The sequence below is a fragment of the Amycolatopsis sp. NPDC003865 genome, from assembly GCF_053605345.1.
In genome coordinates, this window is the sequence record NZ_JBSGJA010000014.1 from 1 (window position 1) to 56166 (window position 56166).

At 71.0% G+C, this 56166-nt stretch carries 53 protein-coding genes (1 of these 53 only partly in view); 30 read left to right on the forward strand and 23 right to left on the reverse strand.

Annotated elements, in window-relative coordinates; translation table 11 throughout:
- Positions 1–269: 269 nt before the first annotated feature.
- Both ACWEVP_RS29730 and ACWEVP_RS29735 read right to left on the reverse strand, forming a co-directional pair.
- A complete protein-coding gene (locus tag ACWEVP_RS29730) occupies positions 270–1469 on the reverse strand; it encodes a CaiB/BaiF CoA transferase family protein (protein ID WP_452065873.1) in 1200 nt (399 codons plus the stop codon).
- Between the two features lie 13 nt (positions 1470–1482).
- Positions 1483–2457 carry a DUF5937 family protein gene (locus tag ACWEVP_RS29735; RefSeq protein ID WP_452065874.1) on the reverse strand — a complete coding sequence of 325 codons (975 nt, stop codon included), beginning with the start codon at positions 2455–2457 and terminating at the stop codon, positions 1483–1485.
- A gap of 85 nt (positions 2458–2542) precedes the next feature.
- Between ACWEVP_RS29735 and ACWEVP_RS29740 the strand changes: the two genes are divergently transcribed.
- Entirely contained in the window at positions 2543–2794 is a 252-nt protein-coding gene (locus tag ACWEVP_RS29740) for a hypothetical protein (protein WP_452065875.1), read from the forward strand.
- Here the strand turns inward: ACWEVP_RS29740 and ACWEVP_RS29745 are convergent.
- From ACWEVP_RS29745 to ACWEVP_RS29770, 6 genes are read right to left on the reverse strand one after another with little or no spacing between them, the layout of a single operon-like run.
- Complete coding sequence (locus tag ACWEVP_RS29745; RefSeq protein ID WP_452065876.1) at positions 2740–3426, reverse strand: GntR family transcriptional regulator; 687 nt, start codon at positions 3424–3426, stop codon at positions 2740–2742. The genes ACWEVP_RS29740 and ACWEVP_RS29745 overlap by 55 nt on opposite strands.
- A 4-nt stretch (positions 3427–3430) precedes the next feature.
- Complete coding sequence (locus ACWEVP_RS29750; RefSeq protein WP_452065877.1) at positions 3431–4216, reverse strand: SDR family NAD(P)-dependent oxidoreductase; 786 nt, start codon at positions 4214–4216, stop codon at positions 3431–3433.
- 1 nt (position 4217) lies between these two features.
- Positions 4218–5918 (reverse strand): hydantoinase B/oxoprolinase family protein, encoded by a 1701-nt coding sequence (locus tag ACWEVP_RS29755; protein WP_452065878.1) that lies wholly within the window; start codon positions 5916–5918, stop codon positions 4218–4220.
- A complete protein-coding gene (locus ACWEVP_RS29760; RefSeq protein WP_452065879.1) occupies positions 5915–7936 on the reverse strand; it encodes a hydantoinase/oxoprolinase family protein in 2022 nt (673 codons plus the stop codon). The genes ACWEVP_RS29755 and ACWEVP_RS29760 overlap by 4 nt, the downstream gene beginning before the upstream one ends.
- Positions 7933–9555, reverse strand: a complete 1623-nt coding sequence (locus ACWEVP_RS29765; protein ID WP_452065880.1) for a thiamine pyrophosphate-binding protein — start codon at positions 9553–9555, stop codon at positions 7933–7935. The genes ACWEVP_RS29760 and ACWEVP_RS29765 overlap by 4 nt, the downstream gene beginning before the upstream one ends.
- A gap of 44 nt (positions 9556–9599) precedes the next feature.
- Positions 9600–10778: an NAD(P)/FAD-dependent oxidoreductase gene (locus ACWEVP_RS29770; protein WP_452065881.1), complete on the reverse strand. Its 1179-nt coding sequence runs from the start codon at positions 10776–10778 to the stop codon at positions 9600–9602.
- Positions 10779–10858: 80 nt separating this feature from the next.
- Here ACWEVP_RS29770 and ACWEVP_RS29775 point away from each other — a divergent pair, with 80 nt between their 5' ends.
- From ACWEVP_RS29775 to ACWEVP_RS29810, 8 genes are all read left to right on the forward strand, one after another.
- Positions 10859–12223, forward strand: coding sequence for a WS/DGAT/MGAT family O-acyltransferase (locus ACWEVP_RS29775; protein ID WP_452065882.1), 1365 nt, complete (start codon positions 10859–10861; stop codon positions 12221–12223).
- 115 nt (positions 12224–12338) lie between these two features.
- Positions 12339–12434, forward strand: coding sequence for a pyrroloquinoline quinone precursor peptide PqqA (gene pqqA, locus ACWEVP_RS29780; protein ID WP_086670354.1), 96 nt, complete (start codon positions 12339–12341; stop codon positions 12432–12434).
- A gap of 3 nt (positions 12435–12437) precedes the next feature.
- Positions 12438–13127, forward strand: coding sequence for a pyrroloquinoline-quinone synthase PqqC (gene pqqC / locus ACWEVP_RS29785; RefSeq protein WP_452065883.1), 690 nt, complete (start codon positions 12438–12440; stop codon positions 13125–13127).
- Entirely contained in the window at positions 13124–13390 is a 267-nt protein-coding gene (gene pqqD, locus ACWEVP_RS29790; RefSeq protein ID WP_452065884.1) for a pyrroloquinoline quinone biosynthesis peptide chaperone PqqD, read from the forward strand. Before pqqC ends, pqqD begins: the two co-directional genes overlap by 4 nt.
- The gene (gene pqqE, locus ACWEVP_RS29795; RefSeq protein ID WP_452065885.1) at positions 13381–14445 is read left to right on the forward strand and encodes a pyrroloquinoline quinone biosynthesis protein PqqE; all 1065 of its coding nucleotides are present in this window, start codon (positions 13381–13383) and stop codon (positions 14443–14445) included. The genes pqqD and pqqE overlap by 10 nt, the downstream gene beginning before the upstream one ends.
- Positions 14442–15260 carry a pyrroloquinoline quinone biosynthesis protein PqqB gene (pqqB, locus tag ACWEVP_RS29800; RefSeq protein ID WP_452065886.1) on the forward strand — a complete coding sequence of 273 codons (819 nt, stop codon included), beginning with the start codon at positions 14442–14444 and terminating at the stop codon, positions 15258–15260. Before pqqE ends, pqqB begins: the two co-directional genes overlap by 4 nt.
- A gap of 191 nt (positions 15261–15451) precedes the next feature.
- Positions 15452–15961, forward strand: coding sequence for an ArsR/SmtB family transcription factor (locus ACWEVP_RS29805; RefSeq protein WP_452065887.1), 510 nt, complete (start codon positions 15452–15454; stop codon positions 15959–15961).
- Positions 15958–17190 (forward strand): MFS transporter, encoded by a 1233-nt coding sequence (locus tag ACWEVP_RS29810; RefSeq protein ID WP_452065888.1) that lies wholly within the window; start codon positions 15958–15960, stop codon positions 17188–17190. Before ACWEVP_RS29805 ends, ACWEVP_RS29810 begins: the two co-directional genes overlap by 4 nt.
- On the opposite strand, the gene ACWEVP_RS29815 is transcribed toward ACWEVP_RS29810, so the two are convergent.
- On the reverse strand, positions 17168–17620 hold the full coding sequence (locus ACWEVP_RS29815; protein WP_452065889.1) for a MaoC family dehydratase: 453 nt from the start codon (positions 17618–17620) through the stop codon (positions 17168–17170). The two genes, ACWEVP_RS29810 and ACWEVP_RS29815, sit on opposite strands and share 23 nt — an antisense overlap.
- 56 nt (positions 17621–17676) lie before the next feature.
- Here ACWEVP_RS29815 and ACWEVP_RS29820 point away from each other — a divergent pair, with 56 nt between their 5' ends.
- Positions 17677–18354 (forward strand): ArsR/SmtB family transcription factor, encoded by a 678-nt coding sequence (locus ACWEVP_RS29820; RefSeq protein WP_452065890.1) that lies wholly within the window; start codon positions 17677–17679, stop codon positions 18352–18354.
- Positions 18355–18442: 88 nt separating this feature from the next.
- On the opposite strand, the gene ACWEVP_RS29825 is transcribed toward ACWEVP_RS29820, so the two are convergent.
- Together ACWEVP_RS29825 and ACWEVP_RS29830 are read right to left on the reverse strand one after the other, a co-directional pair.
- On the reverse strand, positions 18443–19825 hold the full coding sequence (locus ACWEVP_RS29825; protein WP_452065891.1) for an amidase: 1383 nt from the start codon (positions 19823–19825) through the stop codon (positions 18443–18445).
- The gene (locus tag ACWEVP_RS29830; protein ID WP_452065892.1) at positions 19822–20820 is read right to left on the reverse strand and encodes a D-2-hydroxyacid dehydrogenase; all 999 of its coding nucleotides are present in this window, start codon (positions 20818–20820) and stop codon (positions 19822–19824) included. Before ACWEVP_RS29830 ends, ACWEVP_RS29825 begins: the two co-directional genes overlap by 4 nt.
- A gap of 104 nt (positions 20821–20924) precedes the next feature.
- On the opposite strand from ACWEVP_RS29830, the gene ACWEVP_RS29835 reads away from it, so the two are divergent.
- From ACWEVP_RS29835 to ACWEVP_RS29845, 3 genes are read left to right on the forward strand one after another with little or no spacing between them, the layout of a single operon-like run.
- The gene (locus ACWEVP_RS29835; protein ID WP_086670377.1) at positions 20925–21665 is read left to right on the forward strand and encodes a maleate cis-trans isomerase family protein; all 741 of its coding nucleotides are present in this window, start codon (positions 20925–20927) and stop codon (positions 21663–21665) included.
- A 59-nt stretch (positions 21666–21724) separates the two neighbouring features.
- Entirely contained in the window at positions 21725–22471 is a 747-nt protein-coding gene (locus ACWEVP_RS29840; protein WP_452065893.1) for a maleate cis-trans isomerase family protein, read from the forward strand.
- 1 nt (position 22472) lies between these two features.
- Positions 22473–23192: a GntR family transcriptional regulator gene (locus tag ACWEVP_RS29845; RefSeq protein WP_452065894.1), complete on the forward strand. Its 720-nt coding sequence runs from the start codon at positions 22473–22475 to the stop codon at positions 23190–23192.
- A gap of 313 nt (positions 23193–23505) precedes the next feature.
- Here ACWEVP_RS29845 and ACWEVP_RS29850 read toward each other — a convergent pair whose 3' ends face one another.
- The 3 genes from ACWEVP_RS29850 to ACWEVP_RS29860 are packed head-to-tail and all read right to left on the reverse strand — an operon-like array spanning position 23506 to position 26549.
- A complete protein-coding gene (locus tag ACWEVP_RS29850; RefSeq protein ID WP_452065895.1) occupies positions 23506–23970 on the reverse strand; it encodes a DUF4262 domain-containing protein in 465 nt (154 codons plus the stop codon).
- 60 nt (positions 23971–24030) lie between these two features.
- Positions 24031–25089, reverse strand: coding sequence for a tartrate dehydrogenase (locus ACWEVP_RS29855; RefSeq protein ID WP_452065896.1), 1059 nt, complete (start codon positions 25087–25089; stop codon positions 24031–24033).
- Complete coding sequence (locus ACWEVP_RS29860) at positions 25086–26549, reverse strand: NAD-dependent succinate-semialdehyde dehydrogenase (protein WP_452065897.1); 1464 nt, start codon at positions 26547–26549, stop codon at positions 25086–25088. Before ACWEVP_RS29860 ends, ACWEVP_RS29855 begins: the two co-directional genes overlap by 4 nt.
- 92 nt (positions 26550–26641) lie before the next feature.
- Here ACWEVP_RS29860 and ACWEVP_RS29865 point away from each other — a divergent pair, with 92 nt between their 5' ends.
- Together ACWEVP_RS29865 and ACWEVP_RS29870 are read left to right on the forward strand one after the other, a co-directional pair.
- Positions 26642–27898, forward strand: a complete 1257-nt coding sequence (locus tag ACWEVP_RS29865) for an aspartate aminotransferase family protein (RefSeq protein WP_452065898.1) — start codon at positions 26642–26644, stop codon at positions 27896–27898.
- Between the two features lie 2 nt (positions 27899–27900).
- Positions 27901–28398 (forward strand): DUF3830 family protein, encoded by a 498-nt coding sequence (locus ACWEVP_RS29870; protein ID WP_003079597.1) that lies wholly within the window; start codon positions 27901–27903, stop codon positions 28396–28398.
- 539 nt (positions 28399–28937) lie between these two features.
- On the opposite strand, the gene ACWEVP_RS29875 is transcribed toward ACWEVP_RS29870, so the two are convergent.
- The 3 genes from ACWEVP_RS29875 to ACWEVP_RS29885 all read right to left on the reverse strand — a co-directional run bounded on the left by ACWEVP_RS29875 (position 28938) and on the right by ACWEVP_RS29885 (position 31248).
- Positions 28938–29759, reverse strand: coding sequence for an aldo/keto reductase (locus ACWEVP_RS29875; RefSeq protein WP_452065899.1), 822 nt, complete (start codon positions 29757–29759; stop codon positions 28938–28940).
- Positions 29760–29836: 77 nt separating this feature from the next.
- Positions 29837–30724 (reverse strand): NmrA family NAD(P)-binding protein, encoded by an 888-nt coding sequence (locus tag ACWEVP_RS29880; RefSeq protein WP_452065900.1) that lies wholly within the window; start codon positions 30722–30724, stop codon positions 29837–29839.
- A gap of 83 nt (positions 30725–30807) precedes the next feature.
- Positions 30808–31248, reverse strand: coding sequence for a MarR family winged helix-turn-helix transcriptional regulator (locus ACWEVP_RS29885; protein WP_452065901.1), 441 nt, complete (start codon positions 31246–31248; stop codon positions 30808–30810).
- A 133-nt stretch (positions 31249–31381) separates the two neighbouring features.
- On the opposite strand from ACWEVP_RS29885, the gene ACWEVP_RS29890 reads away from it, so the two are divergent.
- From ACWEVP_RS29890 to ACWEVP_RS29910, 5 genes are read left to right on the forward strand one after another with little or no spacing between them, the layout of a single operon-like run.
- On the forward strand, positions 31382–32767 hold the full coding sequence (locus ACWEVP_RS29890; RefSeq protein ID WP_452066087.1) for an FAD-binding oxidoreductase: 1386 nt from the start codon (positions 31382–31384) through the stop codon (positions 32765–32767).
- A gap of 5 nt (positions 32768–32772) precedes the next feature.
- Positions 32773–34326 (forward strand): acetolactate synthase large subunit, encoded by a 1554-nt coding sequence (locus ACWEVP_RS29895; RefSeq protein ID WP_452066088.1) that lies wholly within the window; start codon positions 32773–32775, stop codon positions 34324–34326.
- Between the two features lie 43 nt (positions 34327–34369).
- Complete coding sequence (locus ACWEVP_RS29900) at positions 34370–35170, forward strand: SAM-dependent methyltransferase (RefSeq protein WP_452065902.1); 801 nt, start codon at positions 34370–34372, stop codon at positions 35168–35170.
- A 43-nt stretch (positions 35171–35213) separates the two neighbouring features.
- Positions 35214–36017, forward strand: coding sequence for an SAM-dependent methyltransferase (locus ACWEVP_RS29905; protein ID WP_452065903.1), 804 nt, complete (start codon positions 35214–35216; stop codon positions 36015–36017).
- A gap of 52 nt (positions 36018–36069) precedes the next feature.
- Positions 36070–36876, forward strand: a complete 807-nt coding sequence (locus ACWEVP_RS29910; RefSeq protein WP_452065904.1) for an SAM-dependent methyltransferase — start codon at positions 36070–36072, stop codon at positions 36874–36876.
- Here the strand turns inward: ACWEVP_RS29910 and ACWEVP_RS29915 are convergent.
- Positions 36873–38288 carry an MFS transporter gene (locus ACWEVP_RS29915; protein WP_452065905.1) on the reverse strand — a complete coding sequence of 472 codons (1416 nt, stop codon included), beginning with the start codon at positions 38286–38288 and terminating at the stop codon, positions 36873–36875. The genes ACWEVP_RS29910 and ACWEVP_RS29915 overlap by 4 nt on opposite strands.
- 86 nt (positions 38289–38374) lie before the next feature.
- On the reverse strand, positions 38375–38833 hold the full coding sequence (locus tag ACWEVP_RS29920) for a DUF3761 domain-containing protein (protein ID WP_452065906.1): 459 nt from the start codon (positions 38831–38833) through the stop codon (positions 38375–38377).
- Between the two features lie 80 nt (positions 38834–38913).
- Between ACWEVP_RS29920 and ACWEVP_RS29925 the strand changes: the two genes are divergently transcribed.
- The 3 genes from ACWEVP_RS29925 to ACWEVP_RS29935 all read left to right on the forward strand — a co-directional run bounded on the left by ACWEVP_RS29925 (position 38914) and on the right by ACWEVP_RS29935 (position 42819).
- Entirely contained in the window at positions 38914–39981 is a 1068-nt protein-coding gene (locus ACWEVP_RS29925; protein ID WP_452065907.1) for a sensor histidine kinase, read from the forward strand.
- Positions 39982–39988: 7 nt separating this feature from the next.
- Positions 39989–40654, forward strand: coding sequence for a response regulator (locus ACWEVP_RS29930; protein WP_452065908.1), 666 nt, complete (start codon positions 39989–39991; stop codon positions 40652–40654).
- Between the two features lie 113 nt (positions 40655–40767).
- A complete protein-coding gene (locus tag ACWEVP_RS29935; protein ID WP_452065909.1) occupies positions 40768–42819 on the forward strand; it encodes an MMPL family transporter in 2052 nt (683 codons plus the stop codon).
- Here the strand turns inward: ACWEVP_RS29935 and ACWEVP_RS29940 are convergent.
- Positions 42816–45149 (reverse strand): GH92 family glycosyl hydrolase, encoded by a 2334-nt coding sequence (locus tag ACWEVP_RS29940; RefSeq protein ID WP_452065910.1) that lies wholly within the window; start codon positions 45147–45149, stop codon positions 42816–42818. The genes ACWEVP_RS29935 and ACWEVP_RS29940 overlap by 4 nt on opposite strands.
- Positions 45150–45265: 116 nt before the next feature.
- Between ACWEVP_RS29940 and ACWEVP_RS29945 the strand changes: the two genes are divergently transcribed.
- On the forward strand, positions 45266–45571 hold the full coding sequence (locus tag ACWEVP_RS29945; protein WP_452065911.1) for an antibiotic biosynthesis monooxygenase family protein: 306 nt from the start codon (positions 45266–45268) through the stop codon (positions 45569–45571).
- 53 nt (positions 45572–45624) lie between these two features.
- Here ACWEVP_RS29945 and ACWEVP_RS29950 read toward each other — a convergent pair whose 3' ends face one another.
- Positions 45625–47796 (reverse strand): 3-hydroxyacyl-CoA dehydrogenase NAD-binding domain-containing protein, encoded by a 2172-nt coding sequence (locus ACWEVP_RS29950; RefSeq protein ID WP_452065912.1) that lies wholly within the window; start codon positions 47794–47796, stop codon positions 45625–45627.
- A gap of 8 nt (positions 47797–47804) precedes the next feature.
- On the reverse strand, positions 47805–49016 hold the full coding sequence (locus tag ACWEVP_RS29955; protein WP_452065913.1) for an acetyl-CoA C-acetyltransferase: 1212 nt from the start codon (positions 49014–49016) through the stop codon (positions 47805–47807).
- Between the two features lie 159 nt (positions 49017–49175).
- Between ACWEVP_RS29955 and ACWEVP_RS29960 the strand changes: the two genes are divergently transcribed.
- Complete coding sequence (locus ACWEVP_RS29960; protein WP_452065914.1) at positions 49176–50354, forward strand: TetR/AcrR family transcriptional regulator; 1179 nt, start codon at positions 49176–49178, stop codon at positions 50352–50354.
- 7 nt (positions 50355–50361) lie between these two features.
- Here ACWEVP_RS29960 and ACWEVP_RS29965 read toward each other — a convergent pair whose 3' ends face one another.
- A complete protein-coding gene (locus ACWEVP_RS29965) occupies positions 50362–51222 on the reverse strand; it encodes an effector-associated domain 2-containing protein (RefSeq protein ID WP_452065915.1) in 861 nt (286 codons plus the stop codon).
- Positions 51223–51375: 153 nt separating this feature from the next.
- On the opposite strand from ACWEVP_RS29965, the gene ACWEVP_RS29970 reads away from it, so the two are divergent.
- The 5 genes from ACWEVP_RS29970 to ACWEVP_RS29990 all read left to right on the forward strand — a co-directional run.
- On the forward strand, positions 51376–52581 hold the full coding sequence (locus ACWEVP_RS29970; RefSeq protein ID WP_452065916.1) for a low temperature requirement protein A: 1206 nt from the start codon (positions 51376–51378) through the stop codon (positions 52579–52581).
- 100 nt (positions 52582–52681) lie between these two features.
- Positions 52682–53977, forward strand: a complete 1296-nt coding sequence (locus tag ACWEVP_RS29975; RefSeq protein WP_452066089.1) for an acyl-CoA dehydrogenase family protein — start codon at positions 52682–52684, stop codon at positions 53975–53977.
- A gap of 15 nt (positions 53978–53992) precedes the next feature.
- Positions 53993–55195, forward strand: a complete 1203-nt coding sequence (locus ACWEVP_RS29980) for an acyl-CoA dehydrogenase family protein (protein WP_452065917.1) — start codon at positions 53993–53995, stop codon at positions 55193–55195.
- A 49-nt stretch (positions 55196–55244) separates the two neighbouring features.
- Positions 55245–55448 (forward strand): hypothetical protein, encoded by a 204-nt coding sequence (locus ACWEVP_RS29985; protein WP_452065918.1) that lies wholly within the window; start codon positions 55245–55247, stop codon positions 55446–55448.
- A 3-nt stretch (positions 55449–55451) separates the two neighbouring features.
- A protein-coding gene (locus ACWEVP_RS29990) for a peptidoglycan recognition protein family protein (protein WP_452065919.1) crosses the window boundary here: on the forward strand, positions 55452–56166 show its 5' portion. Its footprint extends 152 nt past the window's final position; only the first 715 of its 867 coding nucleotides appear in the window; the start codon lies at positions 55452–55454; its stop codon lies off the right edge, out of view.

Genomic DNA, 56166 nt, shown 5'->3' on the forward strand with positions numbered 1-56166 from the left:
GTCATCTGGGCACTGCTGCGCGACGGCCGTGAGTTCCATCCCTCACCACCGATCACAGCCACAGCCGGCGCTTGACACGATCATTGAGACTCCTCAGTCCTTCCCCCATCCCTACCAGGGCGAGACGGGGATCGCGAACACTCCGTGGTGCACAGTTCGAGCGGTCGGACTGGACCGGATGGCGCAGCAACCTGCAACGACGGAGCGACCGGGCCGCCGAGCTGCGGCGGACCGTCGCGGATCACCTTCACTGGACCGCGCCCTGACTCTCAGGCCAGGAACTCCGCGATCTCCTCCGCCGAGTAGCCCAGCTCCGCCAGCACCTCCGAGGTGTGCTGACCCAACGTCGGCGGAGCGGACGTCGGCCGCGCGGGGGTGTCCGAGGCCTTCACCGGGAAGCCCGTCCCCAGGTACGTCCCCACCGTCGGGTGCGGCAGCCGGACCACCTGGTCGCGTGCGGCCGTCCACGGGTCCGCGTACACGTCGTCGATCTCGTTGATCGGGGCCGCCGGGATGCCCGCCGCGTCGAACGACTCCAGCCAGTCCGCCGCCGTGCGCGTCAGCAGGACCGGCTCCAGCAGTGCGTTCAGCTCGTCGCGGTGCGCGGCCCGAAGGGCGTTCGACGAGAACCGCGGGTCCGCCGCGATGTCCAGGTCCAGCACCCCGCAGAACGCCTGCCACAGCTTTTCGCTGCCCACCGCGATGATCAGCCAGCCGTCCGCGACGTGGTACGCCTGGTACGGGACAATGCTCGGGTGCGCCGAACCCATCCGGCGCGGCCGCGGGGTGTCGTAGAACGCGGCGCCCGCGGCGTACACGTGCCACGCCAGCTGACTGTCCAAAAGGGATACGTCGAGGTACTGGCCGCGGCCGGTCGTGTGGCGGGCCTGCAGCGCCATCAGCACCGCGATGATCGCCCACGTCCCCGCGTTCAGGTCCGCGACCGGCAGGCCGACCTTCGCCGGCGCGCCGTCCGGCTCGCCGGTCAGCGACATCACGCCGCCCAGCGCCTGCGCCACCAGGTCGTAGCCCGCGCGGTCGCGGTACGGGCCCGTCTGCCCGAACCCGGTGATCGACACGTGGATCAGCCGCGGGTTCAGCTCCGCCAGTACCTCGTACCCGATGCCCCACTTCTCCAGCGTTCCCGGCCGGAAGTTCTCGACGAGCACGTCCGCGCCGGCCACCAGCCGCCGCAGCGCCTCGCGGCCGCGGTCGCTCTTGAGGTCGAGCACGATCCCGCGCTTGTTCCGGTTCGCCGCCAGGTAGTACACGGCCTCGTCGCTCTCGCCGACGAACGGCGGTCCCCAGCCGCGGGTGTCGTCGCCGTGCCCGGGCGGCTCGACCTTCACCACGTCCGCGCCCATCTCGCCGAGGTACTGCGTGCAGTACGGCCCGGCGAGGATGCGGGACAGGTCGACGACCTTGATCCCGTCCAGCGGGCGGAATCCGGCGTGGTCGGCAGGCATCATGTCCTTTTCCCTATCACCCGTCCAGGAGGACGACGGCCTGCGGGGTCCGCTGGTAGAGCACGAACCGCCCGTCCCGGCTCCGGCTGACGAGACCCGCGCGGTGCAGCGCGCCGAGGTGGTAGGAGACGGTGCCCGGCGCGTACCCCGACCGCGTGGCGAGTTCGGCCGTCGACCGCGCGGTTTCCAGGTCCGCCAGCAGCGCCGCCCTGGCCGCCCCGACCACCGGCGCGAGCCGGTCCGGCGGCGGTGTCCCGCCCGTCCCGATCCCGTGCGCCGGGTAGCCGAGCACGACCTGTCCCGGCACGTCGACCTGCACGCTGATCACCGGCCAGCTGAGCACGCCGGGCGCGAGGACCAGCTCGCGGCCGGTGACGTCGGCCTCGCCGTCGAACGGCTTGTCGAGGGTGATCGCGTCGCCCGCCCAGCCGATGCTCGGGTCCAGTGTCCCGAGCGCCGCGCCGACGCCGCGGCCGGCGATGGTCGTCGCGCGGTGGGTGATGTCCCGGTCGAGGACCGACTGCAGGCCGGCCCAGCCCTCGGCCAGCGCGTCGCGCCAGAACCGGGCGAGCCCGTTGGCCAGGCGCCGCGGCATCGTGCCCGACTCCGCGGCCCGGCGGGCGGCGACCGGCAGCGGCCTGCTCCAGTGCGCGCTCGTGTGCGAGAGCACCTGCTCCTCGAGCTCGTCCTGCGGTGTCGCCTCGATGCGCGCGAGCTGCTCGTCGAGCAGGTCGCGGTGGCGGGTGGCCGTTCCGGGCTGCGGGGTCAGCAGGTCGGGCGTGTAGATCTCGCCGGGGCGCGGCAGCAGGTCCAGCAGCAACGCGACGTCGGGGTGGGCGAGGGCGGCGCGGGCGAGCGGGCCGGGGTCCCCGAACACGGGGTGGCGCGCCGGGCCGGCGGCGAGCTTCAGCCAGGCCAGGGACTCCGCCGCGAGCGAGGGCGAGAACCGGGTCCTGGCCACCGTCTCCGCGTCGACCCGCAGCGTGAACACCGATCGACGGTAACAGCCGCCGTCGTGGATTTGAACCGGCTCGAATCCTTTCCGGCCGGTGGCCGCCGCGGGGTTGACTGGTGCGGTGTTCCGAGGACGCGCGTGGACCCTGGCCGCCGTCACCGCGGTGTTCCTCGCTTCGGCACCGCCCGCCGCGGCCGGGTCCGCCGGGTGCGCCGTGTCCGCCGTCGTCCGCACCATCACCTGGCGCAGCTGGTCGGCCGGCCCCGACGGGGTGTACCGCGCGACCACCTACCGCAAGCCGTTCGTCGTCCACGTTCCTTACGTCGTGGGTGTGCTCAGCGCCAGCAGCCGCGCCTCGGCGTCCCGGAGGTAGCGGTCCAGCGCGGCTTCGGCCGCCGCGAACCGGCCGGCCCGCAGGTCGCGCAGGATCCGCTCGTGGCAGCCGAGGAACGGCTCGTAGAACTCGCGCGTGTTCTCGTTGAGGACGAAGAACAGCCGCGTCTCGGCGAGCACCTGGCGCATGGTCGCGGAGATGCGCTCGCTGCCCGCGAGGTCGGCGAGCGCCTGGTGGAAGTGGATGCTGGCGGTGCCGACCGCGGGCCAGTCCGCGGCCGCGGCCGCCGCCCGGCCGTCGCGCAGCGCGAGCTCGACCGGCGTCAAGTCCACGGTGGACAGTTCGGCCGCCCGCCGGAGAGCGCCGCATTCGGTGGCCCGGCGGACGACGTACAGGTCCTCGATGTCCTCGGTGGTCAGTTCGCGGACGAACACGCCGCGGTTCAGCTCGTGCACCGCCAGCCGCTCGTGGGCCAGCAGCTGGAACGACTCGCGCAGCGTGTTGCGCGAAACACCGAGCGCCGAGCTGATCACCGGCTCCGAAAGCCGTTCACCGGGGGCGAAGACGCCGTCGGTGATGTACTGGCGCAGGATCGCGGCGACCCGTTCGGCCGTGCCGCTGCGCTCGAGCAGGTGCCGCTCGCTCTCCAGCCCCGAAGCGTCGACGGACACGGCGCTACCTGACGCCGAGGTCGAAGTCGAGGCTGTAGCGGTTGCCCGGCATCGCGCCCGCGGCCTTCGCGCCGTCGATCGGCAGCACGACGCCGTTGATGAACCGCGATTCGTCACTGGCCAGGAACACGACGGCCTTCGCGACCTCCCACGCTTCGCCGACCCGCGCCGCGGGCGTGCTCGCGACCAGCTGGTGCTGCTTGGTTTCGAACTCCTCCGGCGAGTTCAGGGTGCTGCGCAGCATGTCGGTGTCGATCGCGCCGGGGTTCACCGTGTTGGCGCGAATGCCCTGGTGCGCGTGCGCGACGGCGATCGACTTGGTCAGCCCGACCAGCGCGTGCTTCGTGGCGTTGTAGACCGGATCCCCGGGACGGCCCATCACGCCGCCGTTCGACGACGTCGTGATGATGCTGCCGGCCCGTGCCTCGATCATGTGCGGCAGCACGGCGCGGGTGCCGAGGAAGGCGGCGCGGACGTTGAGCGCGAAGATGTGGTCGAACTCGGCCAGCGTGGTGTCGGCGAGCGGCTTGCCGAGGTGGATGCCGACGTTGTTGAACAGCACGTCGATGCGGCCGGTTTCGGCGAGCACGCCGTCGACGAACGCCTGCACGGCGGCTTCGTCCGTGGCGTCCACTATGGAGTGCCGGTAGCCCGCCACGGACTCCGCGGGCTCACGGATGTCGGAAGCGAACACCGTCGCACCTTCGGCGAGGAACTCCTTCACCGTGGCGAGGCCGATGCCCCGCGCGCCGCCGAAGACGACCGCCACCTTGTCGGCCAACCGACCCATGTCACTTCCCCGCTCTCAGTCGTGCTGTCTGCTCTTCGTCGACCGCGTAGTCCTCCGGCAGCCGGACGAGCGCCGCGGGATCGCCGTGGAACCGCACCTCGACGCCGTAGACTTCGCGTGCCGCCGCCACCGAGACGTACCCCTCGACGACGTCGGCGAGGACCGCGTCCACCGGCCGTTCACGCGGTGGCCCGTAGCCTCCGCCACCGGGCAACGTGACGTCCACAACAGACTCCGGCGCCAGCGTGACCCGGCTCTTCGCGGGCAGATCCGTCCCGCCGGACAAGCCGAAGCGACCGGGAGCACCGGGCTCCCCGCCGTCCACTCCGGACGCCGCGGCCCGCACCCGGTCGACGTTGCCGTTGACGCTCCAGGAAGTCACGCCGGGTGCGCCCATCGTGGTCACCTGTCCGAGACCGCCCCGCCGCCGGCCGGCGCCCCCGGAGTCCACCCGTAGTTCGCGCGCGTACTGGACCAGCGGCGCCATGGTTTCGACGACCTCGGTCGGCGTCGAGCGCAGACCGCTCGGGAACCCGGTGGTGTTCAGGCCGTCCTTGTCGGCGCGGGCGCCCATCCCGCCGGTCTGGAAGACGTTCAGCATGAACCCCGGCCCGCGCCAGATGGTCATCCACAACGCGTCCGCGCTCGGCGCGATCGCCGCCCCGGGCAGCGCGCCGATCAGCAGCGACGGCAGGAAGTGCCCGATCAGGTGCCGGGACGCGACCGGCGCGGGCGGCAGGCAGTTCAGCACCGAGCCCTCGGGCGCGGTGACGTGCACCGGCCGGAACGAGCCGGCGTTGTGCGGCACCTCCGGCGCGATCGCGGCCTTGACGGCGAACGACGCGTACGCCCGCGTGTAGTTCAGCACGACGTTGATCCCGCGCCGGCTCTGCGGCGACGAGCCCGCGAAGTCCAGGTGGATCCCGTCACCGTCCACAGTGGCCGTGACGCGCAGGACGATCTCTTCGTCGTCGAAGCCGTCGGTGGCGATTTCGTTGGTGTAGACGCCGTCCGGCAGCTTCCGCAGGGCGTCGCGCAGTGCTTTCTCGGACCGGTTCATGATCTCGGCGGCGACGTCGTCGAGGCTGTCCAGACCGAGTTCTCCGAGGAGCCGCAGCAGGCTCGCCGCACCGACCTCGTTGCCGGTGACCTGCGCGTACAGGTCGCCGATGGTCTCCTCCGGCGTCCGCACGTTGGCCCGGATCAGCCGTTCCAGGTCGGCGTTGACCTCGCCCGCGCGCAGGAACTTCAGGATCGGCAGCCGCAGGCCTTCTTCGAAGACCTCGTGGGCCTCGGCGGACACGAGCCTGCCGCCGATGTCGGGGGCGTGGCAGCAGGACGCGAACCACGCGACCAGCCTGCCGCGCCGGAACACCGGGGTCGCGACGGTGATGTCGTTGATCTGCCCGGCCGTCTGCCACGGGTCGTTGGTGAGGAGGACGTCGCCGGGTTCGAGGGTCTCCGGCGGGTACGCGGCGACGAAGTGGTGCATGCCGGTGGCCATGGCGTTGATGTGGCCGGGTGTGCCGCCGACGGACTGGCCGATCATCTCCCCGCGCGAGTCGAACACCGCGCAGGCCAGGTCGAGCGATTCCCGGACGACGGCGGAGAAAGCCGAGTTGACCAGCGCGTTCTGCTGCTCGGCGAGGATCGAGTGCAGTCGGTTGCCGAACAACCCGACCACGATCGGATCGACCTTCACACCGTCACCTCCAGCGCGGCGTCGTCCCGGACGACGCAGTGCGCGCCCGGCGGGACGACCACAGTGGACTCGCGTTCCTCCACGATGGCCGGTCCGTCGACACGCTCGCCCGGGGCCAGGCGGTACCGGTCGAAGATCGCCGTGTCGACAAATCCACCGGCCGCCGGGAACCAGGCCCGCCGGCTGCCCTTCCGCGCGGCTCCCGGCGCGCCGGACGAGGCCAGCCGGAGGGTCACGGCCGGTTTCGGCCCGCTCGAGACGACCCGCCAGTTCAGCACCTCGACCCCGACCTCGGGCCCGGTGCGCCGGTAGAGCGCGCGGTAGGTCCGGGTGAACTCGTCGATCAGCGTCGCGGGCCAGGGACCGTCGTGGACCGGAACGCGGATTTCGTAGCCCTGCCCGGCGTAGCGCATCTCGGCGATGCGCCGGTGCGCCACCTCGTCCACCCCGGACTTCGCCAGCAGGGCGGCGCCCTCGGCCTCCATCTCGGCGAACAGCGCGTCGACCTGGTCCCACGCGAGGTCGTGGACGGCCGCGCGCGCGGACCGGACGAAGTCGAACGCCAGCGGCGCGGTGAGGAACCCCGCCGCGCTCAGCACCCCGGCGGCGGGCGGCGCCACGACCGAAGGCGCTCCGAGCACCCGCGCGACGCCGACGCCGTGCACCGGGCCCGCGCCGCCGAAGGTGTACATCGGCAGCTTCGCCGGGTCGTGGCCGCGCTCGACGGCGTGCACCCGGGCGGCGTTCGCCATGTCTTCGTTGACGCTGGTGTGGATGCCCCAGGCGGCTTCCTCGACACTGACCCCGAGCGGATCGGCGATCTTTTCGCGGAGCACCGCTCTCGCGGTGGTGGCGTCCAAGCGCATCGCGCCGCCCAGGAAGTAGCCCGGGTCGAGGTAGCCGAGGACGAGGTCGGCGTCGGTCACCGTGGGCTCGGTACCGCCGCGGCCGTAGCAGACCGGGCCGGGCTCCGACCCGGCCGAATCGGGGCCGACGGTCAGCAGGCCGAGCGCGTCGATCCGGGCGATCGAGCCGCCGCCGACGCCGATTTCGATCAGGTCGGTCACCGGCACCTGCACCGGGAGGCCCGAGCCGGGCAGCAGCCGGTACTTCCGGTCCACTTCGAACTGGTGGGTCACGAGCGGCGCGCCGTCGGCGATCAGGCACAGCTTCGCCGTCGTGCCGCCCATGTCGAAGGCCAGCAGGTCCGGCGGGCCCAGCTCCGCGGCCGCCAGCGCCCCGCCGGCGGGGCCGGACTCGAGGATGCGGATCGGGTGCCGCGCGGCGGTGTCCACAGTGGCCAGTCCGCCGCTGAACAGCATGATGTGCGGCGCGCGGCCGATCCCCAGCCGGTGCAGCCGCGTTTCGAGGTCGCGCAGGTAGCGCTCGGTGAGGTCCTGGACGTACACGTTGGCCACGGTCGTCGACGCGCGCTCGAACTCGCGGATTTCGGGGACGACGTCCGAGGACGACGCCACCCTCAGCGACGGCGCCACCTCGGCGAGGATTTCCGCGGTCCGGCGTTCGTGCGCCGGGTTCGTGAACGCGTGCAGGAAGCAGACGGCGACCGCTTCGATCCCGCGTGCGGCCAGCTCCCGGCCGAGCCTCGCGACGAAGTCCTCGTCGAGTCCGGTGTGGACGGAGCCGTCGGCGAGGATCCGTTCCGGCACGTCGAACCGCAGGTGCCGGGGCACGAGCGGCGCGGGCAGCTCGATGCGCAGGTCGTAGAGCTCGTACCGGTGTTCGCGGCGCATCTCGAGGACGTCCCGGAAGCCCGCCGTGGCCAGCAACGCCGTCCGCGAGCCCGTGCGCTCGATCAACGCGTTCGTCACCAGCGTGGTCCCGTGCACCACCTGCTCGACCGAGCCGAGGTCCTCGAGCAGCGCGGCCAAGCCCTCTTCGACCGCACGGGCCGGCTCGTCGTGCGTGGTCAGGACCTTGCCGACCGCGGCGATCCCGGTGTCGTCGACCGCGCAGAGGTCGGTGAACGTGCCGCCGATGTCGACGCCGATCCTCATGCCCGGTACCACCGCGGCGAGGTGTTCAGCGGCGGCTTCAGCCGCGCCCGCACGACCAGGACGTTCGGCTCGTCCGACTCGACGAACTCGCCGAGCAGCCGCCGGAACGCGCGCCCGAAGCCGGACACGCGGTCCGCGTGGACGCCGAAGGACCGCGCGAGGCCGACGAAGTCCGGGCTGTCCCAGTCGACCCCGCGGTGCGGCACGCCCTCGCGGTCCTGGTCGTAGCGCAGCATGCCGTACCCGCCGTCGTCGACGAGGACGACCGTGACCGGCAGCTGCTCCTGCGCGAGTGTCGCCAGATCGCCGCAGCCGTAGAGGAAACCGCCGTCGCCGGTGATGCAGATGGCCCGGCCGGTGCCCGCCGCGGCGGCACCGAGCGACGCCGGGAAGCCGTAGCCGAGGGTGCCCCAGCCCATCGGGTAGGCGAGCTTGCGGGGCGCCCGCACGCGGTGGAAGCCGCCGACCCAGTAGCCGGCGACGCACATGTCGGACACCAGCACCGCGTCCGTCGGCAGCACTTCGTCCAAAGTGGACAGCAGGTCGTAGGCCTGTGGCTCTTCGTCGCGGATCCGCTGGCGCACGCGGCGGCCGATGCCGGCCAGCCGCAAAGTGATGTCGTCCAGGCCGGGGCGTTCCTTCGGCAGCAGCCGCTCGACGATCCCGCGCGCGTCGCCGACCAGCGTCAGGTCGGGCCGGTAGTTCTTGGCGGCGTCGTCGGCGTCGACGTTGACCGCGATCAGCTTCCGCGGCTTCGGCATCCGCCAGTTCTGCGTCATCAGGCCGTCGAAGTCGGTGCCGATGGCGAGCACGACGTCGGCCTCGTCCCACAGCTCGCCGACCTCCGGCGTGTGCACCGGGTTGGGCGCGAGGCACGGGTGGTCCAGCGGCAGCAGGCCACGGGCGCCGAAGGTCGTGATGACCGGCGCGGCGATCTTCTCGGCGAGCGCGCCGATGGCGTCCCCCGCGCCGGACCGCAGCGCACCGCCGCCCGCCCAGATCAGCGGGTGCTCGGCGTCGGACAGCAGGGCCTCGGCCCGCGCGAGGTCGGGCACGTCGCCGTCGGGCTTGCGGTGCGGCGCGGGCGGCCGCCGGTGCGGCACCGTCTCGCGCAGGTAGTCGGTCGGCACGCCGAGGTAGACCGGACCGCTCTGCGGCTGCAGCGCGAGCCGGGCGGCGCGGTGCACGGTGGTGCCGATCTGGTCGGCCGCGCGCACGGTGAAGCCGCCCTTGGTCACCGGCGCGAACATCGCCTGCTGGTCGGACGTCTCGTGCAGCACCCCGCGGACGACGCCGGGCCGCCGCAGCGTCGAGGGGATGTCGGTGGCGATGACCAGCACCGGAGCCGCGGAGGCCATGGCTTCGCCGACCGCGCCGAGGGTGTTCGCGGCGCCCGGGCCGGTGGTGACGAGAGCGACCCCGAGCTTGCCGGTCGCGCGTGCGTAGCCGTCGGCGGCGTAGCCCGCGGTCTGCTCGTGGCGGACCCCGACGAGCTTGATGCGGGTCTCGGCGAGTGCCTCCCACAACGGCAGGTTGTGCACCCCCGGGAGGCCGAAAACGATCTCCGTTCCCAGCCCTTCGAGCGCGTCCACCAGCTCCCGAGCACCACTCACAGCCACGGCGCGGATACTGCCAGATCGTTCAACGATCTGGCAATCAGCCCCTAGACGATGTGCCGCTCGACCGGTGCGGTATCGGCGCGGCCGAAGCGCCGGACGTCCAGCCCGGTGATGTCCACCGCCGTCGGTCTGCCCAGGTAGAGGTCCCGGACCAGCTCGCCGGCCGCCGGGCCCATCTGGAAGCCGTGGCCCGAGAAGCCGGTCGCGTAGAAGAACCGCGACAGCAGGACGCTTTCCCCGATGATCTGGTTGCGGTCCGGCGTCATTTCGTACAAGCCGGCCCAGGCCGTCCGGACGCCGGCGTCGAGCACTCCCGGGATCCGCCGGCTCGCGAGCTCGGCCAGCCGCGGCAGCCACTCGCCCGCTTCGTAGTGGGTGCCGAACCCCGGGAAGCCGTCGTCCTCGGAGAACGACATCGCCAGGCCGGCGCCTTCGCGGTGGAAGTAGAACGCCGACGGCAGCTCGATGGTCAGCGGGACCCGCTCCGGCAGCCCGGGCACCGGCCCGGTGAACACGACCTGCCGCCGGAACGGCCGCACCGGGAGGTCCACTCCGGCCAGCTCCCCGATCCGCCCGGACCACGCGCCCGCCGCGCACACGACCGCGCTGGTCCGGACGAACCCCGCCGTCGTGTTAACGCCGGTTAATGTGTGGCCGTCGCGCTCGACCCCGGTGACTTCGACGCCGGTGCGCAGCGTCGCCCCGCAGGCTCGCGCGGCGCGCGCGTAGCCCTGCACGACCGCGTCCGGTGTCGCCTTCGCGTCGTCCGGGGACCACAGCGCGGCGACGATCCCGTCCGGCTCGAGCATCGGCAGCACCGCGCGCGCTTCCGCGGGATCGAGCAGGTGGCTGCGAACGCCGTACTCGTGCTGCAGCTCCGCGCACTGTCCGATTGCGAGCACGTCCGCCGGATCGGTGAGCAGGTACAGGTAGCCGTCGCGGCGGAAGTCGATCTCCGCGCCGAACCGCTCCCGGAACGCGCTGTACGCGGTGAGCCCGCGCAGTCCCAGCTCGACGTTCACGCGGCTGGTGAACGACGACCGGATGCCGCCCGCGGCCTTCGCCGTCGAGCCCCCGCCCAGCCCGCCGCGTTCCAGGAGCAGGACGTCGACACCGGCTTCCGCCAAGTGGAACGCGCAGCTCACGCCGATCACGCCGCCACCGACCACGACGCACTCGGCCATCGGTGGCAACGACGTTTCCCCGGCGCCGGCGACGGTCATACTCGCCAATGTAGAACGTGATCCACCGGCGGCCGCCGAACGCGTAGAGTCGGCGTGCCGAGCGCGGAAGGTGATGTCCCATGGCGATGATGCCCGTGACCGACTCGATGTTCCTCCTCGTCGAAACGCGCGAGCATCCGATGCACGTGGGCGGCCTGCAGCTGTTCAAGAAACCCGACGGCGCCGGGCCGGAGTACCTGCGGGACATCCGCCGGAACCTGCTCGAATCGGACAACATGCGCTCGGTGTTCCGGCGCCGCCCGGCCCGTCCCGTCAACACCATGGGGCACGTGGCCTGGCGCGCGGAGACCGACCTCGAGCTCGACTACCACTTCCGGCACTCGGCGCTGCCGCAGCCGGGCCGCATCCGCGAGCTGCTGGAGCTCACGTCCCGCTGGCACAGCACCCTCCTCGACCGGCACCGCCCGCTCTGGGAGACGCACCTCGTCGAGGGACTCGCGGACGGCCGGTTCGCCGTCTACACCAAGGTCCACCACGCGCTGATGGACGGCGTCTCGGCGCTGCGCCAGCTGCAGGGCACGCTCTCGGACGACCCCGCGGACCTGGATTGCCCGCCGTGGTGGGGCAGCCGGCGCAAGCCGGGCGAAGGCCGCGTCAAGCGGCCCCGGTCCTTCCTGCAGACGGCGGGCAAGACCGCCAACCAGCTCGCGAGCCTGGCGCCGGCCGCGATGAAAGTCGCGCGCGAAGCGTTCGGTGAACACACGTTGACGCTGCCCGGGCAGGCACCGCGCACGATGCTCAACGTGCCGATCGGCGGAGCGCGGCGGTTCGCGGCGCAGTCGTGGTCGCTCGACCGCGTCCGGCAGGTGGCGACGGCGGCCGGGGTGTCGCGCAACGACGTCGTGCTCGCGATGTGCTCGGGCGCGCTGCGGGACTACCTCATCGAGCAGCGCGCGCTGCCGGACGCGCCGCTGATCGCGATGGTGCCGGTGTCGCTGCGCCGGCAGAACGACCCGGGCGAAGCGGCGGGCAACAACATCGGCGCGCTGCTGTGCAACCTGGCGACCGACCTGCCGGACGCGGGCAAGCGGCTCGTCACGATCCACCAGTCGATGCGCAACGGCAAGCGGCTGTTCTCGGAGCTGACGCCGTTGCAGACACTGTTGTTATCGGCTGTTAACGTCGCGCAGCTGGGCGTTTCGCCGATCCCGGGCATCGTCAACAACACGCGGCCGCCGTTCAACCTGGTGATCTCGAACGTGCCGGGGCCGCGCAAGCAGATGTACTGGAACGGCGCGCAGCTCGACGGCATCTACCCGGCGTCGGTGCTGCTCGACGGCCAGGCCGTGAACATCACGCTGACCAGCAACGGCGACCACCTCGACTTCGGCGTCACGGGGTGCCGCCGCAGCGTGCCGCACCTGCAGCGGATCCTGACCCACCTCGACACCGCCCTGGTGGAACTCGAAGCCGCGGTGAAGTAACCCGCTCACCGACACGTCCGCTCCCCCATCGGAAGGAATCTTTCCGAACTCGCTGGTCTGTGGTCTCCGCCCGCTCTTAGGGTGGCGGCGATCCAGTGCCGGAGAGGAGCAGGAAATGACCGAATCCGTCGAGGTGTGGACGACTCCCGACTTCGTCGAGTACGAAACTCCCATGGAGGTCACCGCCTACGCGGCCCGTATGGCGGACTGACCGGTGCCCGTCGAGCCGCTCGCGGAAAGCGCGTTCATCGCGGCCCTGCGCGGTCTTTCCTCCCGCTATTGGGGCACGCACCCGTTCCACCACCGGCTGCACGCGGGCGAGCTCGACGCGCACGGGCTGCGGATCTGGGCGGCCAACCGCTGGTACTACCAGTGTCAGCTGCCGCAGAAGGACGCGGCGATCATCAGCAACTGCCCGCTGCCGGAAATCCGGCGCCAGTGGCTCGACCGGATCGTCTACCACGACGGCCCGCACGCCGGCACCGGCGGGATCGAGCGGTGGCTGCGGCTGTGCGAGGCGGTCGGCCTGGACCGGGACGAGGTGCTCGACGAACGGCACGTCGCTCCCGGGGTCCGGTTCGCCGTCGACGCCTACGTGACGTTCGCGCGGACCAAGCCGTGGTGGGAGGCTGTCGCGTCCGGGCTCACCGAGATGTTCGCCGGGCACCTGATGCAGCAGCGCGTCGCGGACATGCTCGCGCACTACTCCTGGATCGCGCGCGAGGACCTCGCGTACTTCACCAACCGCATCGACAAGGTCTCCGGCGAAGGCAAGGACACGCTCGACATCGTGGTCCGCCACTGCGTCACGCGCGAGCAGCAGGACCGCGCGATCGCCGCGCTGTCGTTCAAGTGCGACGTCCTGTGGTCGATTCTCGACGCGATCGAACGGGCGGCGCGGTGATCACCGCGGGCTCGGTCCCGCAGCTCCGGCGCGGTGTCCGATTGTCCTTCGACCACGTGCGGGAGACGCACGTGCTGCTGTTCCCGGAGGGTGTACTGGTCCCGAACACGACCGCCGCGGCGGTGCTCGAACTCTGCGACGGCGCCCGGACCATCACCGACATCGCCTCGGCGCTGGGGAGCCGCTTCACCGGGGTCCGGGAGCAGGACGTCCTCGACGTGCTGGCCCGGCTGGGCGAACGGCGGGTCGTCGCGTGGACGTGAAACCGCCGCTCGGGCTGCTGGCCGAGCTGACCCACCGCTGCCCGCTGCACTGTCCTTATTGCTCGAACCCGGTGGAGCTGGTCACGCGGGAGGCCGAACTGTCCACGGCGGACTGGCTTTCGGTGCTCTCGCAAGCGCGTGAACTGGGCGTGCTGCAGGTGCACCTGTCCGGCGGTGAGCCGCTGGCGCGGCCGGACCTGCCCGAGCTGGTGGCGCACGCGAGCTCGCTCGGGTGCTACGTCAACCTCGTCACCTCCGGGCTCGGGCTCACCGCCGACCGGCTGGACGACCTCGTCTCGCGGGGACTGGCGCACGTCCAGCTGTCGGCGCAGGGCGCGACACGGGAGCGGTCCGACCTGCTGGCCGGCGCGCGGGCGTTCGACCACAAGCTCGCCGCGGCCGCCTTGGTGAAATCGGCCGGGCTGCCGCTGTCGCTGAACGTCGTGCTGCACCGGCGCAACCACGACCAGCTGGCCGGGATCATCGAGCTGGCCGAGCGGATGGGCGCGGACCGGCTCGAACTGGCGAACACGCAGTACTACGGCTGGGCGTTGCGCAACCGTGCGGCGCTGATGCCGACGCCGGAGCAGCTCGCCGCGGCGGAACCGATCGTGCGTGCCGCGGTTTCGCGTTTGCGGGACACGATGGAGATCGTCTACGTCGTCGCCGACTACTACGAGCCGTACCCGAAGCCGTGCATGTACGGGTGGGGTGCGCGGCAGCTGACCGTCGCACCGGACGGGACGGTGCTGCCGTGCCCGGCGGCGTCGGCGATTTCGACGCTGCGGCTCTCCTCCGTGCGGGACACGCCGCTGGCCGAGATCTGGTACCGGTCCGAGTCGTTCAACGCCTACCGCGGCGAGGACTGGATGTCGGAGCCGTGCCGCACGTGTGACCGGCGCGGGCTCGACTTCGGCGGGTGCCGCTGCCAGGCGTTCCTGCTCACCGGCGACGCGGCGGCGACCGATCCGGTGTGCTCGCGGTCGCCGGAGCGTTCGCGGGTCGACCTCGTGCTGGCGCGGCCGCCGGCAACCGACCTGGTGATGCGCCGGTGAAGGTGATCCTGCTCGGCACCGCGGCGGGCGGCGGCTGTCCACAGTGGAACTGCGCGTGCCGGCTGTGCGCGGCCGGGCTGCCGCCGCGCTCGCAGGACTGCGTCGCGATCAGCGCGGACGGCGCCGGCTGGTATCTGCTCAACTGCTCGCCGGACATCCGCGCCCAGATCCTCGGCACGCCGGCGCTGCGGGCCGGGCCGGGGCCGCGGGAGATCCCGCTGCGCGGGGTGCTGCTCACCGACGCCGAACTCGACCACACGCTGGGGTTGCTGATGTTGCGCGAGGCCGGCGGGCTACCGGTGCGGGCACCGGACGCCGTGCTGCGCGCGCTGTCGCCGTTTCGCTCGATCGTCGACGGTTACGGCGGCTGGACGGCTCTCGCGGACCTGCCGGGGCTGCGCGTGGACGTGCTGCCGGTGAGCGACAAGAAACCGAAGTACGCGGCCGCGGGGGACGGCCCGTGGGTCGTCGCCTACCGGATCTCGGACCTCGCGACCGGCGGCGTCCTGGTGTACGCGCCGTGCCTGAAGAGCTGGCCTCCCGGGTTCGACGCCTTCGTGGACGGCGCTTCGCTGGTCCTGCTCGACGGGACCTTCTACGCGCCGGACGAGATGGCGGGGGTCGGCGGACCGGACCAGCTCGCGATGGGGCACCTGCCGATGACGGCGAGCCTGCCCCGCGCCGCCGGGCGGCGCTGGGCGTTCACGCACCTCAACAACACGAACCCGGTGCTGGACCCGGCGTCGCCCGAGCACGCCGCCGTCCTGGCCGCCGGCGCCCAGCTGCCCCCGGACGGCACTTCGTACGAGCTTTAGGCGATGCCCTCCGGTGCGGCGCCGGCGGTGATCCGGTCGATATCGGCCAAGTCATCCGACGTCAGCTCGACGTCGACGACCTCAAGGCGTTCGCCGCGCGCCGCGGCAGCACAGACATCGGACGACCGGGGAGATCTTCCAGTCAACGAGACCCCCAAATAACTCTTTGACGGTCATGTCAGACTGAGGCCATGCCCCACGACAACCTGCGCGTCCTGGCGCACCCGCTCCGCATGCGGATCCTGTCGCTGCTGACCGGCACGGCCCTGAGCGCGGCCGAAGCGGCGCGCGAGCTGGACGACACGCAGGCGAACATCAGCTACCACGTCCGCCGCCTGCACGAAGCGGGCCTGCTCGAGGTGGCGGAGGAGGTGACGATCCGCGGCGGCCGCGCGAAGCGATACCGCCACGACCCGGACTCGGGCCGCCGCTTGACGACGCGGTCCCCGGCCGAAACCCGGCTGTTGACGCAGGCGATAGCGGACGAGCTGCTCCGGCGGGCTCCGCAGCGGGCCCACGACCGGCGGGCGTCGTTGACGGACGCGGAGTTGTGGGTCGACCCGGAGGTGTGGGCGCGGGTGCTGGAGCAGGCGTCGGAGCTGAGCCAGGAACTCCACGCGGCGGCCCGGCCGCCGCGGACCCCGGGGACGGTCCGGGTCAGCGCGAGTGTCGCGCTGTTCGAACTGGCGGAGGCCCAGTGAACAACGCCCTGTTCGCGCCGCTTCGCGAAAGACGGTTCCGCGCGCTCGTCACCGGGCGGACGTTCGCCGACTTCGCCAACGCCGTCGCACCTTTCGCACTGGCCTTCGCCGTCGTCGATCTGACCGGGTCGGCCGTGGACCTCGGGATCGTCGTCGGGGCGCGGTCGATCGCCAACGTCCTGCTCGTGCTCTTCGGCGGCATGCTCGCCGACCGGTTGCCGCGGTCGGTCATCCTGCAGGGCACCGAGACCGCCGCCGCGCTCACGCAGGCCGCCATCGCCGCCAGTGTCCTCTGCGGATTCGCCTCGGTCCCGCTGCTGGTCGGGCTCAGCCTGGTCAACGGCGCCGTCTCGGCCATCTCGCTGCCGGCCGCCGCGTCGCTCACGCCGTTGACCGTGCCCTCGCCGCTGCTCGCCCCAGCGAACGCGCTGGTCCGGCTGCTCTCCAACGCCGGCCGCATCGCCGGCGCGGGACTTGCCGGGGTCCTTGTCGCCTTCGCCGGCTCCGGGTGGGCGCTCGCCGCGAACGCCGTCCTGTTCCTCGCGGCCGCCGTCTCCTACCGCCGCATCCACCTGCCGCACGGCGAACGCATCCCCGGCAGCCGCCCGCTCGCCGAACTCGCCGAAGGCTGGCGGGAGTTCCGTTCCCGGTCCTGGGTGTGGCTGGTGGTCCTGCAGTTCATGATCGTCAACGCGGTCAACGCGGGCGCGCTGCTGGTGATCGGCCCGCTGGTCGCCGACGACACGTTCGGCCGCACCGGCTGGGGCCTCGCGCTGGCGGTCCAGACCGCCGGGTCGCTGCTCGGCGGCGTCGTCGCGGCGCGCTGGCAACCCCGCAGGATGCTGCTGATCGGCGTCGCGCTGGTGATGGTCGACGCGCTCCCGATGCTCGCGCTGGGCCAGACGCCCTACCTGCTGCCGCTGCTGTTCGCGATGTTCCTCTCCGGCGTCGCGATCGAGCAGTTCGCGGTGGCGTGGGACGTCTCGCTGCAGGAGAACGTGCCGCCGGAGAAGCTCGCCCGCGTCTACTCCTACGACATGCTGGGCTCGTTCATCGCGATGCCGCTCGGCCAGATCACCGCGGGCCCGCTGGCCGAGCACGCCGGCCGGTCGGCAACGCTGATCGGTGCCGCGGCGCTGATCGTCGCCGCGACGGCGGTCGTACTGGTCAACCCGCAGATCCGCGGGCTGGTCCGGCGCGCACCGGTCAGCCCGGGCGCACCAGGATGAGGTTGAGCAGGCTCGCGCTGAAGACGACGTCGTCCCCGCCGTCGACCAGCTCGACGCGCGTGCGAACCAACCCCCGGTCCGGCTTCGATCGCGAGAGCCGGGCCTCGGTGACGGTGGCCCGCAACCGCAGCACCGAGCCGGGCCGCACCGGGCGCGGCCAGCGGAGCTCGTCGACGCCCGGGCTGCCCAAGCTCGACGCGGCGGACAGGTAGTGTTCGGCGAAGAGGCGCATCATCAGGCTCGCCGTGTGCCAGCCACTGGCGATCAACCCGCCGAAGGGCCCGGCCGCCGCGGCGGCGGCGTCGACGTGGAAGCTCTGCGGGTCGTAGCGGCGGGCGAAGTCGAGCACCTCGGCCTCGGTCACCTCGACGCTGCCGCAGTCGTGGGTGACGCCGGGGACGTAGTCCTCGAAGTAGCGATCGCTGGTCATGGGCGCAGGGTGCCACAGAAACCCTTCGATCCGGAGCGAACGGTTAGGCTGCCGGAATGGTCGCCGAGCCCGACATCGCCGCGGTCGCCCAGGCGATCGGCGAACCGGCCCGGGCGGCGATGCTCCTGCAGCTGATGGACGGCGCCGCACATTCCGCCCGCGCGCTGGCCACGGTCGCCGGAGTCGCACCCTCCACGGCGAGCTCGCACTTGCGCCGGCTGTGCGAGGCGGGCCTGGTCGTCGCGACCGACGCGGGCCGGCAGCGGCTGCACCGCCTCACGGGGCCGGAGGTGGCCCAGCTCGTGGAAGCGCTGGCGGCGCTCGCCCCGCCCCGGCTGCCACCGCGGCTCCAGCCCGATCCGCCGTCGGGGCCGTTGCTGCGCGCACGCGCCTGCTACGGGCACCTGGCCGGCCGGCTGGGGATCGAGCTGGCGGCGCTGCTGCGGAAGGACGGCGTGGTCGGGGAGCTGGCCCCCGGCGAGACCGGCGTGGTGCACACCGTCGACCACCCGCTGCTGACGGCGCTCGGGATCACGGAGCTGCGCGGCGCCGGACCGCCGGTGCGCGCGTGTCTCGACTGGTCGCACCGGACCACGCACCTCGCGGGGGTCTTGGGGACCGCGCTGCTGATGGCGTTGCTCGACGAAGGGTGGCTACGCCGCCGCCCGGGCGGACGCGCCTTGCGCGTTGCCGAAGCAGGCCGCCGCGGACTCGCCGAGTACGGCATCGACTGATCCCACACCCGGGTTCAGCGGGTCTCCGTGGTAGCCGCCCTCCAGGCGCGGCCTTGGCCGCGCGGCCCGGGTTCACCCTCGCGCGTGGTCAGGCCGGCGCCCAGGGCCGGACCTCCTCCAGGAGCTTCGCCACCGCGAGCACGAGGTCGTCCGAATGCCGCGGCCCGACGATCTGCAGCCCCACCGGCAAGCCCGCCGACGTGCGGCCGGCCGGGACGCTGATCGCCGGCTGCTGGGTCATGTTGAACGGGTACGTGAAGGGCGTCCACTCCGGCCACTCGCTCAGCCCGCTGCCCGGCGGCACGTCGTGTCCCGCTTCGAACGCCGGGATCGGGACGGTCGGCGTGATCAGCACGTCGTAGCGCGTGTGGAACTCCCCCATCAGGATGCCCAGCGCGGCGCGCTCGGCGGTCGCGTCGAGGTAGTCGCTCGCGCTCCACTTCTTGCCGAGCTCCCACACCTTGCGCAGGCCGGGGTCGGTCCGCTCCTCCGACCCCGGCGGGAACGTGCCGAGCAGCTTCGCCGCGCCCGACGACCACAGGATGTCGAACGCCGGCTTCGGGTCGGCGAACCCCGGGTCGGTCTCCTCGATGTGCAGTCCGGCGTCGCCGAGCGCGCGCACCGCCGCCGCGACGATCTCGGCCACTTCCGGGTCGACGTCGACGTAGCCGAGCGTCGGCGAGAACGCCGCGATCAGGCCGCGCACGTCCCGCCGGACGGCCTCGCGGTACGACGCTACCGGCGGCGCGAGCGCGGCCGGGTCGCGGTGGTCCGGCAGCGACAGGACGTCCAGCAGCAACGCCGTGTCGTCCACCGACCGCGCCATCGGGCCGGCGTGCGAAAGCGGGCCGAACGGGCTCGCCGGGAAGAGCGGGATGCGGCCGTGCGTCGGCTTCAGCCCCACGATCCCGCAGAACGAAGCCGGGATCCGCACCGAGCCGCCACCGTCGGTGCCGACGGACAGCTCGCCCATCCCCGCCGCGACGGCCGCGGCGCTGCCGCCGCTCGACCCGCCCGCCGTCTTCGACGGGTCGACGGGGTTGCGCGTGATGCCGCACAGCGGGCTGTCGGTGACGCCCTTCCACGCGATCTCGGGCGTGGTCGTCTTACCCAGTAAGACGAGCCCGGCCTCGCGCATCCGCGCGGCGACGGGGCTGTCGACGTCCCACGGCTGGTCCGGGCTGATGCTCTTCGAGCCCCGGACGGTCGGCCACCCCTGCGTCAGGAACATGTCCTTGATCGAGGACGGCACGCCGTCGAGCCAGCCGATCGGGTTGCCGTCGCGCCAGCGGACTTCCGAGGCCTTGGCCTGCTCCAGCGCGCGGTCGGCGTCGACGAGGCAGTACGCGTTGCAGTCACCGTCGCGGGCTTCGATGGCCTGCAGCGCGTTCTGCGTCGCCTCGATCGGTGACAGCTCCCCGGTCGCGTAGGCGGCGACGAGCTCGCTGGCGGTCAGCATCCTGTCGTTCATCCGGCTCCCTGGTTCCCCGACGGCACGTAGCCGAGCGTCTTGTCGACGACATTGCGCAGCGGCTCCCCAGCCTGCCAGCGGCGGAAGTTCTCGGTGAACACCTCGACGAGCGTGTTCCGCCAGCCGACGAAGTCCCCGGACATGTGCGGCGAGACGAGCACGTCCGGCATGGTCCACAGCGGACTGTCCGGCGGCAGCGGCTCGGTGTCGAACACGTCGAGCGCGGCGCCGGCGATGGTCTTGTTCTCGAGCGCGGCGACCAGGTCGGACGTGACGACCAGCTCGCCGCGGCCGACGTTCACGAACCGCGCCGACGGCTTCATCGCGGCGAACGCGCGCGCGTCGAACATGCCCTTGGTGTGCTCGGTCAGCGGCGCGACGGCGACGACGTAGTCGGCGTGCGGCAGGACCTCCGTGAGCCGCGACGACTCGTGCACGACGCCGAAGTCGGGATCGCCCGTGCGCTCGCGACGCCCGGCGCCGCGCACCCGCATCCCGGCCGCGCGCAGCAGCCGCGCGATGGCCCGGCCGATCGGCCCGGTGCCGACGACCACCACCTCGCGCCCGGCGATCCGCTCACTCTCGCGGTGCAGCCAGCGCCCCTCGCGCTGCAGGTCGTGCGACCGCGCGAAGTCCTTCGCGAACGCGAGCACGACGCCCAGCACGTACTCCGCGATGGCGTCGTCGAAGACGCCCCGCGAGTTGGTCAGGACGACGTCGCTCTCCACCAGCCCGGGGAACAGCACCGGGTCGACACCCGCGCTCGCGATGTGCAGCCAGCGCAGGCGATCGGCCGCGTGCCAGGCGCCGGGCACGGCCGTGGAGAGGAAGTCGTAGACGAAGAGCGCGTCCGCTCCGGACAACGCTTCGGCCAGGCCCGCCGCGTCCGTGTAACGCACGACCGCCCCGGATTCGACAGCACGCATGTCCGGTGGGCGGTGCTCGCCACAGAGCACTGCCAGGACCGGAGCTTCCTGGTTTTCCGAGGCGATCACGTTGACACGGTAAAAGCGGCTCGTATGATTGTCAACAATCCGAGGAACGACCCCCGGAGCACCGGACGTGTCATCAAGTGCAGACGTATTCCGGAGGCTGAGCCTTGGATTTCGACTTCCTGGCGTTCGACGGCCCGCTGGCGCAACGCGGCATCGGCGTGATCGCGCCCTTCGACCTCGCGCTGGAGCGCGAGCTCTGGCGCTGGGTGCCGATGGAGGTGTCCCTCCACCTCGCCCGCACGCCCTACGAGCCGGTGCCGGTCAGCATGGAGATGGCCCGCCTCGTCAGCGACAGCCACCACCTGGCCAGCGCCACCCGCGACGTGCTGCACGTCGAGCCCGAGGTCGTCGCCTACCTCTGCACGTCGGGCAGCTTCGTCAACGGCGTCGACTACGAGCGTTCGCTGACCAAGGCGATCTGCGACGCCGGCGCGCCGGACGCCGTCACCACCTCGGGCGCGCTGGCCGAGGTGCTGCACCAACTCGACCTCCACCGCGTCTCGGTGCTGACGCCCTACGACGCCGACCTGACCCGCGCGCTGCACGACTTCCTCGCCGAGCTGAACGTCGAGACCGTCGCCAGCGACCACCTCGGGCTGGGCGGCGGCATCTGGAAGGTCAGCTACCGCACCATCGCCGAGCGCATCCTCGCCGCCGACCACGGCGAAGCCGAAGCGATCTTCGTCAGCTGCACCAACCTCCCCACGTACGACCTGATCGAGCCGCTGGAGGCCGCACTCGGCAAGCCGGTGCTGACGGCCAACCAGCTGACCATGTGGGCGTGCCTGCGCCGGATGAACCTGCCCATCGTCGGACCCGGGAAGTGGCTTCGTGACGTGTCGTGAAGGTTTTCCTTGACCAGCCCTCTAGGATTGTCGACAATTTGCGTCCCTCCGGAGGATCCGTGACCACCATCGGTTTCATCTACCCCGACCACGCGGCCGAAGACGACTACCCGCTGGCCGAACAGCTGCTCGGCGGCGCGGCCGCCGACGAGGGCGACATCCGGCTCGCGGTCGAGCACATCTACGGCACCGACAAGCACGCGGTCGCCGAGCTGCTCGACCTCGGCAGCGAGAGCAGACTCGCCGACGGTGCCGCCCTGCTCAAGAAGCACGAGCCGGACGCGGTCGTCTGGGCCTGCACCAGCGGCAGCTTCGTCTACGGCTGGGACGGCGCACGCGACCAGGCCGACCGCCTCGCCGCCGTCGCCGGGGTCCCGGCCTCCAGCACCTCCTTCGCGTTCGTGCACGCCGCGCGCGCCCTGGACGTCAAGCGGGTCGCCGTCGCCGCCAGCTACCCGGACGACATCGCCCGGCTGTTCGTGGACTTCCTCAAAGCCGGCGGGGTCGAGGTCGTCGCGATGGCCAGCGCCGACATCATCACGGCCGCCGAAGTCGGCGCCATGCCGCCGGAAGCCGTCGTCGAACTCGCCGTGCGCCACGACCACCCGGACGCCGACGCCGTCCTCGTGCCGGACACCGCCATGCGCACCCTCGGCGAAATCAACGCCATCGAAGCGGCGCTGAAGAAGCCCGTGCTGACCGCCAACCAGGTCACGGTGTGGGAGGGCCTGCGCCTGACCGGGCAGCACCGGCTCGTCCGCTCGCTCGGCGCGCTCTTCCGGCACCTGCCGGACGGGGGCGCCTGACATGGCTCTCCCGCCGGGCATGCTGCCCGAGATCGAGCCGGTGAGCCGCGAGTCGACGGCCGCGGTGATCGCGCGTCAGCTACGCGACGCGATCATGACCGGCGCCCTCCCGCCCGGGACCCAGCTCGGCGAAACCGAGCTGGCGTCCCGGTTCCAGGTGTCACGGGGGCCGCTGCGGGAAGCCATGCAACATCTGGTTTCGGAGGGCCTCCTCCGCAGTGAGCGGCACCGCGGGCTGTTCGTGATCGATCTCGAGCCCGGGGACGTGTACGACATTTACGCGGCTCGCTCGGCGATCGAACGCGCCGCCATGCTCCGCGCCCTGCGCGGCGGGGAACGCGACCGGATCGCCGACATCCTCGAGCACACCGTCGCGGAAATGGCGACGGCCGCCAGTGAAGACGACCCGACGGCGCTTTCCACGGCGGACCTCAGGTTCCACGAGGCCCTCATCAACGCCTCCGGCAGCAAGCGGCTCGTCCGGATGGCCCGCACGCTCCTCATCGAGACCCGGATGTGCCTCACCGCGCTGCAGAGCACCTACCAACGGGTCGAGGAACGCGTGGAGGAACATACAAAGCTCATCCAGGCGCTTCGCGACGGGGACGAGGAAACGGCGCTGAGCCTTCTCGAGGCACACATGGAGGACGCCGTCCAGCGGCTCGCGCCGGGGACGAGCCTCCGGGACGGGCACGCCCCGCCGGTGCCGGGCAACGCGTGAGCGAAGCGCCGGCAGCCCTGATTCGACGGCCCACGCACGTGCTCGGTAAACGGGCGCGTGCCACCACCGCCGGGGCGGCACGGGCACTCGGCCGGTCGGCTCGGGCTCCGGCTCGGGCTGGGGCTCGGGCGGCAGTTCGGGCTCGGGCTCAGGCTCCGGATCGGCCTCGGGCTCGGGCTCGGGCTCGGGCTTCGGATCGGGCGGCAGCTCAGGCTCAGTCTCTCGTTCGCGTTCCCAGTAATCGTCGGGCAGGCGCACGTGGACGGCCCGCACGGGCTGCGGAAAGCAGTTGCTCGGCGGAGAGCACCCACAGCTAATCGCCATGGCGCACCCCCAGGACCGGCTGGCCGCCCTGGCCATCACGGTAGTCCGGTGACCAGGGCCAGCGGCCGCACGCGTCGGCGTGAACCAGTTGCAGCGCACGGATTTCCGGGCCGTACAGGTCGGCCGCGAACACCAGGTGCACCGACGGCTCGGCCAGCTCGACCACCTCGGCCGGCGAGCCGCCCGGCAGCGGGACGCGTTCGCCCGCGGCAGGTGGCGCGCTGTCCAGGAAACGCTTGGCGGACTCGTTGAGCAGCTTGGCGGACACCTCGACCGGCAGGCCCGTCACAACCAGCTCGGGCAGGCCGTACCCGCTCAAGCCGATCGTGTAGGCCCATGGCGGGTACGACCCGTCGTTCTCGACTCCTTGCACCATCCAGCCCCGCTCCGCGACGCCGTCGCGAAGCCGTTGCAGGTAACCGGATCTATCCGGGTTCTCGCAGGCAAAGCACATCGGTGGCTCCTCCCCCTCGGTGGGTGTGCGACCACCGTGCCGGAGGGCACCGACAAAAACTCAGCCCAGCGCTTCGGCCACTGCCGTGCCGAGGCGTTCTGTGGTATCCGTGCCGCCGAGGTCGGGCGTGCGCACCCGGCCCTCGTCGAGCACCCGGTCCACCGCCGCCCGGACCGCTTGTGCCGCAACGATTTCGCCCAGGTGCTCGACCAGCATCGCGGCCGCCAGGACCTGCGCCACGGGGTTCGCGATCCCCTGCCCCGCGATGTCCGGAGCGCTCCCGTGGACCGCCTCGAACATCGACGGATGTTCACCCGATGGGTTGATGTTGCCGGACGGCGCCATGCCGAGCCCGCCGGTGATCGCGGCCGCGAGGTCGCTCAGGATGTCGCCGAAGAGGTTCGACCCGACGATGACGTCGAGCCGATCCGGCGCCTGTACCATCCGCGCCGCCAAGGCGTCCACGTGCATCTGTTCACTGTGGACATCCGGGAACTCCGCCGCGACCTCGGCGAAGATCTCGTCCCAGAACGGCATCGAGTGGATGAGCCCGTTGGACTTCGTCGCCGAGCAGACGCGCGAAGTCCGCGTCCGCGCCAGTTCGAAGGCGTACCGGATGATCCGTTCGACGCCGACGCGCGTGAAAACCGACTCCTGCAGCACGAATTCGTCCGGCCGGCCGGCGTTGTGCCGCCCGCCGATCGCGGAGTACTCCCCTTCGGAGTTCTCGCGGACGATGACCAGCTCCAGCTCCTCGGCCTTCCGCCCGGCCAGCACGGACGTCGTGCCCGGCAGCAGCCGCACCGGGCGCAGGTTGACGTACTGCTGGAACGCGCGCCGCAACGGGATCAGCAGGCCCCACAACGAAACGTGGTCCGGGACGCCGGGGAAGCCGACCGCGCCGAGCAGGATCCCGTCGAACGCCGAGAGCTGCTCGACGCCGTCTTCCGGCATCATCGCGCCGGCCTTCGCGTACCGTTCGCAGCTCCAGTCGAACTCCGTCCACTCCAGCGAGAAATCGAAGAGCGCGGACGCGCGGTCGAGGACCTTGCGTGCCTCGACCGTGACGTCCACGCCGATGCCGTCGCCGGGGATGCTCGCGATGCGGTAGGCCGTCACAGGGCCACCGCGATGTACTTGGTCTCGAGGAACTCGTCGATGCCGACCGAGCCGCCTTCGCGGCCGAGCCCGGACTGCTTGATCCCGCCGAACGGCGCCGCCGGGTTCGACACGATGCCCTGGTTGAGCCCGATCATCCCGGCCTCCAGGGCTTCGGAGACGCGCAGCGCGCGCTTGAGGTCGCTGGTGAAGACGTAGGAAACCAGGCCGAACTCCGTGTCGTTGGCCTTCGCGACCGCTTCCTCCTCGGTGTCGAACGGCGTGATCGGGGCGACCGGCCCGAAGATCTCCTCGTGCGTCAGCCGCGCCTCCTGCGGGACGTCGGTGAGCACGGTGGCCTGGTAGAAGTGCCCCGGCCCGTCGACGCCGGAGCCGCCGGTGAGCACCCGCGCGCCGCGGTCGGTCGCGTCCTTGACCAGCTCCGTCACCTTGTCGACGGCCTTGTCGTCGATCAGCGGGCCGACGACGACGTCCTTCTCCGTGCCGCGGCCCATCGGCAGCGCTTCCATCCGCTCTGTAAGCCGCCGCGAGAACTCCTCGACGACGCCGCGCTGCACGTAGAAGCGGTTCGCGGCCGTGCACGCCTCGCCGATGTTGCGCATCTTCGCCTGCATCGCGCCGTCGATCGCCGCGTCCATGTCCGCGTCGTCGAAGACCAGGAACGGCGCGTTGCCGCCCAGCTCCATCGACGTCCGCAGGATCTTGTCCGCGCACTGTTCGAGCAGCTTCCGGCCGACGCCGGTGGAGCCGGTGAAGGAGAGCTTGCGGGCGCGACCGTCGCGGATCAGCGGTTCCATCACACCGCCGGAGTCACTGGTCGTGATCACGTTGAGCACGCCTTCGGGCAGCCCGGCCTCGGCGAGGATGCCGGCCAGCGCGAGCATCGACAGCGGCGTCTGCGCCGCGGGCTTGATCACCGACGTGCAGCCGGCGGCGATCGCCGGGCCGATCTTGCGGGTGCCCATCGCCATCGGGAAGTTCCACGGCGTGATCAGCAGCGTCGGGCCGACCGGCTGCTTGGTGATGAGGAACCGGCCCACGCCGTTCGGGGCGGTCGCGTACCCGCCGTCGATGCGGACGGCCTCCTCGGCGAACCAGCGGAAGAACTCGGCGGCGTAGGCGATCTCGCCCTTCGACTCGGCGAGCGGCTTGCCCATCTCCAGGGTCATCAGCAGGGCCAGCTCGTCCTGGCGCTTCATCAGCAGCTCGTACGCGCGGCGCAGGATCTCGCCGCGTTCGCGGGGTGCCATCTTCGCGAAGTCGGCCTGGGCGGCGACAGCGGCGTCCAGCGCGGCGACGCCGTCCGCCGGCGAGGCGTCGGCGACCTGGCACAGCTCCTTGCCGGTGGCCGGGTCCACCACCGGGAACGTCTTCCCGGACTCGGCGGCGACCCACTTGCCGCCGATGAACAGTTCCTTGCCGACCGCGTCGACGACGCCGGACTCGGTGCTCGCGCTCATCCCGACTGCTCCTCACGTGTTGTCCCGAGGGCCATGCTATGGATATTGTCAACAATCGACAACCCGCTCAACCGACCTAGGAGCACGCTGCCATGGCCCAGCTATCTCCGCTGCTCAAGCAGGCAACGCCCGTCGTGGTCGACCACGGTGAAGGGGTTTACCTCTACGACGTCGACGGCAAACGCCACCTCGACTTCACCGCCGGCATCGGCGTCACGAGCACCGGGCACTGCCACCCGCACGTCGTGCGCGCGGCGCAGGAGCAGATCGGCAAGCTCGTCCACGGGCAGTACACGACGGTGATGCACAAGCCGCTGCTGGAGCTGACGAAGCGGCTCGGCGACGTGCTGCCGAGCGGGCTCGACTCGCTCTTCTACGCGAACTCGGGCAGTGAAGCCGTCGAAGCGGCGTTGCGGCTTTCGCGGCAGGCGACGGAGCGCCCGAACGTCATCGTCATGCAGGGCGGCTTCCACGGCCGGACCGTCGCGGCGGCGTCGATGACGACGTCGGGGACGCGGTTCAGCGCCGGCATCGGCCCGCTGATGGCGGGCGTGCACGTCGCGCCGTTCCCGTACGCCTACCACTACGGCTGGGACGAGCAGACCGCGACGAAGTTCGCGCTGCGCGAGCTGGACTACCTGTTCCAGACGGTCAGCGCGCCGAACGAGACCGCCGCGATCTTCGTCGAGCCGGTGCTCGGGGAGGGCGGGTACGTCCCGGCGAACACCGAGTTCATGGCCGGCCTGCGCGAGCGCGCGGACCGGCACGGCATCCTGCTGGTCGTCGACGAGATCCAGACCGGCTTCGGCCGCACCGGCAAGTTCTGGGGCCACGACCACTTCGACGTCTCCCCCGACATCGTGCTCATCGCGAAGGGCCTGGCCAGCGGCTTCCCGCTGTCCGGCATCGCCGCTTCGCAGGAGCTGATGGCGAAGGCGTTCCCGGGTTCGCAGGGCGGCACGTACGGCGGCAACGCCGTCTCGTGCGCGGCGGCGATCGCGACGCTGGAAGTCATCCAGCAGGAAAACCTCGTCGAGAACGCCGCCGAGCGCGGGCGCCAGCTGCTCGAAGGCGCGCGGGTGATCGCGGACAAGACCCCGGCGATCGGCGAAGTGCGCGGGCTCGGGCTGCTGGTCGGCTCGGAGTTCACCACCGCCGACGGCGAGCCGGACGCCGCGACGGCCGCGGCCGCACAGCAGACCGCCGCGAAGAACGGCCTGCTGCTGCTCACCTGCGGGCCGTACATGAACGTCGTCCGGATGGTGCCGCCGCTGGTCGTCAACGCCGAGCAGGTCGACGACGCGCTGCGCATCTGGGGCGAAGTCGTCGCCTCCGTCACGGGGAGCTGAGCATGGCCCGGTACATCACGATCACCCTCGACAAGCGCGGCGTCTCCTGCCGCGCCCGGCTGCTCGACGACGAAGCCCCGCGGACGTGCAAGGCGGTGTGGGACGCGTTGCCGCAGAGCGGCTCGGCCTACCACGCGAAGTACGCGCGCAACGAGGTCTACACGCTCGTGCCGCCCTTCGCGGAGCCGAAGCCCGGCCGCGAGAACCCGACGATCACGCCGATCCCCGGCGACGTCGTGTACTTCGGCTTCGAGGCCTGGGAGATCGGCAACCCCGCGTACGGCTATGACGAGGGCAGCGAGGCACACAGCGACCAGGGCGCGACCGACCTCGCGATCTTCTACGGACGCAACAACCTGCTGATCAACGGGGACGCGGGCTGGGTGCCCGGCAACGTGTTCGCCACGATCGAGGAGGGCCTCGCCGAGATGGCGGCGGCCGCGCAGGACCTCTGGCTGCGGGGGGTCGAGGGCGAGACGCTCTCGTTCGCGCGGGCCTGATTTCCTTTCCTCCCAAGGGGACGCCGGGTGCGGTCACCGCACCCGGCGTCCCCTTTTCGCTGCTCGCACCCACTCGAAAGAGTGATCATCGCGAACTCACCTTTCGTGGCCGGTGATCACCGGATCGAGCTACGCACGTACCCAGGATGCCGGATCAAGGTCGAAATCACCGACTGTGATGATCGGCCCGCTTACTACCCAGAGTGGCTGACCGCCAAAGAGGGCACCCCGGCGTCAAACACGAAGGGATTACGTGTTTAGCATGGGAAGATTCCGCGGCGAACCGATCTTCCGGAAATGGTTCTTTGACAGCTCGCCGATGCGGTGAAAACCTGACTCCGCTCTCGCGAGAGCATCTCCAGGGAAACCATTTCGAATCATCAAGGAGCCTTTCCATGCAGACGTTCGTCCAGCACGCCCACTACTGCCACGACATCATCACCGGCGCGCTGGCGCACCTGGCGCACGTTCTCGGCTGGCTCGTCTGAGCCTGACCGGAAGCCGACGCCCGGCCGCGGGAAACCGCGGCCGGGCCGTTTTCACGCCAGCTCGGACAACCGCGTGAAATCGTCGTCGGAAAGCGTCAGGTCGGCCGCTCCGCAGTTTTCTTCGAGGTGCGCGAGCGACGACGTGCCGGGAATGGGGATGACGACCGGCGAACGCCGCAGCAACCAGGCGAGGGACACCTGAGCGGGGGTCGCCCCGAGGCCGGCCGCGACCTTTCCGAGCACTCCGCCCGCCGTCGCGTGATCACCCCGCGCGATCGGCAGCCACGGCACGAACGCGATCCCTTCGCGCTCGCAGTAGCCGAGGACGTCCTCGGACGCGCGGTCGGTCAGGTTGTACCGGTTCTGCACGCTCGCGATGGGCGCGATCGCCCGCGCTTCGGCCAGCTGCGCGACGCTGACCTCCGACAACCCGATCCGGGCGACCTTGCCTTCGTCCCGCAGCCGCGCGAGCGCGCCGATCTGGTCGGCGACGGGGACCTGCGGATCGAGCCGGTGCAGCTGCAGCAGGTCGAGGCGTTCGACGCGCAGGCGCCGCAGCGAGAGTTCCGCCTGCTGCCGCAGGTATTCGGGCTGGCCGAGCGGCACCCACTCGCCCCGGCTCGGGCGCGCGTGCCCGCACTTCGTCGCGATGAACAGTCCCTCGTACGGGTGCAGCGCGTCGGCCAGCAGTTCCTCGTTCAGCCCCAGGTCGTAGGCGTCGGCGGTGTCGAAGAACGTCACGCCGAGCTCGGCCGCGCGGCGGGCCACCGCGGCGGCGCCGTCCCGGACGTGGTCCCACTCGGTGAGCCGCATGGCGCCGAAACCCAGCCGCCGCACGGAAACGCCGTCTTCGAAGGTGTACGTCGATGTCATACCGCGAAGCCTCACCCGGCCTGGAGTCACCCACCAGAGATTTAGCCTGAGCTAAATCTTCCTCAGTAACCGGGTGGTCACGCATCCACGCTTGCGGGCGCGGTCCAGCCGGTGGATCGGATCCACGCGGCCAGGTCCAAGGTGGCCGGCTCGATCGAGCGCACCACCGAGCGGTCCGACGGCTGCTCCGCCGCCTCCGCGAACTGGCGGAACATCGCCCGGTCGAGGTCGGTGGGAAGCACGCTCAACGGGAGGGCCTCGTACCGTGCCGGGAGCCCGGCGCGCGCACCGAACGCCGCGGCGATCCGGGGCCCCGTCAGCTCATCGCCGACGAGCTCGACGGCTCCGCCAGGCGCCTCCGCGGTGCCGAGCAGGAGCGCGGCGACGACCCGGCCGATGTCCCTGACCGAGATCATCTTCAGAGGGACGTCCTCCGGCAGCGGCAGCCGCAGCACGATCTCCCCCTGCTCCAGGCTCGGCGCCAGCACGCTCGAGAAGTTCTCCATGAAGGCGGTCGGGCGCACCATCGAGGCCCGCAGGCCGGACTTCCTCAGGTGCTGCTCGATCCGGTGCTTCGAGTCGTGGTGCGGCACGCCCGACTCCCGGCCCGCTCCGAAGACCGAGTTGAACACGACGTGCGGGACGTCCGCATCGACCGCCGCGTCGACGAGCGCGGTACCGATGCGGATCTCCGCCTCGACCTCGTCGAGGCTGTTCGCCTCCGGGGTCATGAAGTAGAACGCCTCGACCGCTCCCAGTGCGGCGGCCAGCGACGCCGGGTCGTCAGCCCGGATGGCCGCCAGTTCGACACCGCGGGCGGCGAGCGCCCGAGCCCGGCCGGACTGCGGGTTGCGGACGAGGGCCCGCACCGGGGCCTTGTGCTCCAGCAGCGCGTCGACCACCGCACCGCCCTGTTGCCCCGTCGCGCCGAAGACCGCGATCGTGCCGGTCGTCTGTGAGCTCACCGCTGCCACCCTTCGTTGGTTCATGCCGTGAACTAAATTAGTTCACGGCATGAACTTCGTCAAGGTGCGCAGGTACCGGTGCCTTACGTCATGCCGGGCTGGTTCGACATGGGCGGAGAGAGGTCCGAGGTGTCCACGATGGCGGTGGCCACGCGCTCGAAGTCGCGCTGGTCGTCGGCGTCGAGGTTCTTCGCGATCTCGGGCAGTCGCTTGGTGACCTCGGCGTAGAAGGCCTCGGCGAGCACCTTCCCCGCAGGCGTCGCACTGAGCATGACGATCCGTCGATCCTCCGCCGAGCTTGCCCGGCCGACCAGCTCGCGCCGCGCGGTGCGATCGACCAGCTGGCTCAACGCGTTCTTGGTCATCCCCAACGACGCGGCGAGGTAAGCCATCTGCCGCGGCTCGTTCCGGACCGCGCAGAGCAGCGTGGCCTGCGAGGGGGTCAGGTCGAACTCGGCGCAGATCTGCGCGTACTTGCGCTGGATCACGACCGAGAGCCAGAAGAGCTTGTCGCCGTAGTCCACGCCGGCCTCCCCCCTCCAATGACGAACGGCCAGCCTACCCCCGAGCCGAATGTGAAAAACCCTCATGGCGGCGTACCGGCGGTACGTACTACGCTGCGGTAACCACAGCAACGGCGCGGAGGAGAAGCTGTCGATGGGCGACGTGGCGGCACGGCTGGCCGAGATAGTCGGGGACAAGAACCTGCTGACCGGCGAGGCGATCTCCGAGGACTACGCGCACGACGAAGCGTTGACCGCGGAGCCGCGAAAGCCTGCGTACGTCGCGAAGCCGGCAACCGCGGAAGAAGTCGCGGAGCTGCTGAAGGCCGCTTCGGAACACAACGTGCCCGTGACCGCGCGCGGTTCCGGCAGCGGACTGTCCGGCGCCGCGCGCCCGCGCGAAGACGGTTTGCTGATCTCCTTCGAGCGGATGAACGCCGTCCTCGAAGTCGACACCGGGAACCACGTCGCCGTCGTGCAGCCCGGCGTCACGCTCGCCGAACTGGACGCGAAGACCGCCGAAGCCGGGCTGAGCTACACCGTCTACCCCGGCGAGCTGAGCGCGAGCGTCGGCGGGAACGTAGGCACCAACGCCGGTGGTATGCGCGCAGTCAAATACGGCGTCACCCGCAACAACGTGCTCGGCCTGCAGGCCGTGCTGCCGACCGGCGAGATCCTCCGCACCGGTGGCAAGACGTCGAAGATCTCCACCGGCTACGACCTCACCCAGCTGATCATCGGCTCCGAAGGCACCCTCGCCCTGGCCACCGAGATCACCGTCAAGCTGCATCCGCGGCTCACGCACGGCGCCACCGTGCTCGCCCCGTTCGGCGACTTCGGCCAGGTGATGGCGGCGGTGCCGGCGGTCGTCTCCAGCGGGCTCGCGCCGCACATCCTCGAGTACATCGACAACATGACGATGGCCGCCATCGTCTACAACGAGAAGCTCGAGCTCGGTGTCCCGGACAAGATCCGCGAGACCAGCGAGGCGTACCTCGTGGTGGCGCTGGAGAACCGGGACAACGGACGCCTGCACGAAGATGTCGAGACGGTCGGCGAGCTGCTCGGCGAACTCGGCGCGACCGACGTCTACGTCCTCGAAGGCCCCGCCGCGCGCAAGCTCATCGAAGCCCGCGAGAAGGCGTTCTGGACCGCGAAGGCGGCCGGCGCCGACGACGTGATCGACGTCGTCGTGCCGCGGACCGCCATGCCGCAGTTCATCACGAAGGCGCGTGAGCTCGCGATGGCCGCGGGCGGCGGCGCGCTCGGCTGCGGCCACGCCGGCGACGGCAACGTCCACCTCGCGATCTTCTGCAAGGACGCGGACCGGCGTGAACGACTGTTAACCGACATCTTCGCGTACGCCATGGAACTCGGCGGCGCGATCTCCGGCGAGCACGGCCTCGGCCGCACCAAGGCGAAGTACCACCAGGAACTCGAGGACCCGGCGAAGATCGAGCTGATGCGCCGGATCAAGCAGAGCTTCGACCCGGCCGGGATCCTCAACCCCGGCGTTCTCTTCCCCGAAGGAACCGCATGAGCGAGATGAACGGCGCCCAGTCCCTGATCCGCACGCTGGTCGACGCCGGCGTCGAAGTGTGCTTCGCGAACCCCGGCACGTCGGAGATGCACTTCGTCGCGGCGCTCGACACCGTCCCGGAGATGCGGGGCGTGCTCGCGCTGTTCGAGGGCGTCGTCACCGGTGCCGCCGACGGGTACGCGCGCATCGCGGACAAGCCCGCCGCGACGCTGCTGCACCTGGGCCCCGGCCTGGGCAACGGCTTGGCGAACCTGCACAACGCGCGCCGCGCGCACACGCCGATCGTGAACGTCATCGGCGACCACGCGACCTACCACAAGCAGTACGACGCGCCGCTGGAGTCGGACATCGAGTCCATCGCGAGCTCGCTCGAAGGCTGGGTGCGCCGCTCGGAGCACACCAAGGACGTCGGAGCGGACGCCGCCGCCGCGGTCGCCGCGGCGCAGGATGCGCCCGGCCGCGTCGCCACGCTGATCCTGCCCGCGGACGCGTCGTGGGGCGAAGGCGGCGAGACGTGTGCGCCCATCCCGCCGCGCGTGCCACAGGCCGTCGACGCCACCACCGTCAAGGACGTCGCCGCCGTGTTCGGCGCCGGCGAGCCGGTGGCGCTGCTCATCGGTGGCGGCGCCTGCCGTGAGGAAGGGCTGCGCGCGGCCAGCCGGATCGCCACCGCGACCGGCGCGAAGGTGTTCGTCGAAACGTTCCCCGCACGGCTGGAGCGCGGCGCCGGTCTCCCGGCGATCGAGCGGCTCGGCTACCTCGCCGAGCAGGTCACCTACCAGCTCGACGGCATCAAGCACGTCGTCGTCGCGGGCACCAAGGCGCCCGTGTCGTTCTTCGCCTACCCGGGCAAGCCGAGCGATCTGGTGCCCGAAGGCGCGCAGGTGCACACGCTTGCGTCCGTCGGCCAGGACGTCACGCGCGCGCTCAACGAGGTCGCCGACCTCGTCGCCGCGGACACCGAACCGGTGCTGGCGCCGGCGTCCCGGCCCGCGCTGCCGAGTGGTCCGCTGACCCCGCAGAACTGGGTCGACGTCATCGGCGCGGTGCTGCCGGAGAACGCGATCATCGCCGACGAGGCCAACACGTCCGGCCTGCTGCTGCCGACGGCGACGGCCGGCGCGCCGCGGCACGACGTCCTGACGCTGACGGGCGGCGCGATCGGCTACGGCATGCCGGTGGCGACCGGGGCGGCCGTCGCCGCGCCGGACCGGCCGGTGCTGAACCTGCAGTCCGACGGCAGCGCGCTGTACACGATCTCGGCGCTGTGGACGCAGGCGCGCGAGAACCTGAACGTCACGACGGTGCTGCTCAACAACCGCGCCTACGCGATCCTGCGGATGGAGCTGCAGCGCGTCGGCGCGGCCTCGGGCGGCCCGAAGGCGAACGACCTGCTCGACCTCTCGCGACCGGACATGGACTTCGTCAAGATCGCGGAGGGCATGGGCGTCCCGGCGACGCGCGCGACCACGGCCGAAGAACTGGCCGAGCAGCTGCAGCGGGCCTTCGCCGAACCGGGTCCGCACCTCATCGACGCCGCGGTGCCGCCGCTGCTCTGAACCGGACTATTCTCCCGGCATACTTCGAGCCCGGGAGCGGCGGATGAGCGAAGACGAACACGCGAAGCGGGGCATCGACCTCGAACGGCCGAACGCGGCGCGCGTGTACGACTACATGATCGGCGGCCAGCTGAACTACGCCGTCGACCGGATGTTCGCCGAGCAGATCGAGAAGGTGCTGCCGAACGCCCGGCACATGGCGCTGACCAACCGGGCGTGGCTGCGCCGCGCGGCGCGGTTCGCCGCGGAGCAGGGCGTCCGGCAGTTCCTGGACATCGGCTCGGGCATGCCGACGGTCGGGCACGTGCACGAGGTCGTCCAGGCGATCGACCCGTCGGCACGGGTCGTCTACGTCGACAACGAGCCGATCGCGGTCGCGCACAGCGAGATCGTGCTGGAGGGCAACGACAACGCGGCGATGGTCCAGGCCGACGCCGAGTACCCGGACGAGGTGCTGGAGCACCCGACCACCGAGGCGCTGCTGGACTTCGGCGAACCGGTGATGGTGATCATGGCGGCGTTCGTGCACTTCATCCCGGACTCGCGCGACCCGGCGGGGCTGATCGCGACCTACCGCGACGTGCTCGCGCCGGGCAGCTACCTCGCGTTGTCGTCGGGCACGTGGAAGGGGCAGGGCGAGGAGTCCCAGCGCTCGGTGGCGCTGTACGAGAAGAGCGGCACGCCGCTGACGCTGCGCTCGCCCGACGAGCTGCGCGCGCTGGTGAAGGGCTTCGAGATCCTGGACCCCGGCGTGGTGTTCACGCCGGAGTGGCGCCCCGACGGGCCGCTCGAAGACCCGCCGGAGCTGTCGGGTGGCCTGGCGCTGGTCGCTCGCAAGGAGTAGCCGGCGCTATCCTCTCCGTCGCACCGACGGTGAGGGGACGGGGATGACCGACGACCACGCGAAGCGCGGGATCGACTTCGACAAGCCGAACGCGGCGCGCGTGTACGACTACCTGATCGGCGGCAAGCTCAACTACGCCATCGACCGGATGTTCGCCGAGCAGATCCTCCAGGTCCGCCCGGAGTCCCGGGAGCTGGCCCTGCTGAACCGGCGCTGGCTGCGCCGGGCGGTGCGGTTCGGCGCCGAGCAGGGCATCCGGCAGTTCCTGGACATCGGCTCGGGCATGCCGACGGTCGGGCACGTGCACGAGGTCGTCCAGGCGATCGACCCGTCGGCACGCGTGGTCTACGTCGACAACGAACCGGTCGCCGTCGCACACAGCGAGATCGTGCTGAAGGGCAACGACAACGCGGCGATGGTCCAAGCCGACGCCGAGTACCCGGCGGACGTCCTCGAACACCCGATCACCGAGCAGCTGCTGGACTTCGGCGAACCGTTGATGCTGATCATGGCGGCTTTCGTGCACTTCATCCCGGACTCGCGCGACCCGGCCGGGCTGATCGCGACCTACCGCGACGCGCTCGCGCCGGGCAGCTACCTCGCGTTGTCGTCGGGCACGTTCGAAGGCCAGGGCGAGGAGGTCCGCCGGGCGGCGGAGATGTACCAGAAGAGCGGCACCGACGTGGTGGCGCGCTCGCGCGCGGAGTTGCAGGCCCTGCTGGCCGGGTTCGAGCTGGTGCCGCCGGGGATCGTGTTCACGCCGGAGTGGCGCCCGGACGATCCCGCGGAGGTGGGCGAACACCCGGAGCGGGCGAGTCAGCTCGCCTTGGTCGCGCGCAAGAGCTGAAGATGTCTCACGTCGGCTATTCTCGCCGTCACACCGGACCGTGGAGCGGCGAATGAGCGAAGACGAATACGCGCGGCGTGGCATCGACCTCGACAAGCCGAACCCGGCGCGCGTGTACGACTACATCCTCGGCGGCCAGCTCAACTACGCCGTCGACCGGATGTTCGCCGACCAGGTGCTCGCCGCGCAGCCGAACGCGCGGGAGCGCGCGCGGCTGAACCGGCAGTGGCTGCGCCGGGCCATCCGGTTCGGGCTGGACAACGGGATCCGGCAGTTCCTCGACATCGGCTCGGGCATGCCGACCGTCGGGCACGTCCACGAGATCGCGCACGCCGTCGACCCGACCGCCCGCGTCGTTTACGTCGACAACGAGCCGGTCGCCGTCGCGCACAGCGAGATCGTGCTGGAGGACAACGACAACGCGGTCATGGTGCACGCCGACGCCGAGTTCCCGGACGACGTCCTCGAGCACGAGACCACCGAGATGATGCTGGACCTGGACCAGCCGGTGATGGTCGTGATGGCGCTGTTCGTGCACTTCATCCCGGACGAGCGCGACCCGGCCCGGCTGATCGCCGCCTACCGCGACGCGCTCGCGCCCGGCAGCTACCTGGCCATCTCGTCGGCCACTCCCGAGCAGCAGAGCGACGGCACCGCCCGCGCGGTCGCGATGTACCAGAAGAGCGCCAACCCGGTGACGCCCCGCACGGCCGACGAGCTGCGCGCGCTCGTGGACGGCTTCGAGATCCTCGACCCGGGCGTCGTCTTCATCCCGCAGTGGCGGCCGGACGACCCGGCGGACGTGCCGGAGAATCCGGCCGAGTGCGGCGGGCTCGCCCTGGTGGCGCGCAAGAACTAGGCGACGCCGACCAGCTCCGGCGCCACCCGCCTCTTCGGTACGAGCGCCGCGAGCACCACGCCCGCCAGCGCGGCGCACGCCGCCACGGCGAACGTCGCCCGGAAGCCGAACAGGGACGGCACCGTCAGCCCGCCGACGGTGATCGTCAGCTGGGCCAGCATCGCCGCCATCACCGCGCTCGAAATCGCCGTGCCGACCGAGCGCATCAGGGAGTTCAGGCCGTTCGCGGACGCCGTTTCGGTGACCGGCACCGAGCCCATGATCAGCGCCGGCATCGCGGCGTACGCGATCCCGACCCCGGCGCCGATGATCACCGACGCGGTGATCAGCTCGGCCGCGTTGTCCATCAGCGCGATCGCGAACACGTACCCGACGGCGATCACCAGCGCGCCGGTCATCAGCGTCGGACGCGGGCCGAAGCGGGCGATGAGCCGGGCCGACACCGGCGAAAGCAGCATCATCACCAGGCCGTTCGGGGCGAGGGCGAGGCCGGACTCGACCATCGTCTGGCCCAGCCCGTAGCCGGTCGACGCGGGTGCCTGCAGCAGCTGCGGGAAGGACAGCGCCATGGCGTACATCGAGAACCCGACCATGATCGACGCCAGGTTCGTGAACAGCACCGGCCGTCGCGCGGACACCCGCAGGTCGACGAGGGGGTCACGCCGGCGCAGTTGGTAGGCGCCCCAGGTGAGCAGGATGACGACGGCCGCCGCGGCGAACGCCAGCGTCGCGGTGCTGGTCCAGCCCCACGTGGCGCCCTTGACCACCGGCAGCAGCAGGCAGACCAGGCCGGCGGCCAGCCCGAACGCGCCGAAGTAGTCGAACGGCGCGGGCGTGCGCAGCGGCGACTCCGGCACGAACTTGACGATCAGCAGCGCGAAGAAGAGCCCGAGACCGGCGGCCATCCAGAACAGCACGTGCCAGTCGGCGTTCTCCGCGACGACCGCCGCGACCGGCAGCCCGATCGCGCCGCCCACCCCGAGTGTCGCGCTCATCAGCGAGATGGCGCCGCCGACGCGTTCAGCGGGGAGCTCGTCGCGCATGATGCTGATGCCGAGCGGGATGACACCCATCGCGCAGCCCTGCAGCCCGCGCCCGACGATGTGGAACGCGAGCGCGCTCGTCGTCGCGGACACCACCGAGCCGGCGATGAGCAGCCCGAGGCTGACGAGGATCATCCGGCGCTTGCCGTAGAGGTCGCCGAGCCGCCCGCTGACCGGCGTGCTGACGGACGCGGCCAGCAGCGTCACGGTGACGACCCACGACGCGTCGGCCGCGGAGGCGTTCAGCAGCCGCGGGAACACCGGGATGAGCGGCACGACCAGCGTCTGCATGAACGAAGCGACCAGCCCGCACGAGGCGAGCACCACGACGATCGCGCGGCCGGACCGTCCGGGACGGGACACCAGCACACCCCCGGTGTGTAGTTAGTACGCATCATGCAACTTCATGCACTGTACCTACGCTCCGGGCGTTTACCGCTCGATTGGTGCTCTCGTCACAGCCAGGTGCGCACGCCTCCGTGGCCGGAGCAGGTGCCGGAGCGGTGCTGGCTGTAGCTGTAGGTGTCGTCCTCGCAGAGGGCCGTGGCACCGGACGGGTTGTCACTGGGGCGGTGGACGCAGTTGCCGTCCGAGTTCCGGTAGTAGTCGGTGCCGCACTCGGCCGGCTTCGGCGCGGCCTGCGCGGTGGTCTTCGGCGCCGTCTTGGGCTTGGCCGCGGTCGTCTTCGGCACGACGGCCTGCGTCGGCACGGTCGTGGCCGCCGGCACGGTCGTGGGTGTCGACGCCTCGGAGGTGGCGGTCGTACTCGGCACCGAGAACGTCGGCGCAGTGTACGAAGTCATCGGTGCGTCCAGAACGCCGACGCCACCCGGATCCTTCGCCGGCACCGAACCGACGCCGCAGCCCGCGACCAGCAGGCCCGCGGCCAGGATCCACCCCAGTTTCTTTCCCACGACGACTCCTTAGCGACACGAATCAATGCCGCCGTAGTCGCTCACCCGGAAGCGTTCGTTACGGCGCCTAGACTCGCCGCATGGCCTGGTTGCGGCGGTGGGCTCCCGAACTGGCGGTCACCGTCGCGGTGCTCGTCGGCTCGTTGTTCGCCGTTCTGAACGACAGCGCGAAGCCCGCTCACCACGCCGCCGTCGGCTGGGTGCTCACCGTTCTCGGCTGCGTCGCCGTCTTCTTCCGACGTAAGTACCCGTTGACCGTCGCCGCGTTAACGCTCGTTTGCTGCGCTCTCTACTACCCGCTCACCGATCCGGACGGCCTCGTCCTGCTCACCTTCGCCTACGCGCTCTATAACGCCGCCGCGGCGGGGCGGATCCGCGGAGCCGCGCTGCTCGTCGTCGCCGCGATGGCCGGGGTCGCCGTCGGCGAGGTCAGCTCGCGCACCGGGCGGCACGTCGACAACTTCGCGTTCTTCCTGATGACCGGCTGGTTCGTCGCGCTCGTCGCCGGCGGCGCCGTCGCGCACTACCGCGCCGAAGCCGAACGCACCAAGGAGGCCGAAGCCCGCGCCCGCGCCACGGAGGAGCGTCTGCGCATCGCGCGCGAAGTGCACGACGTCCTCGGCCACCACCTGTCACTGATCAATGTGCAGGCCGGCGCCGCGCTGCACCGGCGTGATCCCGAGCAGGCCGAAGCGGCCCTCGGCACCATCAAGGACGCCAGCAAGACCGCACTCCAGGAGTTGCGTGCGACGCTCGGCATGCTCCGCCAGGCCGACCAGCCGAGCCTGTCCCGGGTCGCCGAACTGGCCGAGTCGGTCGGCGCGTCCGGGCTGACCGTGCGGACCGAGATCGACGGCGTCGCCCGCGACCTGCCGCCGGACGTCGAGCACGCCGCGTTCCGCGTGGTGCAGGAAGCGCTCACGAACGTCGCGAAACACGCCGGCGCGAAGACCGTCGTCGTCCGGCTCGGGTACGGCGCCGACGCGCTGTCCGTGCAGGTCGACGACGACGGCCGCGGCGGCGACGCCCCGCCGGGCACCGGGATCCGCGGCATGGCCGAACGCGCGCGGGCGCTCGGCGGCGAGCTGACCGCGGCGCCGCGCGAAGGCGGCGGTTACCGGGTGCGCGCCCGGTTGCCGGTGCGATGATGGGCCGATGATCCGGGTCCTGCTCGTCGACGACCAGCGGCTGGTCCGCGCCGGTTTCCGGTCCATTTTGGACGGCGAAGACGACATCGACGTCGTCGCCGAAGCCGCGGACGGCCGCGAAGCCCTGCAGGCCGCGCACGACCACCGCCCGGACGTCGTGCTGATGGACATCCGCATGCCGGTGCTGGACGGTCTCGCCGCGACGAGGCACCTCCTCGAAGACCCGAAGGTGACCGCCAAGGTCGTCATCCTCACGACGTTCGACCTGGACGAGGACGTCTACGGCGCCCTGCGCGCGGGCGCGAGCGGGTTCCTGGTCAAGGACACCGAGCCCGAAGAGCTGATCCACGCCGTGCGCGTCGTCGCCCGCGGCGACGCGCTGCTGGCGCCGTCGATCACCCGGCGGCTGATCTCGGAGTTCGCCGCGCGCGTCACGCGCCCGGCACCAACCCCCGCGCTCGACCGGCTCACCGACCGCGAACGCGAGGTGCTCTCGCTGGTCGCGGCGGGCCTGTCGAACGACGAGATCGCACACGAACTGACGCTCAGCCCCGCGACGGCGAAGACGCACGTCAGCCGCATCATGACCAAGACCGGCATGCGCGACCGCGCGCAGCTCGTCGTCCTCGCCTACGAGTCCGGCGCGGTGACGCCGAGGTGGCTCACCCCCTAGCCGTACTCCCGCGGGGGTACGGGAAACGCCTTAAGGGACACCGCCGGGAGCACGGCAAGTGTCCTCCGCCGCGCGACGCGGAGTAGTGCCCTCGCGGCGAATCCTTGTCCACCATGGACACCATCACTCGCGCAGGCGGGGGAAGCCTGACGAAACTGGCCGGCTGGGCGCAGCGCCACCGGTGGCTCGCCGTCGCACTCTGGGCGCTGGTCCTCATCGGCGTCACGTTCACCTCCCGCCTCACCGGCAGCGCGTTCCACGACGACAACTCGCTGCCCGGCACCGAATCGCAGCAGGTCGTCGACCTCCTGCGGGACACCGCGCAGTCCGGCGCGTCCGCGCAGATCGTGTTCAAAGCGGACGACGGCCTGACCACGCAGCGCGCCGCGGTCGAAAACACTCTGGGAAATGTCCGATTGCAGCCGCACGTGCGGTCGGTGACCGGGCCGTTCGAGACACTGTCGCCGGACGGCCGGATCGGCTACGCGACCGTCACCTTCGACGCGGCTTCGACCGACCTGCCGTACGACGACATCGTCAAGTTCGCCGACGTCGCGAGGCAGGCCGGACCGGTCGAAGTGGCCCTGGCCGGCGACCCGGTCGAGCGGATCTCGGGCGGCGGCGGCCCCGCGGAAGGCGTCGGGCTGCTGGCCGCGCTGGTCATCCTCGTGTTCCTGTTCCGCTCCCTGCTCGCCGCCGGGCTGCCGGTGCTCACCGCGGTGTTCGCCGTCGGCAGCACGCTGGGCGTGATCACGGTCGTCTCGCACTTCGTCGACATCGCGAGCTACACCTCACCGTTGATGATGCTGGTCGGGTTCGGCGTCGGCGTCGACTACGCGCTGCTGATCTTCTCCCGTTACCGCGGCGAGCTCCTCGCCGGCCACGACCGGGACGCCGCCGCGCGGCGGGCGCTCGACACCGCCGGCCGCTCGGTGCTGTTCGCCGGGACGACGGTGATCATCGCGCTGCTCGGCCTGCTCGCGCTCGGGCTCGGTGGGTTGCGCGGAGTGGCGCTGGCCGTCGCGCTCACCGTCTTGATGACGATGCTCGCGTCGGTGACGCTCCTGCCCGCGCTGCTGTCGCTGTTCGGCAAACGGCTCGAACGCGGCATCCGCAAGCACGCTGCCCGGCGAGAGCACGGCAAGACGTGGCGACGGTTCGCTGACGGCGTCCAGAAGCGTCCGGTGGCCCCGCTCGCGATCGGGCTGATCGTCCTCGTCGGGCTGTCGATCCCGGCCGCGGGCATGCGACTCGGGTTCGCCGACGCCGGCACGGACCCCGCCGGATCGACGACGCGGCGGGCTTACGACCTGCTCGCCGAGGGTTTCGGACCGGGTTTCAGCGGCCCGTTGGCGATCGTCGGCCAAGACGGCGACACCGTCGCGCTGCAGCAGAAACTGGCTTCGACACCCGGAATCGCACGCGTATTAACGCCGGTTAACCAGACCGTCCTCGTATTCCCGACGACGTCACCGCAGGACGCGGCGACCGCCGAACTGGTCACGCGCCTGCGGACCGACGTTCTCCCGACACTCCCGGGTCATTACCTGGTCGGCGGCTCGGTGGCGGCCGCGACGGACTTCGCGGACGCCGTCGCCGATCGGCTGCCGTTGTTCGTGCTGGTCGTCGTCGGGCTGTCCGCGCTGCTGCTGATGGTCGTGTTCCGGTCGGTCCTCATCCCGCTCAAGGCGGCGTTGCTGAACCTGCTGAGCATCGGCGCCTCGCTCGGGGTCATGACGCTGGTGTTCGGCGACGGCTGGTTCGGCGCGCAACCGGGCCCGATCGAGGCGTTCGTGCCGGTGATGATCTTCGCGATCGTGTTCGGGCTGTCGATGGACTACGAGGTGTTCCTCGTGTCGCGCATGCACGAGGAGTGGCGCCGCACCGGCGACGCGCGGCTCGCGGTGCGCGAGGGCCTCGCGTCGACCGGCGCGGTGATCACCGCGGCGGGCGCGATCATGGTGCTGGTGTTCGGCGCGTTCCTGCTGGACCCGTCGCGGATGCTGGCGCAGTTCGGCCTCGGCCTGGCGACCGCGGTCCTGCTGGACGCGCTGGTGATCCGCTGCCTGGTCGTCCCGGCGGTCATGCGCCTGCTCGGCGCGCGGGCGTGGTGGCTGCCCCGGTGGCTGGACCGCCGTTTGCCGCACGTCGCGCTGGAGCCTTAACTCCCCCAGGTCGCCGGCGTCTCCGACAGGCGGAAGTCCAGGCGTCCGCCGTGCAGGAAGGACGCGTCGACCTTCCAGTCGCGCTGCGGCCGGCCGTCGCGGCGGACGTCCTGGACGTACTTCCCGCTGCCCGACGTCGTGATCCGGATCGGCGCGCCACCCGCCGGCCGGATCACGGCGCCCGGGAACAGCGGGCTCGACAGCAGCAGTTCGCCCGAGCCCGGCGTGCGCGGGTAGATGCCGAGTGCGGCGAAGACGTACCAGGCGGACATCGTGCCGAGGTCGTCGTTGCCGGGCAGCCCGGACGGCCCGGTGCCGTACACGGAGTTCACCAGCTGCCGGACGGTCTCCTGCGTCTTCCACGGCTGCCCGAGCTCGTTGTACAGCCAGGGCGCGTGGATGTCGGGCTCGTTCGTCGGGTCGTACTTGAGCGGGCCGCCGCCCTTGAGCTGCCAGTTGCCCGCTCCGTCGTGGAAGAAACCGTCGAGCCGGGTGACGGCGGTGGCTTTGCCGCCCATCGCGTCGGCGAGCCCGGAGACGTCCTGCGGGACCATCCAGGTGTAGGCCGCCGCGCTGCCCTGCGCGAAGCCGCGGTCGCTCGCCGGGTCGAACGGGGTCACCCAGCTGCCGTCGACATTCCGCGCTTGCGTGTAGCCGGTCTCCGGGTTGAAGACATTGCGCCAGTACGCGCCCCGCGCGCGCATCTCCGCGGCTTCGCGCGTGCGGCCCAGCAACTCTGCGAAATGTCCGATTGCCGAGTCGGCGACAGCGTCCTCCAGCGTCTCGGCGGCGCCACCCCAACAGTGGCAGACGTCGTTGGGCGCGTAGTGCGACGCGAGGTACTGCGCGAGGTTGGGCCGCTGGCCCACGCACTGTCCGGGACAGCCGCCGTCCTGCAGGCCCTCGGGCCGCGGGATCGTCGCCTGCTCGTACAGCGAGTCGAACGCGCCGCGGTAGTCGAAGTTGCGGACGCCCATCGCGTAGAACGTCGCGATCGTCGCCGCGGACGGGTCGCCGGTCATCACGTGCGTCGCGCCGTTGACGTGCACCCAGCGGTCCCAGACCCCGTCGTTCTGCTTCGCGTAGTTGTACAGCGATTGCGCGAAGTTCCCCGCGACGCGCGGCTCCACCAGCGCCAGGAGCTGCACCTGCGCGCGGTACTGGTCCCAGCCGGAGAAGTTGGAGTACTGCGCGTCCTGGCCGGGCTCGACGCGGTGCGGCTGCCGGTCCATGCCGAGGTACTGGCCGTCGACGTCGCTGACGAGGTTGGGCTGCTGCAAGCTGTGGTAGAGCGCGGTGGTGAAGGTGATCCGCTGGTTGGCGGTGCCGCCGGTGACGTTCACCCGGTCGAGTTCGGCGTTCCAGGCCTTCTTCGTCTTCGCGGCAACGCTGTCCACCGTGGACTTCGACGGCAGTTCGGCCCGGAGGTTGCGTTCCGCGCCTTCGAGGGAGACGTAGGAGATCGCGATCCGCATGGTCACCTTGCTGCCGGGCGCGAAGGTGACGTAGCCGCCGGAACCACGTCCGGCGCGGTCCTTGCCGGTCGCGTAGCCCTCGCCGCCGGTCTGGTCGGTGCCGCCGGGCTGGAGCGTCGCGTCCTTCCACGTCCCGGTGCCGGTGACCGGCTGGTCGAACTGCGCGGTGAAGTACAGGCGGTAGTACGACTTGCGGTTGTTGACGCCGCCGTTGGCGCGGCGCCCGCAGAACGCGCCGGTGAACACGGAGCCCGTCACGCGCCGGTTCGCCGCGTCGATGTGCGTTTCGGCGTCTTCGCTGCCGTTGAGGGAGTTCGACGTCCGGAAGAGCAGGCTCGCCGGTTTGTCCTGCGGGTACGACAGCGTGCCGATCGCGGTGCGTTCGGTGGCGGCGACGTCGGTCGTGACGCCGTTCTGCAGGCCGAGCCGGTAGCGGCCGGGCGTCGCGGCTTCGTCGGCGTGGCCGAAGTTGCTCGCGTAGACGGCGTCGGTGGTGTCGGCGGTGGGCGACGAGGTGACGTCGCCGGCGAAGGGCAGGATCGGCACGTCGCCGGCGGCGCCGGGGTTGCAGCCCGCGCCATTAACGTGCGTTAACGCGAAGCCGCGGAGCCGGGTGGTGTCGTACTGGTAGCCGTTGGCGGCGCCGGTCGACGTCTGGTCGCCGCGGGTGCTGGCCGGGCTCCAGGCGAGCATGCCGAAGGGCGCGGTCGCGCCGGGATAGGTGTTGCCGTCCCCGGCGGAGCCGATGAGCGGATCGACGAAGTCGGCAGGACTCAGGCCGGCGGCCGCTGACATCGTTGTCAACGTCGAGGCGAGCAGGGCGGCGGCGAGAGCCACCGTGACAGGACGGCGCATGGGCGGAGGTTAACCCGCGTTCAGTGGCTTTTGGGCGAACACGAGCGGACAAGCTGCCGGACACCGAGCGCGGCTTCCGCGGGTACCTTCGAGCCCCTCGACGGATTGGGAAACCGATGATCGCACGCACCTGGCGGGGCTGGGCGCCCGCCGCGACGGCCGACGACTACCAGCGGCACTACGAAACCGAAGTGGCGGAGCACCTGCGGGACGTACCCGGCTTCCAGGGCGCCCGGTTGCTGCGCCGCCCGGAGCGCGACGAGGTCGAGTTCATCTCGATCACGTTCTTCACCGACCTCGACGCCGTACGCGGCTTCGCGGGCGAAAGCTACGAAGACGCTGTCCTCGAGGAGGACGCGCGGCGGGCGCTGAGCCGCTGGGACGATCGCGTCAGCCACGCCGAGGTCGCGGTCGCGCTCTGAAAGCCGTGAAGGCCACCTCGATGACCTCGAGGTGGCCTTCACGGAGCTACCGCTTATTCGTAGATTTCGCCCTTGGCGGCCTTCTCCACGAGCGAAGCGGGCGGCTCGAAGTGGTCGCCGTACCGGGCAGCGAGTTCACGCGCCCGGTCGACGAAGCCCTGCAGGCCACCCTGGTACTGGTTGATGTACTGGATGACACCGCCGGTCCACGCGGGGAAGCCGATGCCGAAGATGGAGCCGATGTTGGCGTCCGCCACCGACGTCAGCACGCCTTCGTCGAAGCACTTCACCGTCTCGAGGGCCTCGGCGAACAGCATCCGCTCCTTGAGGTCCTCGAACGGCACCTCGGTCGAGCCGGACTTGAACGCGTCACGCAGACCCGGCCACAGCCCGATGCGCTTGCCCTCGGCGTCGTACTCGTAGAAGCCCGCGCCGGTCGACCGGCCCTTGCGGTCGTACTCGTCCAGCATCTTGTCGATGACGGCCTCGGACGCGTGCGCCTTCCACGTGCCGCCCGCGGCCTCGATCGCCTCGCGGGTCTCCTTGCGGATCTTGCGCGGCAGCGTCAGGGTCAGCTCGTCCATCAGCTGCAGCGGCGGCGCCGGGTAGCCGGCCTGCGAACCCGCCTGCTCGATCGACGCCGGCTCGACGCCCTCGCCCAGCGCGGCGACGGCCTCGTTGATGAACGTGCCGATGACGCGCGAGGTGAAGAAGCCGCGGCTGTCGTTGACGACGATCGGGGTCTTCTTGATCTGCAGCGTGTAGTCGAAGACCTTCGCCAGCGTCGCCGGGGACGTCTTCTCGCCGCAGATGATCTCGACCAGCGGCATCTTGTCGACGGGCGAGAAGAAGTGGATCCCGATGAAGTCCTCGGTGCGCTGCACGCCCTCGGCGAGGGTGGTGATCGGCAGCGTCGAGGTGTTGGAGCCCAGGACCGCGTCGGCGTTGACGACGCTCTCGATCTCGCCGAACACCTTGTGCTTCAGCTCGACGCTCTCGAAGACGGCCTCGATGACGAAGTCGACGCCCGCGAAGTCGGCCGGGTCGGCGGTCGGCTTGATCTTGGCCAGCAGCGCGTCCGACTTCTCCTGCGTGGTCTTGCCGCGCGAGAGGGCCTTCTGCTCCAGCTTGACCGCGTAGCCCTTGCCCTTCTCGGCCGCCTCCTGCGAGACGTCCTTGAGGACGACGTCGATGCCGGCCTTCGCCGACACGTACGCGATCGCGGCGCCCATCATGCCCGCGCCGAGCACACCGACCTTCTTGGCCGTGTACTTCTCGAAGCCGTCCGGCCGCGAGCCGCCGGAGTTGATGGTCTGCAGGTCGAAGAAGAACGCCTTCGTCATGTTCTTCGAGACCTGGCCGGTGGCGAGGTGGATGAAGTAGCGCGTCTCGATCTGGATCGCGGTGTCGAAGTCGACCTGCGCGCCCTCGATCGCGGCGGCCAGGATCGCCCGCGGCGCCGGCATGTTCGCGCCCTTGATCTGCTTGCGCAGGTTGGCCGGGAACGCCGGCAGGTTGGCCGCGAAGCTCGGGTTCGACGGGGTGCCGCCGGGGATCTTGTAGCCCTTGACGTCCCAGGGCTGGACGCCGCCCTCGGGGTTCGCCTTGATCCACGCCTTCGCGGCGGGGACGAGCTCCTCGACCGTGCCGACGAGCTCGTGCACCAGGCCGAGCTCGAGCGCCTTGGCCGGGCGGTGCCGCTGGCCCTGCAGCAGGACGTTCAGCAGCGCGCTCTGGATGCCGAGCAGGCGCACGGTGCGCACGACGCCACCGCCGCCGGGCAGCAGACCGAGCGTCACCTCGGGCAGGCCGATCTGGCTGCCCTTGACGTCGGCGGCGATGCGGTGGTGCGTCGCCAGCGCGATCTCGAGGCCACCGCCGAGCGCGGCGCCGTTGATCGCCGCGACGACCGGCTTGCCGAGCTGCTCGATGCGGCGCATCTGCCCCTTCATCAGGGTGCTGCCCTCGGTCAGCTCGACCGCGTTCTCGGGCTTGGCCTGGATGAGGTCGTTCAGGTCGCCGCCGGCGAAGAACGTCTTCTTGGCGGACGTGATGACCACGCCGGTGATGGTGTCCTTCTCCGCCTCGAGGCGGTCGACCGTGACGCCGAGCGACTCGCGGAAGGCGGCGTTCATCGTGTTCGCCGACTGGTTCGGGTCGTCCAGGGTCAGCGTGACGATGCCGTCTTCGTCCTGCTCCCAGCGGATGGTCTTGCTTTCAGGCATTGGAGTCCTCACACCCGCTCGATGATGGTCGCGACGCCCATGCCGCCGCCGATGCACAGGGTCACCAGGGCGCGGCGCGCCTGGCGGCGTTCCAGCTCGTCGACCACGGTGCCGACCAGCATCGCGCCGGTGGCGCCGAGCGGGTGGCCCATGGCGATCGCGCCGCCGTTGACGTTGACCTTCTCCTCGTCGAGGTGCAGGTCCTTGATCCACTTGAGCACGACGGAGGCGAACGCCTCGTTGAGCTCCCACAGGTCGATGTCCTCGGGCTTGAGGCCCGCGGCCTTCAGCACCTTCTGGGTGGCCGGCGTGGGGCCGGTGAGCATGATCGTCGGCTCGGAGCCGATCGACGCCGTCGCCACGATCCGGGCGCGCGGGGTCAGCCCGAAGGTCTTGCCGACCTGCTCGGAGCCGACGAGCACCAGCGCGGCGCCGTCGACGATGCCGGAGGAGTTGCCGCCGGTGTGGACGTGGTTGATCTTTTCGACCGAGTGGTACTTCTGCAGCGCGACGGCGTCGAAGCCGCCCAGCTCGCCGATGCCGGCGAAGGCGGGCTTGAGCTTCCCGAGGCCCTCGACGGTGGAGCCGGGGCGGCGGTGCTCGTCGTGGTCCAGGACGGTGACGCCGTTGATGTCCTTGACCGGCACGACGGACTTGGCGAAGTAGCCGCCGGACCAGGCCGCCTCGGCGCGGTCCTGCGAGCGGACGGCCCAGCGGTCGACGTCCTCGCGGGAGAAGCCCTCGATGGTCGCGATCAGGTCGGCACCGGTGCCCTGCGGGACGATGTAGTTGTCGTATGCCGTGGTCGGGTCCATGAACAGCGCGCCGCCGTCGGAGCCCATCGGCACGCGCGACATCGACTCGACGCCGCCGGCAATGATCAGGTTGTCCCAGCCGGAACGGACCTTCTGCGCGGCGGTGTTGGTGGCCTCCAGGCCGGAGGCGCAGAAGCGGTTGAGCTGCACGCCCGCGACGGTCTCGGGCAGGCCGGCGTTCAGCGCGGCGGTGCGCGCGATGACGGCGCCCTGCTCACCGACCGGCGAGACGACGCCGAGCACGATGTCGTCGATCGCCTTCGGGTCGAGGTTCGGGTGGCGGACCTTGAGCTCTTCGATCAGGCCGACCACCAGGTCGACCGGCTTGGTGCCGTGCAGGGCACCGCCCTTGTTCTTGCCGCGAGGCGTGCGGATCGCCTCGTAGATGTAGGCCTCGCTACTCACAGAACAACTCCTCGCGAGCGTGTGGGACGTCTTCGTGCCTAGCCGTGATGCAGCCGATAGTACCGGCCAGTAGGGCTAATGGCCATTAACATATCGCCGGATAACCCCATGGTGTCAATGGGTTGCAGGTGTGCCGTTAACCGCTATCGTTCACTCACCATGACCGACGTCGAACGCAGCACGCGACCGCGCGACCGCAAGGCCCAGCTGGCCGCGGTGGCGGCGGAGCTGTTCCGCGCCCGCGGCTTCCCCGGGGTCGGCATCAAGGACATCGCGGACGCGGCGGGCGTCACCGGGCCGGCGCTGTACCGCCACTTCGCGGACAAGCAGGCGATCCTGGCTTACGTCGTGCTGAGCGGCTTCGAGGACCTGGAGGCGGCGACGGCTTCGGCGCTGTCGGACTCGGTTCCCGCGCCTGACCAGCTGGAATCCCTGCTCGGCCAGCTCGCGACGCAGGCGGTGGAGCGACGCGAGATCGCGGCGCTGTGGCGCTGGGAGGGACGTCACCTCCCGAAGGAGGACCAGCGCGAGATCGCCCGCCGCTCGACGCTGGCGCTGACGACGTGGTCGAAGGCGCTGCTGGTCCAGCGCCCGGACCTGCCGATCGAGGACGCGGAGCTGCTCTGCTGGGCGGCACTGTCGGTGTTCGGGAGCGTGTCCGTGCACCACACGTCGGTGGCGCGCCGCCGGTTCGCCGCGCTGCTGGTCGAACTGGCGTTGGATGTGCTGAACGCCACACTCCCGGCACCGTCGGCTGAGCCGGCACAGCCGGTGCTGAGCCTCGGCACGCCGTCTCGCCGCGAGCAGGTCCTGGCGGAGGCGACGGCGCTGTTCGCCCAGCGAGGCTTCCACGACGTGAGCATGGAGGACATCGGCGCGGCGGCGGGCATCGCGGGCCCGAGCGTGTACCGCCACTTCCCGAGCAAGGCGGCTTTGATGGTGGCGATCGGCCACCGCGCGGCGGACAGGCTGGCGCTGGCAGCCGAGCGCGCGCTGCAGGCCCCGGACGAGCTTTCGGCTTTGCGCCGGCTGGCAGCGTCGTACGTGCACACGATCCTGCACACACCGGAGCTGCTGGTGTCGTTCTCGGCGGACCGCGTGACGATGCCGGACCGCGACAAGGCGGACTTGCTGCGGGTGCAGCGGGATTACGTGGCCCAGTGGGTGACGCTGCTGTCGGCGGTGCGCCCGGAGCTGCCGGCGCGGGAAGCGAAGATCACGGCGCACGCGGCGTTGACGATCGCCAACGACCTGGCCCGGACCCGCCGCCTCGCGGCCCGGCCGCACTTCGAAGCGGAGCTGACGACGTTGCTGCACACGGTGCTCGGCATCGCCTGAGCCCGGGTCAGCGGTCCTCCGGCCACCGCACGATCAGCTCGGCCAGCCGCGCGACCTCCGGCGAATGCGGATCCATCGTCAGCACCACGTCGAGCAGGCACTTCAGGCCGCCTTCGAAGCGCAGGCACGTCCTCGCCAGCGCGATCACGTGCAGCCGGTCCTGCGGGTGGTAGGAGACCTGCGAGGCGATTTCCTTGCGGGGGAACATTTCCAGCAGCAGCCTCCGGCTGTCGCTGTTGCGCACCCACGGGACGTCCATCAGCGCTTCGATCAGCGCCGTGAAGTCGGGCGCCGGCTCGGGGGCGGCCACGCGGCGGGCTTCCGAAGCACCCAAGAGGCGCAGCCACGCGATCGTGCTGGTTTCCTTGACCGACACCGGGATCCGCGCGTACTCGCCGGGCGCGGCGGCCGGGTCCTGGGCCACGACGTCGTCGTAGAACATGGCGGACGCCAGCAGCGCCAGGTCCGCGCCAGTGGCCTTCTGCGCGGCTTTCGCCGCCGGGGCGTCGAGGATGCGGAACGTGGCGTTGATGGCCTTGCCGACGGCGCCCTGGCCACCCCATTGCACTTCGCCGGCGTTCAAGGCCACTCGCAGCTGGATCTGCGCCGCCTCGGAATGCACCGCGTTGTACCGGCGCAGTTCGGCGTGCAGGCGCTCGGGCAACTGCGCGACGAGGTCGGCCTTCGCGACTTCCGGTGGCAGCAGGATCATCGCGCCGTCGCCGGTGTTCTCCACGAAGCAGACGTCCCACGGAACGCCTGTCTCGGCGAAGCTGCCTTTGAGAACCGACCAGAGCCCCTCGTGAACCTCGCGCAGATGGGCCAGAGTGCGGTCCGGGTTGTTGTAACCGGCGATGTCCACGGCCATGATCGTCCTGTGGTGCGCAGCCGAAAGCGAATCCACGACACACCTCCCCGTCCCGTCGCTCATTGTCCCAGACGTATGCACGCCCGGCCATGTTCGCGCAGGGCGTTACCGCGAAACCGGTCCTCCTTGTCCTTGTTTCGTCCATAATTCGGCGTGCCCACGAGACGACTGCACCTGGTGACCGCGGATGAGGACCACCGCGTCTCCACCATCGAGCTCTTCTTCGACCTGGTCTTCGTCTACGCCATCACCCAGACCACCCAGCTGATGGCCGACCACCTGAGCCCGATGGGCGTCGGGCAGGGCCTGGTCATGCTCGCCGTCCTGTGGTGGTGCTGGTGCTCCTATGCCTGGCTCGGGACCACCATCCACGTCGACCACGGCGTTGCCCGGCTCGCCATGTTCGGGGCCATGGCCGTCATGTTCCTCGTGTCGCTGACCATTCCCGAGGCCTTCGTCGACCGGCCCGGTGGGCTGTTCGCGCCCGTTCTCTTCGTCGTCTGCTACGCGCTCGTGCGGCTGCTGCACCTCGTCGCCTACCTCGGGGCCGCGAAGCACGACCCCGGATTGCGCAAAGTGCTTCTGCGGATGTTCGTCGGGCTGCTGCCGTCCGTGGTGCTGCTCGCCGTGAGCACCGTGCTGAGCGGGCCGTGGCAGCTGGGGCTGTGGGTCGTCGCGTTGCTGGCCGACTACCTCAACGTCTACCTCGCCGGGCCCGACGGGTGGCGGCTGAACTCGCCCGCGCACTTCGCCGAGCGGTTCGGGCTCATCGTGATCATCGCGCTCGGCGAGTCGATCGTCGCGATCGGCATCGGGATCGGGCCGCTGCCGATGTCGTGGCTGGTCACCGGGGCGGCCGTGTGCGGGCTCGCGCTGGCCGCCGGGATGTGGTGGACGTACTTCGACGTCGTCGCGCGCGTCTCCGAACACCGGCTGACCCAGGCCACCGGTACCGAACGCACGAAGCTCGCCACCGACTCCTACACCTTCCTGCACCTGCCGCTGATCGCCGGGATCGTGCTCGTCGCCCTCGGCCTGAAGAAGGCCTTCCTCTACATCGCCGACACCGAGCACCACACGCCCGGCGAGGCGCTGCACGGCGTGCCGATCTGGACGCTCACCGGCGGCCTCGCGCTCTACCTCGTCGCGCTCAGCGCCCTGCGCAAGCGCAACCTCGGCAGCTGGAACGTCCAGCGGCTGGTCGTCGGCCTGCTGCTGGTCGCGGCGACGCCCCTGCTGGAGCACGTGCCCGCCGCGGCGCTGCTGCTGGTCGTCGCCGCGGCCGTGCTCGGGCTCATCACTTTCGAACGACTCCGGTTCGCGGAGTGGCGCAGAAAGGTGCACACCGCTCACTCGTAAGTGAGCCCACACTGGCGCGATCCCGGCCCACCGGTTAACCTACTGGCGAGTAGGTAACCGGATGGAGGGCCACATGGCTGCGCCAAGGAAACGGGACGCGATGGGCTGGGGCCTTTCCGCGCTGACCCGGCTGGCCGGGAGCAAGGTCGTCGATCGGGCCGGGCTGCGCAAGCCCATCGAAGGCCTGGTCACGGCGGGAACGCGCAACGGCTTCCGCGTCGCCGGCGCGGCGACCCGGTCGTTCAAGTCGGTGCAGAAGCTGGGCAAGCCCGCCCGGCTCGCGCCGTCCGCCGACACCGGGCTGTTCGACCTCACCCCGAGCGAGGACCAGCAGCTCATCGTCGAGACGGTCACGGAGTTCGCCGCCGAGCAGCTGCGCCCGGCCGCCGCGGACGCCGACGCCAAGCTCGAGGCGCCCGAAGGACTGCTGACCAGGGCCGCCGAGCTGGGCATCAGCCTCGTCGGCATCCCCGAGGAACTCGGCGGTGTCGGCACCGAACGCTCGGTCGTGACCAACGCGCTCGTCGCGGAAGCGCTCGCGCACGGCGACCTCGGCCTGGCCGTGGCCGTCCTCGCGCCGTCCGCGGTCAGCACCGCGCTGGTCAGCTGGGGCGACGAGCAGCAGCAGGCCGACTACCTGCCCGCGTTCGTCGGCGAGAACGTGCCGGCCGCGGCGCTGGCGCTGCAGGAGCAGAAAGCGCTCTACGACCCGTTCAAGCCCGCGACGAAGGCGCGCCGCACCCCGAAGGGCTACCAGCTCGACGGCGTGAAGTCGCTGGTCCCGCGCGCGGCGCAGGCGGAGCTGTTCATCGTGTCGGCCGACCTCGAAGGCCGCGGCCCGGCGCTGTTCCTCGTCGAGTCGTCGACCGCGGGCGTGACCATCGAGGCCGAGCCGGCCATGGGCCTGCGCGGCGCCGCGACCGGCAAGCTGCACCTGGAGCACGTGAACCTGCCGGCGGGCGCGCTGCTCGGCGGCGGCAAGCTCGACGTCTTCACCGACCTCGTCCGGCTTTCGCGGCTGGGCTGGGCGGCGCTGGCCGCCGGCACCGCGAAGGCCGTCCTCGACTACGTCGTCCCCTACGTCAACGAGCGGGTGGCGTTCGGCGAGCCGATCAGCCACCGGCAGGCAGTGGCGTTCTCCGTCGCGGACATCGCGATCGAGCTGGAGGGCCTGCGCCTGGTGACGCTGCGCGCGGCGGCGCGGGCCGAGCAGGGCAAGCCCTACGCGCGGGAGGTCGCGCTGGCCCGCAAGCTGGCCACGGACAAGGGCATGCAGATCGGCAGCGCGGGGGTGCAGCTGCTCGGCGGGCACGGCTTCGTCAAGGAGCACCCGGTCGAGCGCTGGTACCGCGACCTGCGCGCCATCGGCGTCATGGAAGGCGCCGTCCTTCTTTAGAAAGGGCTTTGACTCATGATCAACCTGGAAGCTCCCAAGAAGGCCGGCGCCCTGATCAACCAGGCGTACCAGGCCGCGGCCGAGGTGTTCCGGCCGATCTCGCGCAAGTACGACCGCGCGGAGCACACCTACCCCAGCGAGCTGGACATGTTCGCGGCGCTGCTGGACGGGCTCAACTCCTCCGGCGAGGGCGGCGCGGGCGCGGCGGGGGTGCGCCGCTCCAAGGACGAGAACGAAAAGGGCAACCGCAACGGCGCCAACCTGAACGTCGTCCTCGGCACGATCGAGATGTGCTGGGGCGACGTCGGCCTGCTGCTGTCGATGCCGCGCCAGGGTCTCGGCAACGCGGCGATCGGCTCGGTCGCGACGGACGAGCAGCTCGAGCGCTTCTCCGGCATGTGGGCGGCGATGGCGATCACCGAGCCCGGCTTCGGCTCGGACTCTGCGGCGGTCAGCACGACGGCGCGCCTCGACGGCGACCACTACGTGCTGAACGGCGAGAAGATCTTCGTGACGTCGGGCGAGCGCGCGGACGCGGTCGTCGTGTGGGCGACGCTGGACAAGAGCAAGGGCCGCGCGGCGATCAAGTCGTTCGTGGTGGAGAAGGGCACACCGGGCTTCGAGGTCGTGCGCACCGAGCACAAGCTCGGCATCCGCGCCTCGGACACGGCGGTGCTGCGCTTCGAGAACTGCCGCGTCCCGAAGGAAAACCTGCTGGGCTCGCCGGAGATCGACACCAAAAAGGGTTTCGCGGGCGTCATGCAGACGTTCGACAACACCCGCCCGCTGGTGGCGGCGATGGCGATCGGCGTCGCACGGGCGGCGTTGGAGGAGACACGCGAGATCCTCACGTCCGCCGGGATCACGATCGACTACGACCGCCCGGCGAACAACCAGCACGCGGCGGCGGCGGAGTTCCTGCGCCTGGAAGCGGACTACGAGTCGGCCTACCTGCTGACGCTGGAATCCGCGTGGATGGCGGACAACCGCAAGCCGAATTCCCTGCAGGCGTCGATGGCGAAGGCCAAGGCGGGGCGGTCGGTGGTGGAGATCGCGCTGAAGTGCGTCGAGCTCACCGGGGCTTACGGTGAGGAGTCTTTGCTCGAAAAGTGGGCCCGGGACGCCAAAATCCTGGACATCTTCGAGGGGACGCAGCAGATCCAGCAGCTGATCGTGGCCCGCCGGATTCTCGGGAAGACCTCCGCCGAATTGAAGTGAGTCGCGCGCGGTCGGCCTCCGGTACCCTCGGGGGCCAGGGAGGCCGACCGTGACCGACTTCATCGTTCACCAGCCCGATGACTCCACCCCCATCAAGACGCCCGAAGAATGGGACGCCGAAGGCTGGGACGCCGATCGGCAAGGTCCTAAAGACCTCGATGAGGCCCGGTCCGCTCTCGATGCCCGGATCGCCGATCCGCACGCTCCCGACACCGAGGCCGAGTCCGGGGCCTACGACGGGCTGGAGGGCTGACCCTTGTACGTTCCCTGGCTCGTCGACGCCGCCCGCAGCACCGGTTATCCCGTTGTCGAAGTCCCCGGGTGGCAAACCCGCGGCCACGGCGGCATGCGCGTTGTCGAAGGCGTTGTCGGGCACCACACCGCCACCTCGGACTCCGCGCCCGGGGACTACCCCTCGCTCGACATCGTCACCCACGGCCGCGCCGATCTTGCCGGGCCCCTGTGCAACCTCGGGCTCGGGCGCAGTGGCACCGTCTACGTCGTCGCCGCCGGGTGTGCCTACCACGCCGGTGCGTCGCGGTGGCTCGGGTTTCTCGACGTCAACGACGAATTCCTCGGTATCGAAGCCGAATCCGCGGGCGCCGGCGGGTGGACCGACGCCCAGCGGGACGCCTACCCCCGGCTCGTCGCCGCGCTGCTTCGGTACATGTCACGCGGCTTCGAACGCTACGCCGGGCACAAGGACGTCTGTCTGCCCGTCGGCCGCAAGATCGACCCCGTCGGGATCGACACCGGTTGGCTGCGCGAACGCGCCGCCAACCCGACCGCGATCCTGCCGCAGAGCGTCGAGATCCTCGAACGGATCACCGTCACCCCGCCGGACGGTGGCGAGCACACCGTGCGCGTCTTCCTGTCCGGCAGCCCGGGCTCGGCGATCGTCGTCCGGCCACGGCTGGGCGGGGACGGTTCCGCCAAGCCGATGTGGGTGGGCGGCATCCTCGCGTGGGGCT

Bases quoted from the DNA above. Each gene is read 5' to 3' on its own strand.
- ACWEVP_RS29730 (WP_452065873.1), bottom strand. From the start codon at position 1,469: ATGATGCCTGCCGACCACGCCGGATTCCGCCCGCTGGACGGGATCAAG.
- ACWEVP_RS29750 (WP_452065877.1), bottom strand. From the start codon at position 4,216: ATGGGTCGGTTGGCCGACAAGGTGGCGGTCGTCTTCGGCGGCGCGCGG.
- ACWEVP_RS29760 (WP_452065879.1), bottom strand. From the start codon at position 7,936: ATGAGGATCGGCGTCGACATCGGCGGCACGTTCACCGACCTCTGCGCG.
- ACWEVP_RS29770 (WP_452065881.1), bottom strand. From the start codon at position 10,778: ATGACCGTCGCCGGCGCCGGGGAAACGTCGTTGCCACCGATGGCCGAG.
- ACWEVP_RS29775 (WP_452065882.1), top strand. From the start codon at position 10,859: ATGGCGATGATGCCCGTGACCGACTCGATGTTCCTCCTCGTCGAAACG.
- pqqA (WP_086670354.1), top strand. From the start codon at position 12,339: ATGACCGAATCCGTCGAGGTGTGGACGACTCCCGACTTCGTCGAGTAC.
- ACWEVP_RS29805 (WP_452065887.1), top strand. From the start codon at position 15,452: ATGCCCCACGACAACCTGCGCGTCCTGGCGCACCCGCTCCGCATGCGG.
- ACWEVP_RS29815 (WP_452065889.1), bottom strand. From the start codon at position 17,620: ATGACCAGCGATCGCTACTTCGAGGACTACGTCCCCGGCGTCACCCAC.
- ACWEVP_RS29820 (WP_452065890.1), top strand. From the start codon at position 17,677: ATGGTCGCCGAGCCCGACATCGCCGCGGTCGCCCAGGCGATCGGCGAA.
- ACWEVP_RS29825 (WP_452065891.1), bottom strand. From the start codon at position 19,825: ATGAACGACAGGATGCTGACCGCCAGCGAGCTCGTCGCCGCCTACGCG.
- ACWEVP_RS29845 (WP_452065894.1), top strand. From the start codon at position 22,473: ATGGCTCTCCCGCCGGGCATGCTGCCCGAGATCGAGCCGGTGAGCCGC.
- ACWEVP_RS29850 (WP_452065895.1), bottom strand. From the start codon at position 23,970: ATGTGCTTTGCCTGCGAGAACCCGGATAGATCCGGTTACCTGCAACGG.
- ACWEVP_RS29860 (WP_452065897.1), bottom strand. From the start codon at position 26,549: ATGAGCGCGAGCACCGAGTCCGGCGTCGTCGACGCGGTCGGCAAGGAA.
- ACWEVP_RS29865 (WP_452065898.1), top strand. From the start codon at position 26,642: ATGGCCCAGCTATCTCCGCTGCTCAAGCAGGCAACGCCCGTCGTGGTC.
- ACWEVP_RS29870 (WP_003079597.1), top strand. From the start codon at position 27,901: ATGGCCCGGTACATCACGATCACCCTCGACAAGCGCGGCGTCTCCTGC.
- ACWEVP_RS29875 (WP_452065899.1), bottom strand. From the start codon at position 29,759: ATGACATCGACGTACACCTTCGAAGACGGCGTTTCCGTGCGGCGGCTG.
- ACWEVP_RS29890 (WP_452066087.1), top strand. From the start codon at position 31,382: ATGGGCGACGTGGCGGCACGGCTGGCCGAGATAGTCGGGGACAAGAAC.
- ACWEVP_RS29895 (WP_452066088.1), top strand. From the start codon at position 32,773: ATGAACGGCGCCCAGTCCCTGATCCGCACGCTGGTCGACGCCGGCGTC.
- ACWEVP_RS29900 (WP_452065902.1), top strand. From the start codon at position 34,370: ATGAGCGAAGACGAACACGCGAAGCGGGGCATCGACCTCGAACGGCCG.
- ACWEVP_RS29905 (WP_452065903.1), top strand. From the start codon at position 35,214: ATGACCGACGACCACGCGAAGCGCGGGATCGACTTCGACAAGCCGAAC.
- ACWEVP_RS29910 (WP_452065904.1), top strand. From the start codon at position 36,070: ATGAGCGAAGACGAATACGCGCGGCGTGGCATCGACCTCGACAAGCCG.
- ACWEVP_RS29925 (WP_452065907.1), top strand. From the start codon at position 38,914: ATGGCCTGGTTGCGGCGGTGGGCTCCCGAACTGGCGGTCACCGTCGCG.
- ACWEVP_RS29930 (WP_452065908.1), top strand. From the start codon at position 39,989: ATGATCCGGGTCCTGCTCGTCGACGACCAGCGGCTGGTCCGCGCCGGT.
- ACWEVP_RS29935 (WP_452065909.1), top strand. From the start codon at position 40,768: ATGGACACCATCACTCGCGCAGGCGGGGGAAGCCTGACGAAACTGGCC.
- ACWEVP_RS29940 (WP_452065910.1), bottom strand. From the start codon at position 45,149: ATGCGCCGTCCTGTCACGGTGGCTCTCGCCGCCGCCCTGCTCGCCTCG.
- ACWEVP_RS29945 (WP_452065911.1), top strand. From the start codon at position 45,266: ATGATCGCACGCACCTGGCGGGGCTGGGCGCCCGCCGCGACGGCCGAC.
- ACWEVP_RS29950 (WP_452065912.1), bottom strand. From the start codon at position 47,796: ATGCCTGAAAGCAAGACCATCCGCTGGGAGCAGGACGAAGACGGCATC.
- ACWEVP_RS29960 (WP_452065914.1), top strand. From the start codon at position 49,176: ATGACCGACGTCGAACGCAGCACGCGACCGCGCGACCGCAAGGCCCAG.
- ACWEVP_RS29965 (WP_452065915.1), bottom strand. From the start codon at position 51,222: ATGGCCGTGGACATCGCCGGTTACAACAACCCGGACCGCACTCTGGCC.
- ACWEVP_RS29975 (WP_452066089.1), top strand. From the start codon at position 52,682: ATGGGCTGGGGCCTTTCCGCGCTGACCCGGCTGGCCGGGAGCAAGGTC.
- ACWEVP_RS29980 (WP_452065917.1), top strand. From the start codon at position 53,993: ATGATCAACCTGGAAGCTCCCAAGAAGGCCGGCGCCCTGATCAACCAG.